Annotated in this window: 56 protein-coding genes, 6 tRNA genes and 1 other RNA gene (1 of these 63 running past the window's edge); 14 read left to right on the top strand and 49 right to left on the bottom strand. The window is 51.5% G+C overall.

Going from position 1 to position 57671, the window contains the following annotated elements; all coding sequences use genetic code 11:
* The 14 genes from BZG84_RS01155 to BZG84_RS01090 all read right to left on the bottom strand — a co-directional run.
* Positions 1 to 630 carry the 5' portion of a sodium ion-translocating decarboxylase subunit beta gene (locus BZG84_RS01155; protein WP_069586871.1) on the bottom strand. The gene continues 501 nt to the left of window position 1, outside the view, so only the first 630 of its 1131 coding nucleotides appear in the window; the start codon lies at positions 628 to 630; its stop codon lies beyond the left edge, outside the window.
* Between the two features lie 9 nt (positions 631 to 639).
* The gene (gene oadA / locus BZG84_RS01150; RefSeq protein ID WP_077479398.1) at positions 640 to 2424 is read right to left on the bottom strand and encodes a sodium-extruding oxaloacetate decarboxylase subunit alpha; all 1785 of its coding nucleotides are present in this window, start codon (positions 2422 to 2424) and stop codon (positions 640 to 642) included.
* Positions 2425 to 2456: 32 nt separating this feature from the next.
* On the bottom strand, positions 2457 to 2702 hold the full coding sequence (locus BZG84_RS01145) for an OadG family protein (protein ID WP_077479399.1): 246 nt from the start codon (positions 2700 to 2702) through the stop codon (positions 2457 to 2459).
* Between the two features lie 532 nt (positions 2703 to 3234).
* A tRNA-Arg gene (locus BZG84_RS01140) sits at positions 3235 to 3311 on the bottom strand.
* A 25-nt stretch (positions 3312 to 3336) separates the two neighbouring features.
* Positions 3337 to 3413: transfer RNA gene (locus BZG84_RS01135), tRNA-Arg, on the bottom strand.
* A gap of 55 nt (positions 3414 to 3468) precedes the next feature.
* A tRNA-Arg gene (locus BZG84_RS01130) sits at positions 3469 to 3545 on the bottom strand.
* 32 nt (positions 3546 to 3577) lie between these two features.
* Positions 3578 to 3670, bottom strand: a tRNA-Ser gene (locus BZG84_RS01125).
* A gap of 9 nt (positions 3671 to 3679) precedes the next feature.
* Positions 3680 to 3756: transfer RNA gene (locus BZG84_RS01120), tRNA-Arg, on the bottom strand.
* Between the two features lie 24 nt (positions 3757 to 3780).
* Positions 3781 to 3873: transfer RNA gene (locus tag BZG84_RS01115), tRNA-Ser, on the bottom strand.
* Positions 3874 to 4073: 200 nt separating this feature from the next.
* The gene (gene csrA / locus BZG84_RS01110) at positions 4074 to 4271 is read right to left on the bottom strand and encodes a carbon storage regulator CsrA (protein WP_069591103.1); all 198 of its coding nucleotides are present in this window, start codon (positions 4269 to 4271) and stop codon (positions 4074 to 4076) included.
* A gap of 442 nt (positions 4272 to 4713) precedes the next feature.
* The gene (gene alaS, locus BZG84_RS01105; RefSeq protein WP_077479400.1) at positions 4714 to 7296 is read right to left on the bottom strand and encodes an alanine--tRNA ligase; all 2583 of its coding nucleotides are present in this window, start codon (positions 7294 to 7296) and stop codon (positions 4714 to 4716) included.
* Between the two features lie 146 nt (positions 7297 to 7442).
* The gene (locus tag BZG84_RS01100; protein ID WP_232112028.1) at positions 7443 to 7892 is read right to left on the bottom strand and encodes a regulatory protein RecX; all 450 of its coding nucleotides are present in this window, start codon (positions 7890 to 7892) and stop codon (positions 7443 to 7445) included.
* Positions 7892 to 8938 carry a recombinase RecA gene (gene recA, locus BZG84_RS01095; protein WP_069591106.1) on the bottom strand — a complete coding sequence of 349 codons (1047 nt, stop codon included), beginning with the start codon at positions 8936 to 8938 and terminating at the stop codon, positions 7892 to 7894. The genes BZG84_RS01100 and recA overlap by 1 nt, the downstream gene beginning before the upstream one ends.
* A gap of 133 nt (positions 8939 to 9071) precedes the next feature.
* On the bottom strand, positions 9072 to 9554 hold the full coding sequence (locus BZG84_RS01090) for a CinA family protein (RefSeq protein WP_077479402.1): 483 nt from the start codon (positions 9552 to 9554) through the stop codon (positions 9072 to 9074).
* Positions 9555 to 9695: 141 nt separating this feature from the next.
* Between BZG84_RS01090 and mutS the strand changes: the two genes are divergently transcribed.
* The gene (mutS, locus tag BZG84_RS01085; RefSeq protein ID WP_198536702.1) at positions 9696 to 12242 is read left to right on the top strand and encodes a DNA mismatch repair protein MutS; all 2547 of its coding nucleotides are present in this window, start codon (positions 9696 to 9698) and stop codon (positions 12240 to 12242) included.
* Between the two features lie 68 nt (positions 12243 to 12310).
* Here mutS and rpoS read toward each other — a convergent pair whose 3' ends face one another.
* From rpoS to rlmD, 13 genes are all read right to left on the bottom strand, one after another.
* On the bottom strand, positions 12311 to 13285 hold the full coding sequence (rpoS, locus tag BZG84_RS01080; RefSeq protein WP_069591112.1) for an RNA polymerase sigma factor RpoS: 975 nt from the start codon (positions 13283 to 13285) through the stop codon (positions 12311 to 12313).
* Between the two features lie 97 nt (positions 13286 to 13382).
* A complete protein-coding gene (nlpD, locus tag BZG84_RS01075) occupies positions 13383 to 14288 on the bottom strand; it encodes a murein hydrolase activator NlpD (protein ID WP_077479937.1) in 906 nt (301 codons plus the stop codon).
* Between the two features lie 33 nt (positions 14289 to 14321).
* Entirely contained in the window at positions 14322 to 14942 is a 621-nt protein-coding gene (locus BZG84_RS01070; RefSeq protein ID WP_077479936.1) for a protein-L-isoaspartate(D-aspartate) O-methyltransferase, read from the bottom strand.
* Between the two features lie 78 nt (positions 14943 to 15020).
* A complete protein-coding gene (gene surE / locus BZG84_RS01065; RefSeq protein ID WP_077479935.1) occupies positions 15021 to 15758 on the bottom strand; it encodes a 5'/3'-nucleotidase SurE in 738 nt (245 codons plus the stop codon).
* The gene (truD, locus tag BZG84_RS01060; RefSeq protein WP_077479934.1) at positions 15739 to 16776 is read right to left on the bottom strand and encodes a tRNA pseudouridine(13) synthase TruD; all 1038 of its coding nucleotides are present in this window, start codon (positions 16774 to 16776) and stop codon (positions 15739 to 15741) included. Before truD ends, surE begins: the two co-directional genes overlap by 20 nt.
* A complete protein-coding gene (gene ispF / locus BZG84_RS01055) occupies positions 16773 to 17252 on the bottom strand; it encodes a 2-C-methyl-D-erythritol 2,4-cyclodiphosphate synthase (protein WP_102136111.1) in 480 nt (159 codons plus the stop codon). The genes truD and ispF overlap by 4 nt, the downstream gene beginning before the upstream one ends.
* On the bottom strand, positions 17252 to 17950 hold the full coding sequence (ispD, locus tag BZG84_RS01050) for a 2-C-methyl-D-erythritol 4-phosphate cytidylyltransferase (RefSeq protein ID WP_077677932.1): 699 nt from the start codon (positions 17948 to 17950) through the stop codon (positions 17252 to 17254). The genes ispF and ispD overlap by 1 nt, the downstream gene beginning before the upstream one ends.
* A 42-nt stretch (positions 17951 to 17992) precedes the next feature.
* Positions 17993 to 18271, bottom strand: coding sequence for a cell division protein FtsB (ftsB, locus tag BZG84_RS01045; protein ID WP_069591125.1), 279 nt, complete (start codon positions 18269 to 18271; stop codon positions 17993 to 17995).
* Positions 18272 to 18513: 242 nt separating this feature from the next.
* The gene (gene eno, locus BZG84_RS01040) at positions 18514 to 19812 is read right to left on the bottom strand and encodes a phosphopyruvate hydratase (protein WP_077455265.1); all 1299 of its coding nucleotides are present in this window, start codon (positions 19810 to 19812) and stop codon (positions 18514 to 18516) included.
* A gap of 77 nt (positions 19813 to 19889) precedes the next feature.
* A complete protein-coding gene (locus tag BZG84_RS01035) occupies positions 19890 to 21524 on the bottom strand; it encodes a CTP synthase (RefSeq protein ID WP_069591319.1) in 1635 nt (544 codons plus the stop codon).
* Positions 21525 to 21664: 140 nt separating this feature from the next.
* Positions 21665 to 22474, bottom strand: a complete 810-nt coding sequence (gene mazG / locus BZG84_RS01030) for a nucleoside triphosphate pyrophosphohydrolase (protein ID WP_077479931.1) — start codon at positions 22472 to 22474, stop codon at positions 21665 to 21667.
* Between the two features lie 48 nt (positions 22475 to 22522).
* The gene (relA, locus tag BZG84_RS01025) at positions 22523 to 24736 is read right to left on the bottom strand and encodes a GTP diphosphokinase (RefSeq protein WP_069591315.1); all 2214 of its coding nucleotides are present in this window, start codon (positions 24734 to 24736) and stop codon (positions 22523 to 22525) included.
* A gap of 91 nt (positions 24737 to 24827) precedes the next feature.
* Positions 24828 to 26144: a 23S rRNA (uracil(1939)-C(5))-methyltransferase RlmD gene (gene rlmD / locus BZG84_RS01020; protein ID WP_077479930.1), complete on the bottom strand. Its 1317-nt coding sequence runs from the start codon at positions 26142 to 26144 to the stop codon at positions 24828 to 24830.
* Positions 26145 to 26294: 150 nt separating this feature from the next.
* On the opposite strand from rlmD, the gene barA reads away from it, so the two are divergent.
* On the top strand, positions 26295 to 29057 hold the full coding sequence (gene barA, locus BZG84_RS01015) for a two-component sensor histidine kinase BarA (RefSeq protein WP_077677931.1): 2763 nt from the start codon (positions 26295 to 26297) through the stop codon (positions 29055 to 29057).
* Positions 29058 to 29072: 15 nt separating this feature from the next.
* Here barA and acpS read toward each other — a convergent pair whose 3' ends face one another.
* The 11 genes from acpS to rpoE all read right to left on the bottom strand — a co-directional run bounded on the left by acpS (position 29073) and on the right by rpoE (position 38023).
* Entirely contained in the window at positions 29073 to 29462 is a 390-nt protein-coding gene (gene acpS, locus BZG84_RS01010; RefSeq protein WP_077479928.1) for a holo-ACP synthase, read from the bottom strand.
* A complete protein-coding gene (gene pdxJ / locus BZG84_RS01005) occupies positions 29462 to 30193 on the bottom strand; it encodes a pyridoxine 5'-phosphate synthase (protein ID WP_077479927.1) in 732 nt (243 codons plus the stop codon). Before pdxJ ends, acpS begins: the two co-directional genes overlap by 1 nt.
* Positions 30194 to 30195: 2 nt before the next feature.
* Complete coding sequence (gene recO, locus BZG84_RS01000) at positions 30196 to 30891, bottom strand: DNA repair protein RecO (RefSeq protein ID WP_069591305.1); 696 nt, start codon at positions 30889 to 30891, stop codon at positions 30196 to 30198.
* 36 nt (positions 30892 to 30927) lie between these two features.
* Entirely contained in the window at positions 30928 to 31833 is a 906-nt protein-coding gene (gene era, locus BZG84_RS00995; protein ID WP_069591303.1) for a GTPase Era, read from the bottom strand.
* Complete coding sequence (rnc, locus tag BZG84_RS00990; protein WP_069591301.1) at positions 31830 to 32504, bottom strand: ribonuclease III; 675 nt, start codon at positions 32502 to 32504, stop codon at positions 31830 to 31832. Before rnc ends, era begins: the two co-directional genes overlap by 4 nt.
* Positions 32505 to 32516: 12 nt before the next feature.
* The gene (gene lepB, locus BZG84_RS00985) at positions 32517 to 33416 is read right to left on the bottom strand and encodes a signal peptidase I (RefSeq protein WP_069591299.1); all 900 of its coding nucleotides are present in this window, start codon (positions 33414 to 33416) and stop codon (positions 32517 to 32519) included.
* A gap of 14 nt (positions 33417 to 33430) precedes the next feature.
* The gene (lepA, locus tag BZG84_RS00980; protein WP_077479925.1) at positions 33431 to 35227 is read right to left on the bottom strand and encodes a translation elongation factor 4; all 1797 of its coding nucleotides are present in this window, start codon (positions 35225 to 35227) and stop codon (positions 33431 to 33433) included.
* A gap of 78 nt (positions 35228 to 35305) precedes the next feature.
* Positions 35306 to 35803: a SoxR reducing system RseC family protein gene (locus BZG84_RS00975; protein ID WP_077479924.1), complete on the bottom strand. Its 498-nt coding sequence runs from the start codon at positions 35801 to 35803 to the stop codon at positions 35306 to 35308.
* Entirely contained in the window at positions 35800 to 36777 is a 978-nt protein-coding gene (gene rseB / locus BZG84_RS00970; protein ID WP_077479923.1) for a sigma-E factor regulatory protein RseB, read from the bottom strand. The genes BZG84_RS00975 and rseB overlap by 4 nt, the downstream gene beginning before the upstream one ends.
* Positions 36774 to 37409 carry an RseA family anti-sigma factor gene (locus BZG84_RS00965; RefSeq protein WP_077479922.1) on the bottom strand — a complete coding sequence of 212 codons (636 nt, stop codon included), beginning with the start codon at positions 37407 to 37409 and terminating at the stop codon, positions 36774 to 36776. Before BZG84_RS00965 ends, rseB begins: the two co-directional genes overlap by 4 nt.
* 32 nt (positions 37410 to 37441) lie before the next feature.
* A complete protein-coding gene (gene rpoE / locus BZG84_RS00960) occupies positions 37442 to 38023 on the bottom strand; it encodes an RNA polymerase sigma factor RpoE (RefSeq protein WP_069591286.1) in 582 nt (193 codons plus the stop codon).
* Between the two features lie 334 nt (positions 38024 to 38357).
* Here rpoE and nadB point away from each other — a divergent pair, with 334 nt between their 5' ends.
* Positions 38358 to 39974 carry an L-aspartate oxidase gene (gene nadB, locus BZG84_RS00955; RefSeq protein ID WP_077479921.1) on the top strand — a complete coding sequence of 539 codons (1617 nt, stop codon included), beginning with the start codon at positions 38358 to 38360 and terminating at the stop codon, positions 39972 to 39974.
* 86 nt (positions 39975 to 40060) lie between these two features.
* Here nadB and BZG84_RS00950 read toward each other — a convergent pair whose 3' ends face one another.
* The 3 genes from BZG84_RS00950 to BZG84_RS00945 all read right to left on the bottom strand — a co-directional run bounded on the left by BZG84_RS00950 (position 40061) and on the right by BZG84_RS00945 (position 42647).
* Positions 40061 to 41890, bottom strand: coding sequence for a methyl-accepting chemotaxis protein (locus BZG84_RS00950; protein WP_077479920.1), 1830 nt, complete (start codon positions 41888 to 41890; stop codon positions 40061 to 40063).
* Between the two features lie 114 nt (positions 41891 to 42004).
* Positions 42005 to 42415: a hypothetical protein gene (locus tag BZG84_RS16280; RefSeq protein ID WP_131825062.1), complete on the bottom strand. Its 411-nt coding sequence runs from the start codon at positions 42413 to 42415 to the stop codon at positions 42005 to 42007.
* Positions 42384 to 42647: an FAD assembly factor SdhE gene (locus BZG84_RS00945; protein WP_069589792.1), complete on the bottom strand. Its 264-nt coding sequence runs from the start codon at positions 42645 to 42647 to the stop codon at positions 42384 to 42386. The genes BZG84_RS16280 and BZG84_RS00945 overlap by 32 nt, the downstream gene beginning before the upstream one ends.
* Positions 42648 to 42874: 227 nt before the next feature.
* Between BZG84_RS00945 and ygfZ the strand changes: the two genes are divergently transcribed.
* The 5 genes from ygfZ (at position 42875) to BZG84_RS00920 (ending at position 46322) form a co-directional block, all read left to right on the top strand.
* Positions 42875 to 43858, top strand: coding sequence for a tRNA-modifying protein YgfZ (gene ygfZ, locus BZG84_RS00940; protein WP_077677930.1), 984 nt, complete (start codon positions 42875 to 42877; stop codon positions 43856 to 43858).
* 24 nt (positions 43859 to 43882) lie between these two features.
* A complete protein-coding gene (locus tag BZG84_RS00935; protein ID WP_077677929.1) occupies positions 43883 to 44362 on the top strand; it encodes an aminoacyl-tRNA deacylase in 480 nt (159 codons plus the stop codon).
* 15 nt (positions 44363 to 44377) lie between these two features.
* Positions 44378 to 45340, top strand: coding sequence for a LysR family transcriptional regulator (locus BZG84_RS00930; protein WP_077479917.1), 963 nt, complete (start codon positions 44378 to 44380; stop codon positions 45338 to 45340).
* Positions 45341 to 45343: 3 nt separating this feature from the next.
* On the top strand, positions 45344 to 45880 hold the full coding sequence (locus tag BZG84_RS00925) for a GNAT family N-acetyltransferase (protein WP_077479916.1): 537 nt from the start codon (positions 45344 to 45346) through the stop codon (positions 45878 to 45880).
* Between the two features lie 193 nt (positions 45881 to 46073).
* Entirely contained in the window at positions 46074 to 46322 is a 249-nt protein-coding gene (locus BZG84_RS00920) for a DUF1107 domain-containing protein (protein WP_077479915.1), read from the top strand.
* Between the two features lie 77 nt (positions 46323 to 46399).
* On the opposite strand, the gene gcvH is transcribed toward BZG84_RS00920, so the two are convergent.
* The 4 genes from gcvH to BZG84_RS00900 form a co-directional block, all read right to left on the bottom strand.
* On the bottom strand, positions 46400 to 46801 hold the full coding sequence (gcvH, locus tag BZG84_RS00915; RefSeq protein WP_069589757.1) for a glycine cleavage system protein GcvH: 402 nt from the start codon (positions 46799 to 46801) through the stop codon (positions 46400 to 46402).
* Positions 46802 to 46921: 120 nt separating this feature from the next.
* Complete coding sequence (locus tag BZG84_RS00910) at positions 46922 to 48154, bottom strand: FAD-dependent 2-octaprenylphenol hydroxylase (RefSeq protein WP_077479914.1); 1233 nt, start codon at positions 48152 to 48154, stop codon at positions 46922 to 46924.
* Entirely contained in the window at positions 48151 to 49341 is a 1191-nt protein-coding gene (gene ubiH, locus BZG84_RS00905) for a 2-octaprenyl-6-methoxyphenyl hydroxylase (protein WP_077479913.1), read from the bottom strand. Before ubiH ends, BZG84_RS00910 begins: the two co-directional genes overlap by 4 nt.
* Before the next feature lie 63 nt (positions 49342 to 49404).
* Positions 49405 to 49980: a UPF0149 family protein gene (locus tag BZG84_RS00900; protein WP_077479912.1), complete on the bottom strand. Its 576-nt coding sequence runs from the start codon at positions 49978 to 49980 to the stop codon at positions 49405 to 49407.
* Positions 49981 to 50399: 419 nt separating this feature from the next.
* On the opposite strand from BZG84_RS00900, the gene zapA reads away from it, so the two are divergent.
* From zapA to serA, 5 genes are all read left to right on the top strand, one after another.
* Positions 50400 to 50705 carry a cell division protein ZapA gene (gene zapA, locus BZG84_RS00895; RefSeq protein WP_069589763.1) on the top strand — a complete coding sequence of 102 codons (306 nt, stop codon included), beginning with the start codon at positions 50400 to 50402 and terminating at the stop codon, positions 50703 to 50705.
* Between the two features lie 4 nt (positions 50706 to 50709).
* Positions 50710 to 50892, top strand: a non-coding RNA gene (gene ssrS / locus BZG84_RS00890) — 6S RNA.
* 29 nt (positions 50893 to 50921) lie between these two features.
* Entirely contained in the window at positions 50922 to 51524 is a 603-nt protein-coding gene (locus tag BZG84_RS00885) for a 5-formyltetrahydrofolate cyclo-ligase (protein ID WP_077479991.1), read from the top strand.
* A gap of 54 nt (positions 51525 to 51578) precedes the next feature.
* Complete coding sequence (rpiA, locus tag BZG84_RS00880; protein ID WP_077479992.1) at positions 51579 to 52238, top strand: ribose-5-phosphate isomerase RpiA; 660 nt, start codon at positions 51579 to 51581, stop codon at positions 52236 to 52238.
* 351 nt (positions 52239 to 52589) lie between these two features.
* Entirely contained in the window at positions 52590 to 53819 is a 1230-nt protein-coding gene (gene serA / locus BZG84_RS00875; protein WP_069589766.1) for a phosphoglycerate dehydrogenase, read from the top strand.
* 92 nt (positions 53820 to 53911) lie between these two features.
* Here serA and yaaA read toward each other — a convergent pair whose 3' ends face one another.
* Together yaaA and BZG84_RS00865 are read right to left on the bottom strand one after the other, a co-directional pair.
* On the bottom strand, positions 53912 to 54685 hold the full coding sequence (gene yaaA / locus BZG84_RS00870) for a peroxide stress protein YaaA (protein WP_077479993.1): 774 nt from the start codon (positions 54683 to 54685) through the stop codon (positions 53912 to 53914).
* A 72-nt stretch (positions 54686 to 54757) separates the two neighbouring features.
* A complete protein-coding gene (locus BZG84_RS00865; RefSeq protein WP_077675012.1) occupies positions 54758 to 56182 on the bottom strand; it encodes an alanine/glycine:cation symporter family protein in 1425 nt (474 codons plus the stop codon).
* Between the two features lie 237 nt (positions 56183 to 56419).
* Between BZG84_RS00865 and BZG84_RS00860 the strand changes: the two genes are divergently transcribed.
* Positions 56420 to 56599 (top strand): DUF3545 family protein, encoded by a 180-nt coding sequence (locus BZG84_RS00860; RefSeq protein WP_069589769.1) that lies wholly within the window; start codon positions 56420 to 56422, stop codon positions 56597 to 56599.
* Between the two features lie 102 nt (positions 56600 to 56701).
* On the opposite strand, the gene ung is transcribed toward BZG84_RS00860, so the two are convergent.
* Positions 56702 to 57385, bottom strand: a complete 684-nt coding sequence (ung, locus tag BZG84_RS00855; RefSeq protein ID WP_069589773.1) for a uracil-DNA glycosylase — start codon at positions 57383 to 57385, stop codon at positions 56702 to 56704.
* A gap of 53 nt (positions 57386 to 57438) precedes the next feature.
* Entirely contained in the window at positions 57439 to 57564 is a 126-nt protein-coding gene (locus tag BZG84_RS16530; RefSeq protein WP_268794307.1) for a hypothetical protein, read from the bottom strand.
* Between the last annotated feature and the right edge of the window lie 107 nt (positions 57565 to 57671).

Here is a 57671-nt window from a genome sequence, read left to right as displayed (position 1 = left end):
TTTCTCAGTTTTCGACACATGGCGTAACTGCTTCATCTCGATTTGACGCTCTTTTTCCGAGGTAAACAGCTTCATGATCGGAGGCTGAATAATCGGCACAAGCGCCATGTAACTGTAGGCGGCGACTGCAATGGCACCGAGCAAATCCGGCGACAGTTTGCTGGCGAGGAAGATTGCTGTCGGCCCATCCGCACCACCAATAATGGCAATCGAGGCGGCATCCTTGAGCGTAAATGCCATCCCGGGAACCAAGTTGAGCAAAATGGCACCAAACAAGGTAGCAAAAATGCCGAACTGTGCCGCCGCACCCAATAGTAGCGTGCGCGGATTGGCAATCAGCGCGCCAAAATCGGTCATCGCGCCAACACCCATAAAAATCAATAGCGGGAAGACGCCCGTATCGATGCCGACATGATAGACGTAATAGAGCAAGCCGCCCGGCTCGTTAAATCCGGCATTAGGAATGTTCGCCAGTATCGCCCCGAACCCGATGGGCAAAAGTAACAAAGGTTCAAACCCACGGCGAATGGCCAAAAAGAGCAACAAGCAACCGACGGCGATCATCACAAGCTGAGGCCATTGGAAATTCGCCAAGCCCGTTTCTGACCACAAGATCATTAATCCTTCCATGTTGCCCTCTTACCCTAAGTGCAATAGCGGCATACCCACGGTCACCGCATCGCCTTCTTTTACTTGGACATCCTGAACTGTGCCTGCTTGCGCCGCTCGGACCTCGGTCTCCATTTTCATCGCTTCGAGCACAATCAATACATCCCCTTCTTGCACGTGCTCACCCGGCGATACCATCACTTTGAAGATGTTACCCGCCAAAGGAGCAGTGACGGGTTCGCCTTGTGGTTGAACGGCGCTAGGTTGAGGGGCTGATACCACTGGCGACGCGCTGGGCTGAATGTCCCCTAACGCGCCATCTGGACCTACATCTACGTTAAAGACTTGCCCATTCACACGCACGCTATAGGTTTCAATCTCGCCGCCTGACGTCGGCTTGGTGGCCACAGAGGCAGGCTCTGCTTCACCGGTTGGTGCAGGTTCAAAGGCATCGGGGTTACCGCGATTTTGTAAGAACTTCCATCCCACTTGCGGAAATAACGCGTAGGTTAAGACATCATCGATTTTGTCGTCTGCCAAAGGTACGTTTTCGGCGTCGGCTTTTTCAATCAGAGCCTGCGTGAGCGCATCCAGCTCAGGCGCTAATTTATCTGCAGGGCGGCAAGTAATCGGCGCTTCACCATCCAGCACTTGGGCTTGCAGCTTCGCATTGACTGGTGCGGGCGCTTTTCCATATTCGCCTTTAAGTAGCGCCGCCGTTTCTTTGGTAATGCTCTTATAACGCTCGCCAGTCAGAACATTAATCACTGCTTGCGAGCCGACAATTTGGGAGGTGGGCGTGACCAATGGAATATAACCAAGATCTTCACGTACACGCGGGATCTCATCGAGTACCTCATCCAAGCGGTCGGCCGCTCCTTGCTCTTTAAGCTGGCCTTCCATATTGGTGAGCATGCCGCCCGGCACTTGCGCGATCAGAATACGTGAGTCGACGCCCTTGAGCTGCCCTTCAAACTGCGCATACTTTTTCCGGACCGTTCTAAAATAGGCAGCCACAGATTCCAGCTTATTGAGGTCAAGCTGCGTATCACGCTCTGTGTTCTCCAGCATCGCCACCACGGTTTCCGTTGGCGTATGGCCATAGGTCTGGCTCATCGACGAAATCGCGGTATCTAACACATCGAGTCCTGCTTCAACGGCTTTAATGGCCGTTGCAGTTGATAAGCCAGTCGTGGCGTGACAGTGCAGCGATAAAGGGATATCACACGCCGATTTGATGCGGCTCACCAGCTCATAGGCTTCATAGGGTTTTAGCAAGCCAGACATGTCTTTAATACACAGTGAATGACACCCTAAATCTTCCAATTGCTTGGCAAGATCTGTCCATGTGTCCAAGGTATGAACAGGGCTTGTGGTATACGAGATCGTTCCTTGTGCATGTGCCCCGACTTCTACCGCGGCACCGACCGCCGCTTTGAAATTGCGCACATCATTCATGGCATCAAAAATACGGAACACATCCATCCCGTTGGCATGCGCACGTTCGACAAATTTATGCACCACGTCATCGGCATAGTGGCGATATCCCAGCAAATTTTGCCCACGTAACAACATCTGCATTGGCGTGTTCGGCATCGCCTTTTTCAGCTCGCGCAAGCGCACCCAAGGATCTTCCCCCAAGTAGCGAATACACGCGTCAAAGGTCGCCCCACCCCATGTTTCGAGTGACCAAAAACCTATTTGATCAAGCTCGGCGGCAATCGGCAACATATCGTCCAAACGCAGGCGCGTGGCAAACAACGACTGATGGGCGTCACGAAGCACCACATCGGTAATAGCTAACGGCGTAGACATAACAAACTCCTTTTTTATATGTGCCTTACCACTCAACGCTGGCGTTGGCGATATTGCTGAACAGCGACAGTAATCGCAGCAATCACATCCGGGGATGTTCCCGGCTGAGCTTTAACGGGGGTAGACGTGACAGACGATGCTGGCGTAGGCGGGGTAGGATCGCCAAAGCGAGCTAGCTGACGTACCAGAAAAATCAGAATTGAAAGAAATACGAACACCACTGACATGCCGGTGAGCATGAGCATCAGTGCCTGTTCTAAAAGCGGGCCCAGTTCCATGGTTATCGTCCTTGTCACCTATTCCCCTTTAACGATGATTTGATTCCTCACAGGGTTTAAAGGGGTATTTAATCGTTTGCGGTCAAAATACTAACTATTTGCACAAATGACAATCGATGTGTTGCGTTTTTGTTACCTTACAACGCACGCCATCACCGCGCCAGACGCGATAACCTTAATTTGACGCTTACGTAAAGGTAAATATATAGATTGCGCATTTAACGGTGAGTACTGAGGGTCTATCAGAATTGCGAGCTTGTCTATGCAAGGGCTTCGATGCGGGAATCAAAATGATTGTGCGAATTTTGGAAAAAACCTTTTTCTTCTCCACAGCCAATCGCTTTTAGCGTCTGATAAAAGGAGAAAGCGTTAATGAACGCATCACAAGGATTGACCAGTAGGAAGGTCACATGAGCGAGAAAAACAGACTGAACGGTCGGTATTTACAACAACGATCGATGAGAGAATAACGCGAACTGCGAAGTGGTGACGAGCAATAAGGAGAGATGGATTTGGGACTAAAGCAAAGAAATGGCGCGTCCGGGAGGATTCGAACCTCCGACCGCCTGGTTCGTAGCCAGGTACTCTATCCAGCTGAGCTACGGACGCGCTGACGGATTTGCATGATTGAAGATGGCGCGCTCGGGAGGATTCGAACCTCCGACCGCCTGGTTCGTAGCCAGGTACTCTATCCAGCTGAGCTACGAGCGCGTGTCGACAATCGGTTCATCCTGAACATCGTTTGCAAGTCTTCCGTGAAGGATGATGGCGCGTCCGGGAGGATTCGAACCTCCGACCGCCTGGTTCGTAGCCAGGTACTCTATCCAGCTGAGCTACGGACGCACATCAGTTTTACAAGGCAGGCTTGTAAGTCATGGCGGTGAGGGAGGGATTCGAACCCTCGATACGGCTACAAACCGTATACTCCCTTAGCAGGGGAGCGCCTTCAGCCACTCGGCCACCTCACCACAAGTAAATGGCGCGTCCGGGAGGATTCGAACCTCCGACCGCCTGGTTCGTAGCCAGGTACTCTATCCAGCTGAGCTACGGACGCACATCTATCTTGCTTGCAGCAACATGGCGGTGAGGGAGGGATTCGAACCCTCGATACGGCTACAAACCGTATACTCCCTTAGCAGGGGAGCGCCTTCAGCCACTCGGCCACCTCACCGTCGCTGCGGGGGCACATATTACTTTGAGCCACAAATATGTCAAACACTTTTCGGGCAAAAATCGCTTAGCCCCAAACAAATGGACAATTATCACCCAAAGGTCGGCTTTTTTGTTGGTTTATTGGTCGTTTAGACGTAGTTATGCTGCAACTTTCTGACATAAAAAAGGCCGACCTAGGTCGACCTTTTCTGCACTCAATTAGTAGTCGTTCTGACCACCGGCTGGGGTGCCTTTCTCTGCTTGTATACGCATGTAAATTTCTTCACGGTGTACAGAGACTTCTTTTGGTGCGTTCACACCGATGCGAACTTGGTTACCTTTCACACCCAAGACGGTGACGGTGACTTCATCACCAATCATCAAAGTTTCGCCAACACGGCGAGTCAAAATCAGCATTCTTCTACTCCTTGAGTATCAATCTTTTACTTATTCAATCAGTGTCTGAGCCAGATAACCCGCCTGCGTTCCGGCCCGCTATCTGTGATCGTATGACCATTTCCCTGCTCGTGATGCTAATGCGACGGTTAAATAAACGCCGCAACACACACTATGGCTGAATTATCAGGCCATATCCAGAAAAGGGCAGAGAAATTTACTGTTTTATCATCATGCCGTTAGCGATGTTAGCGCTTGACCTGAGATAACAGTGTAAGAGAAATCTGTGTTGCACTGGTTGGCAAGGACGTAAAACCTAAGCCATATCACGTCTTCTCGCCAGCGCATGCCTAAGGCGTTGCACTATACAGAATCAAAAAAAAAGTGCAATTATTAATCTAGATCACAAAAAAGGGCCGACTATGGCGACCCTCTTGACTTTAACACTTAGCTGTGATCTCGATTAGAGGCGCTCTGCCAGCCATGCATCGACAGATTGAATCGCTTGCGGTAATGCAGCCACATCACTGCCGCCCGCTTGCGCCATATCTGGGCGACCACCACCTTTGCCGCCGACTTGTTGCGCGACAAGGTTGACTAACTCACCGGCTTTAACTTTGCCAGTCAGATCTTTGGTCACACCGGCAATCAGACCGACTTTACCATCGGCAACGTTACCGAGCAGAACAATCCCGCTACCCATCTGGTTTTTCAAGTCGTCAACCATGCTACGCAGCGCTTTGTTATCTGCGCCATCGAGCTGGCTCACAAGCACTTTAACACCGTTAAGTTCTCGGACTTGATTGATAAGCCCGGCACTCTCTTGCGCCGCCAGTTTTTGCTTAAGCTGCTGAATTTGCTTCTCAAGCGCCTTGGCTTTGCCGTGTGCATCGTCAAGCTTGGCTTCATAGTCAGCTTGTTGCTGATACACATGCTCAATCGCATCTTGTCCGGTGATCGCTTCAATGCGGCGTATACCCGCAGCAATGCCACCCTCAGAGGTGATCTTAAACAGGCCAATATCACCGGTACGGTTTGCGTGCGTCCCGCCACATAGCTCGATGGAGAAGTCACCCATGGTCAGCACGCGTACTTTGTCATCGTACTTTTCGCCAAACAGAGCCATCGCCCCTTTTTGTTTGGCCGCATCGATATCCATCACATCAGTTTGCACGCTGTGGTTGGCGCGGATTTGCTCATTGACGATTCGCTCAACCGCTTTTAATTCGTCGTGACTGACCGCTTCTAGGTGCGAGAAGTCAAAACGCAATCCGTCTGGGCGAACCAACGAGCCTTTCTGTGCCACATGCTCACCTAAGACTTGACGCAGGGCTGCGTGAAGTAAGTGAGTGGCAGAGTGGTTAAGTGCAATAGCTTGACGACGCGCGGCATCAACCTGCGCCTTCGCTGTGCTACCGACAAGCAGTTGCCCTTCTACTATACTGCCGTAGTGCGCAATGGCCTGACCAACTTTTTGCGTATCTGTCACTGCAAAGCGGCCTTGCTCGGTAATCAGCACACCAGCGTCACCACATTGACCACCCGCTTCGGCATAGAAAGGGGTATGGTCGAGAATCACAACCGCATGATCACCCGATGCGAGCGTCTCAACAGAGGCACCATCGACAAAAATCTCGGTAATGCTTCCTTCGCCCTCTGTGCCAGTGTAACCGCAGAAGTCTGAACCATGCTCCACTTTGATGGCTTGGTTGTAATCAGTACCGAACTGACCCGCTTCGCGCGCACGCTGGCGCTGTGCTTCCATCGCCGCTTCAAACCCGTCTTCATCGATGCGATAGCCACGCTCACGGGCAACATCGTTGGTTAAATCAGCCGGGAAGCCATAGGTATCGTAAAGCTTAAAGACGGTTTCGCCGTCTAGCACATCCCCTTGCACTTTATCCAAGGCTTCTTCCAGCATGACCATGCCACGCTCAAGGGTGCGACCGAAGTTTTCTTCTTCGATTTTAAGTACTTTTTCGACCATGGTTTGCTGCTCACGCAGCGCTTCACCAGCCGTGCCCATAATCGCCGCCAAGGGGCCAACGAGCTTGTAGAAGAAGGCACCTTTTGCGCCCAGTTTGTTACCGTGGCGCACCGCACGACGAATGATGCGACGCAACACGTAACCGCGGCCTTCATTAGATGGCATCACGCCATCAACAATCAGATACGCGCACGAACGGATGTGGTCTGCCACCACTCGCAGCGATTGGTTACCCAAATCATCGACACCAATGTTGTCAGCCACTTGTTTGATCAGTTGCTGGAACACATCAATTTCGTAGTTGGAATGAACGTTTTGCTTGATGGCCGCAATACGCTCGATACCCATACCAGTATCAACCGATGGCTTCGGCAAGTTTTCCATGGTGCCGTCAGCTTGACGGTTAAACTGCATGAAAACGATATTCCAGATCTCGATAAAACGGTCACCGTCTTCTTCTGGAGAGCCCGGAGGTCCACCCCAAATATGGTCGCCATGATCGTAGAAAATTTCAGAGCATGGGCCGCAAGGTCCAGTGTCACCCATTTGCCAGAAGTTGTCTGACTCGTAAGGTTTACCGCCCTCTTTATCACCAATGCGCACGATACGATCAGCCGGTACACCGATAGTGTTGTGCCAGATATCGAAAGCTTCATCGTCGGTTTTATAAACGGTAACTAATAGCTTTTCAGTCGGCAGGCCAATCGTTTCGGTCAGAAATTCCCACGCGTACTGAATCGCGTCTTGCTTGAAGTAATCGCCGAAGCTGAAATTACCTAGCATTTCAAAGAAGGTGTGATGACGTGCTGTGAAGCCGACATTTTCTAAGTCGTTGTGCTTACCGCCCGCTCGTACACAACGCTGCGCAGAGGTGGCGCGTGAGTAGTCACGTTTTTCGATCCCTAAAAAGGTATCTTTAAACTGGTTCATACCTGCGTTGGTGAACAAAAGCGTTGGATCATTGGCAGGCACGAGCGATGAGCTGGGCACAATCTGATGCCCTTTGCTTTCAAAGAACTTGAGAAACGCGGTGCGGATCTCATCAGTGCTCATATACATTGGCTAATCCTGATAATCGAGTGTTGCGTTAGCAACCGGTCGTGGTAATGACGCGATGGTAACATAATTTTATTTGCGCCATTGTAAACAACCGATCGCGTACGGAAAAGAGACAGTGCAGGATTCAGCGATAATTGATGAGGAATTTAGTCGTTGGAGAGCGCGTATTGGATTTGATCGAAGTTAAAGCCCCGTGATTGCAAAAAGCGCATCCGCTTGGCTTTGAGTTTTTGATCCGCCGGTGGGATCACACCATCAATATCGGCATATTTGCGCTGTGCAGTTTCTTTCGCCAAGGCAAACCAATCAATTTCAGCCGCTTGTTCTGCTTGAGAAAGTAACTCGCTATCGACCCCTTTACGCTTGGCATCTTGGCAGATGCGCAACCAGCCATGTTGTTTGCTGACCCCTTGGCGTAATAGGCTCGCCGCAAAACGGGCATCATCTAACCAACCACGCTCTAAGCAGGTTGCCAGGGTGCTTTCAATCGTTTCGCTATCAAAGTCACGCTGCTCAAGCTTTTGACGCAACTCTTGTACAGAATGATCGCGGCGGGCTAATAAGCCCACCGCAATCTCTTGGCACGATGACGACATTACAAATCGTCTTCTGTTTCTGCCTGCGCGTCAGCCTCTACCACTTCGTTATTCAATGCGGTTTGCAACAGCATTTCACGCAATGTGGTATCGAGCTCTTTCGCAATATGTGGATTTTCTTTGAGGTACTTACAGGCGTTAGCTTTACCTTGGCCAATTTTATCGCCTTTGTAGCTGTACCACGCACCCGCTTTCTCGACCAGCTTGTGCTTGACCCCAAGATCAATCAACTCGCCATGCAGGTTAATGCCTTGGCCATAAAGAATTTGGAATTCAGCTTGCTTAAAGGGCGCCGCGACTTTGTTTTTCACCACTTTCACACGGGTGTCGTTACCGACCACTTCGTCGCCTTCTTTGATCGCACCAATACGACGAATATCCAAGCGCACCGATGCATAGAATTTCAGTGCGTTACCACCCGTGGTGGTTTCGGGGTTACCGAACATCACACCAATCTTCATCCGGATTTGGTTGATGAATACCATCAAGGTGTTGCTGTTTTTGATGTTAGCGGTCAACTTACGCATCGCTTGTGACAGCATGCGTGCCTGAAGGCCCATGTGAGAATCACCCATCTCACCTTCAATTTCCGCTTTTGGTGTCAACGCCGCTACCGAGTCAATCACGATCATATCGACAGCACCGGAGCGGGTCAGTGCATCAGCAATTTCTAGCGCTTGCTCACCTGTGTCTGGCTGTGACACCAAAAGGTTATCAATATCGACACCTAACTTACGGGCGTAAACAGGGTCTAGTGCGTGCTCAGCATCGATAAACGCACAGGTTTTGCCCATTTTTTGTGCTTCGGCAATCGCTTGTAGAGTCAGGGTTGTTTTACCCGATGATTCCGGACCATAAATTTCAACAATACGGCCAAATGGCAATCCCCCCGCCCCTAGCGCAATATCCAGAGACAATGAGCCGGTCGATACGGTTTCGATGTCCATGGTACGGTCATCGCCAAGGCGCATAATAGAGCCTTTACCAAATTGCTTTTCGATTTGTCCAAGCGCAGCGGCAAGCGCCTTTTCTTTGTTATCGTCCATTTCAGTCTCCAAGAAATAAAACTCAATCTATGCGACGAGAAAGCTGTCGTTAATGCGGTCAAGTATACTGTCCATTTATACAGTGTCTAGAGCTGATCAGAAAAAATCTGATGTGTCCCACAACCCAAACTCGTTACTGTAGCCGATTTAAAACATGACCAAGTGCGTGCGCAATGGTTTGCTCGCGCACTTGACGGCGGTGGCCATCAAAGTGACAGACTTCGGTCTCGGTTTCATCCTCTCGCCATGCCCACGCAAACCAGACGGTGCCGACTGGTTTTTCTTCACTCCCTCCTGATGGCCCGGCCACGCCGCTAACGGCAATCGCAACATCTGCGTTTGCACGCTCACGCGCGCCCTCAGCCATTGCCGTCACCACAGGTTCACTCACTGCGCCATACTGCTCGAGCGCCATATCAGGTACCTTCACCAAACGCTGCTTCGCGTCATTGCTGTAAGTCACGAAGGCTTGATGGAACCATTGTGAACTACCCGCAACATCCGTCAGGCAATAGGCGATTCCCCCACCCGTGCATGACTCAGCGGTGGTGATGGTCAATTGTGCATCAGCCAGTACATCACCTAGCTGCTTTGCCAGTGAATATAAGTGGTCCACGCGTTTCTCCTTTTTCATGGCACCGAAATCCACATGACGTGGCTTTACCCTGTGCCCCGACATCACGTATTCTAAGCGGCCTTAACGTTCCATTTTGCAGGTCTAGTCGTGACAGTACAAGCGCTCGAAAAACACACGCCCATGATGCAACAGTATCTCAAGTTAAAAGCTCAGCACCCTGAGGAGCTGCTCTTTTACCGTATGGGAGATTTTTACGAACTCTTTTACGACGACGCTAAACGCGCCTCACAATTGCTTGATATCTCACTGACCAAGCGCGGTAGCTCAAATGGCGAGCCCATCCCAATGGCAGGCGTGCCTTACCATGCGGTAGAAGGATACCTTGCCAAGCTTGTCCAATTGGGCGAACCCGTTGCCATTTGCGAGCAAATTGGCGATCCGGCCACCAGCAAAGGCCCTGTCGAGCGCCAAGTTGTGCGTATTGTCACACCCGGAACCGTCTCTGATGAGGCATTACTGAGCGAGCGAGTGGATAATTTGGTGGCCGCCATCATCGGCGATGATACTGGCTTTGGCTTTGCCACCTTAGATATTACGTCTGGCCGTTTTGTGTTGAGTGAACCACAAACGCTAGAACAAATGCAGGCAGAGCTGCAGCGTACCCAACCGGCCGAACTGCTCTATCCTGAGGATTTTGCCCACCCCGACCTGCTTTCGGTAAGCAAAGGCGCCCGCCGTCGCCCGATTTGGGAGTTTGACCTCGATACGGCACGTAGTCAGTTGACCGCCCAATTTGGCACCCGAGATCTGATTGGTTTTGGGGTGGAAGACTGTGCGCGCGGGCTCAGTGCTGCAGGCTGTTTGTTGCAATACGCCAAAGATACCCAGCGCACTGCCCTGCCTCATATTCGGGCGATCATCAAAGAACAACAAGACAACGCAGTGGTGCTAGATGCTGCGACACGCCGCAATCTCGAGATCACCCAAAACCTTGCTGGCGGCCATGATAATACCTTGGCCGACGTGCTGGATCGTACCACCACCCCGATGGGAAGCCGCTTGCTTAAGCGTTGGCTACACCAACCGCTCCGGGACCGAAGGGTACTCAATCAACGATTGGATGCGATAGAGACATTGCTTGATAAGGGTCTTTATGGCGACCTCGCCGCCGAGCTCAAACCCGTTGGCGATATCGAACGCGTATTGGCACGCTTGGCGATGCGCTCTGCTCGTCCGCGCGATATGGCCCGTCTACGCACTGCGCTTGCACAACTGCCGGCGATTCAGTCGCAGCTCAGTGAATTGAATCACCCTGCGTTTGCACACTATGCCAAAGCAACTCAGCCTATGCCTGAGCTTACAGATTTACTGACGCGTGCCATTGTCGATAACCCGCCGGTGGTAATTCGTGATGGTGGGGTCATCGCCCCCGGCTATCACGCTGAACTCGATGAATGGCGTGAGCTATCTGACGGCGCATCGCGCTACCTTGAAGAGCTAGAACAGCGCGAGCGTGAAAAGTACGGCATTGATACATTAAAGGTCGGCTACAACCAAGTGCATGGCTTTTATATCCAGATTAGCCGCGCACAAAGCGATCGCGTCCCTGCGCATTACATTCGCCGTCAGACGCTTAAAAACGCCGAGCGCTATATCATTGCCGAGCTCAAAGAGCATGAAGACAAGGTGCTAAGCTCCAAGTCTACGGCTTTGGCGCTGGAAAAACGGTTGTGGGAAGAGCTGTTTGATTTATTGCTTCCTCACCTTGCTCAATTGCAGGGTGCGGCTGAAGCGTTATCCGCCCTCGATGTGCTGTGTAATCTCGCCGAGCGCGCTGATACGCTTAATTACCACCGCCCTCAACTCAGTGACCAAGCTGGTGTGGAGATTGAAGCAGGTCGCCATCCAGTCGTCGAACAAGTGATGACAGACCCCTTCATTCCTAACCCGATCTCACTGAGCCCTGAACGGCGTATGCTGATCATTACCGGCCCTAACATGGGGGGTAAGTCGACCTACATGCGCCAAACCGCGCTGATTGCTTTGTTGGCCCATATTGGTGCGTATGTGCCTGCCGACAGTGCCGTCATTGGACCGGTCGATCGCATTTTCACCCGCATTGGTGCGTCTGATGATCTCGCCTCAGGACGCTCCACCTTTATGGTAGAAATGACGGAAACGGCCAATATTTTGCACAATGCAACCGCACACAGTTTAGTCTTGATGGATGAAATCGGCCGTGGCACCAGTACCTATGATGGCTTATCACTGGCATGGGCCAGTGCTGAATGGCTGGCCGAGAAGATTCAAGCTATGACGCTGTTTGCCACTCATTATTTTGAGCTCACCGAACTACCGGGGCAAATGGACGGCTTGGTGAATGTCCACCTGGACGCGGTGGAGCATGGTGATGAGATTGCCTTTATGCACGCTGTACAAGAAGGCGCGGCGAGTAAATCTTACGGGCTAGCGGTGGCAGGATTAGCTGGCGTACCTAAACCGGTGATCCGCCGAGCCAAGCATAAGTTGGCTCAGTTAGAACAAAGTGGTCAACAAAAAGTTACTGGCGACGCTCCTAATAATCAGGTCATGCCGACGCAGCTTCCTTTGCTCCCTGAGCCCAGTGAGCTCGATCAGGCTGTTGACGCGCTCAATCCCGATGAGATGACGCCTCGTCAAGCGCTTGATGCACTCTATGCACTCAAAGCCCTCCAACAGTCTCGCTAATCATCCAATAACGTATTAAAAAAGGACGGCACCTTGGCCGTCCTTTTTGTTTATAGCGATTAGTGCCGTTATTGCTCGACATTAAACAAAGACTCAATACTCAGTCCTTGCTGGGTCAACATATCGCGTAGGCGACGCAATCCTTCAACTTGAATTTGACGCACGCGCTCACGGGTTAGACCGATTTCACGCCCCACATCTTCAAGCGTGGAGGCTTCGTGGCCAAGAAGGCCAAAGCGACGCGCCAACACTTCACGTTGTTTGGGATTCAGCTCTTGTAACCATTGCACGATCGACTTTTTCATATCGTCGTCTTGCGTGGTGTGCTCTGGGCCATCTTGTTTTTCATCGGCGATGATATCCAGCAGCGCTTTTTCTGAGTCACCACCAATTGGGTTATCCACCGAGCCAATGCGTTCGTTCAAACGCAGCATGCGATTGACGTCTTCAACCGGTTTATCGAGTTGGGCGGCAATGTCTTCGGCAGTCGGTTCATGGTCCAGTTTTTGTGCCAGTTCACGCGCCGTACGCAGGTAGACATTCAGCTCTTTCACCACATGAATCGGCAAGCGAATAGTGCGCGTTTGGTTCATGATGGCACGCTCAATGGTCTGGCGAATCCACCATGTGGCGTAGGTAGAGAATCGGAAGCCTCGTTCTGGATCGAACTTTTCAACGGCGCGAATCAGGCCTAAATTGCCTTCTTCGACCAGATCCAATAGCGCGAGACCTCGGTTAGAGTAGCGTCGAGAAATTTTCACCACCAAGCGGAGGTTACTCTCGATCATGCGTTTACGCGCCACTTCGTCACCACGTAGGGCACGACGCGCATACAACACTTCTTCCTCGGCGGTCAGCAGGGGTGAAAAACCAATTTCACTCAAGTAGAGTTGTGTGGCATCTAGGGCTTTGGATGTCGCAGCGTGCTGTTGTACAGCCTCTTCAACCTCTTCGGCAACCTCTTCAACTTGCGCATCCAAGGTCTCGAAATCCACGTCTTGATCCAAGCCGTCCAGTTTTTTCGCGGTGTTAGTTTGGCTCATAGCGCCTCCCTTATGGCGTAGCAGCTAAGCAGAGCGCATCTCTGCTTTCACCGGCCCCGTCACACTGGTGGCTTGACGATATCACGCTTTTGTAGCGCTATCGTTTAGGCAAATAATGCAACGGATTGACCGATTTTCCTTTGTAGCGAATCTCAAAATGCAACCGAACACTGTTTGTACCTGTACTGCCCATTGAAGCTATTTTCTGCCCCTTTTTGACAGACTGGCCTTCTGAAACCAAAAACCTGTCATTATGTGCATACGCACTCAGGTAATCATCATTGTGTTTCACTATTATTAATTTGCCGTAACCTCGAAGCGCGCTTCCGGCGTACACGACCTTTCCATCTGCCGCTGCCTGAATGCTTTGTCCTCGTTGTCCAGCAATATCTATGCCTTTATTGCCTCGCTCAGTGCTAGAAAATCGCGATACCATTCGGCCGTTGGTTGGCCACTGCCAGCTTATCTGTTGGTTGGATACGCTCGCCGCCCGCGTGTTGTTAACAGCTTGTTTACTTTTTTGTTTAGTTTGACTGTACCCTGTGGCAGATTGGGCTTCAACTGCTTTTTGTTGCGAAACCGCCGTTTTTGCCTTCTTTTCTTGACCGAATTTACCATTTTCGGTGTTTTTACTAGAAGATACTGCTACCGCCGCAGCTTTTGCAGCTGAACTTGTGGCAGAGGCCACATTCGTTGCCCCGGAGGTGGACTTTGCCACGTCCGGGCGCTGATAAGCAGGCTTCCACAACGCTAAGGTTTGACCCGGATAAATAGTGTATGGCGGTTGGAGGTTGTTATGCTTGATGATGTCGTCAATATCACGATCGGTGATGTAGGCGATATAGTAGAGCGTATCGCCTTTCTTCACTTCGTAGTAGCTACCGCGGTAGCTGCCTCTATCGACACTGGAGTAGTCAGGCGTCACACTAGATACGGGCGCCGGGCCATGCCAAGCACACCCAGAAAGTATGACTACTGATAAAAGAAAAAACGCGATTTTCATCTGTTTTTAGTTTCTACTCCATAGATAGCGTAGTTAGGCCAGTTCACCGGCAACGAGAGGCACAAAACGCACCGATTCAATCGTTTCGGTCAGAAACTCTTCACCCTGCCTTGTCACCTTGATAAGCGTTTGCTGGTGCTCTCCAACGGGGATTAACATCACGCCGCCTTCTGTCAGCTGTTGGCATAATGCATCTGGAATACGCTCTGCCGCCGCGGTGACAATAATCCCATCATAAGGGCCTTTCGCCGGCCAGCCTTGCCAACCATCGCCGTGCTTGGTGGCCACATTATAAATATCGAGCTGCTTGAGGCGTCGCTTGGCGAGCATTTGCAGCTGCTTAATCCGTTCAACGGAATAAACCTGATCCACCAGCTGAGCAAGAATCGCCGTTTGATAGCCAGAGCCAGTTCCTATTTCCAAAATGCGACTGTCGCGTCGCAAATTGAGCAATGATGTCATCTTAGCCACAATATAAGGTTGTGAAATAGTTTGTCCCCACCCAATCGGTAACGCATTGTTTCCGTATGCTTGGTGAGTCATGGCTTCAGAAACAAACAGGTGCCGAGGCACGGCTTGCATTGCATCTAGAACGCTTTGGTTATCAATACCTTGTTGCTGCAAAAATTGAATAAGTGATTGCGCTTGACTCAACGTCTGCTTCCTTTATCACTGAGTATTAATCGAACGAAATAGGCTGGCGCGTTAAGTTGGCCAGCCTGTTTTCAGCAGTTATTCCGCTAACCACTGAGAAAACGCTCCGAGCGTGTCGTGAGCGGTAAGATCCACTTGAAGCGGCGTAATAGAAACGTATTGCTCCGCTATGGCGTGAAAATCCGTGCCCGGCCCAGCATCTTGCGTTTTTCCGGGCGCACCGATCCAGTATATGGGTTTCCCACGCGGATCGCCCTGTTTTATCACGTCTTCGGCATGATGACGGGCACCAAGACGAGTCACTTTCCATCCTTTTAACGCATCAATCGCCACATCCGGCACATTGATATTAATCAGACGGTGACTGGGCGCGGCATGGCGTTGGTTTTTAGCCAAAAACTGCTTAATCACATGGGCGGCGGTATCAAAATGCTGATGACCACATAATGAAACCGCGATCGCAGGGGCGCCGAGAAAGAACCCTTCCGTGGCCGCGGCAACGGTGCCAGAGTAAAGCACATCATCGCCCAAGTTTGCACCGTGGTTAATTCCGGTGATCACGAAGTCAGGTTGCCACGGAACCAATTGATTCAGAGCTAAATGTACCGAGTCAGTGGGCGTACCTTGCACCGCAAAACGCCCGGGACCTAGTTCACGAACCCGCAGCGGATTTTCAAGCGTTAATGAATTCGACGCGCCCGAACAATTTCGATCCGGTGCAGCGACCACCACCTCGGCTATCTCACTCAATGCATGAGTGAGCGTTTGGATCCCTTGCGCGTGGTAGCCATCATCATTACTGATCAGTATGCGCATCCTGCTCTCCTTGTTCTTGTTGGCTAATCAGCTCACGCATCACTGTGGTGGCGAAAGCACCGGCAGGCAGAGAAAAACGCACACACACGCTGTCTGTATCTAGCTCCCACGTCATGTTTTGCGGTAGCAAGCAGATCTCTCGACGGTCATGGCGCATGCGGTTATTGCGGATCACGGCCAGCAGGTCCGGCTCTTTATCGAGAATCGCCTGCTCAAACTGCTGCGCACTGTCTGTGGTAGGCAGTGCGTTGTCACCGGTCAGAGGGGCGGTAATACGCATCCCTTCAACGCCGGCTTGGTTGCAGGCGACCAGTTGGTCGGCATCGTCAACGCACAGATCACCCGCCAGTGTTTGGCTAAAACAGCCTGCCTCGAGACGTGCTGAAACCACGTGATTAAACAGCAATGAACGCGCCGCAGAGAGGTAAAAACTGCGCTTACTTTTATCTTTTACCTTGCGCTCACCGCGTCCCCATGCTCGAGCTACGTCAAGGTTGTTCCCTTCACGGCCGAAACGCTGCTCACCAAAGTAATTTGGGACGCCTTGGGTTGCAATCGCCTCTAAGCGCGGCACCAACGCACTCGGATTGGCTAGAGCGCGGATCTGCAGCACAAAATCATTCCCGATAAGATCACCCGGCCGCAGTTTTTGATGGTGGCGAGCGGTCGCTTCAATGCTCAGTACGCCGGGATGCGTGGCGACAAACTCGTTCAAATCAGGATCGGCTTTGCCCGGTAATTGTACGCTGAACCACTGCTCGGTCACCGCATGCCTATCTTTCAGGCCCGCCCAACTTACTTGTCGTGATGGCACACCGCATGCTTTAGCCAGCTCATTGGCCACATAGCGCGTATTCTCTCCACGCTTTTTGATTCGCACTAGGAAATGTTCACCGACTCCCGACGGGGTAAAACCGAGGGTTTCCGAGACGTAAAAGTCGTCTGGCGAGTGTTTGATTTGGCCGGATTGAGTCGGCTGGCCATGCATATAAGCCAAGGGAGCAAGTACGTCTGTCATAGCGTCTCTTTTGTTAATAGCACAACGGCTTCACAAGCAATGCCCTCTTTACGACCGGTAAAACCGAGTCGCTCTGAGGTGGTTGCTTTTACATTAATGGCATCGATGGGGGCTTTTAGATCATCAGCAATCGCCGCACACATGGCGGGAATATGCGGGCCCATCTTAGGCGCTTGGGCGATGATAGTGATATCTGCATTGCCCAATCGATAGCCTTTGTCTTGTACTTTGCGGTAAACGTCGCGCAGCAACATACGGCTGTCCGCGCCTTTCCACTCATCACTGGTATCTGGGAAGTGCTGGCCAATGTCACCGGCCGCAATCGCGCCCAACAATGCATCACACAGGGCGTGCAGTGCCACATCACCGTCCGAGTGCGCAAGCAACCCTTGCTCATAAGGCACAGCGACACCACCAATGATCACCGGGCCATCACCACCAAATTTGTGTACATCAAACCCATGTCCAATTCGCATCATGATTTGCCTTCTTGTTGCGATAAGTAAAACTCCGCCAGCACCCTATCTTCAGGATGCGTCACTTTAATATTGCTGGCACTGGCAGGAACTAATAGCGGATGGCCGCCCGCCGCCTCAATCGCCGACGCGTCATCGGTTACCTGATCACCTGCGCTTGCCAATGCCGCTTTTAAGTGCAGGGTGGGAAACATTTGAGGCGTCAAGGCATGCCACAGTGCCTGTCTGTCGACAGTCTGTGCAATACAGCCATCCGGCTGTGCCCGCTTCATGGTATCGCGAACCGGAGCAGCTAAGATTGCGCCGTCAGAATGGCTTTGGGCAGCGTGAATCAACGCATCGATATCATTGTGAGTGACGCAGGGGCGTGCTGCATCATGCACCATCACCCAACGGGTCTGTACCGCCTCAAGCCCTGCTTGTACCGATTGCGCGCGCGTCGCTCCGCCTGTGACGACGGTAATATCCGGATGGTCGCCCAGTCCGGTCTCAGCGAAATAGCCATCGTTCTCACCGATCGCGATAATCACGCGGTCAATTGCAGCATGGCTTAGCAAGCGTTCAACGGTGTGGGTGATTAAAGGCTTACCTGCAAGGTGTATATACTGCTTTGGACAGTCAGCCTGCATGCGACTGCCTACCCCAGCGGCGGGCACCACCGCTGTAATTCCTGGTTGCAAAGAGGCTTTTTCTACCACGCGTTTTCTCTTTGATTAGTCCGCGAGCGTGCGGATGATGGGTTATCGCGTTGCGTCGACTAAACGAAAAAAGGTTTCGTCAGGTTTAATCATGCCCAACTCATTACGGGCGCGCTCTTCAATCGCTTCTTGTCCACGTTTGAGATCCGCGATTTCGGCATACATTTGTTGGTTACGCTTCACCAGCTTTTGGTTCGCTTGTTGTTGCACCACGACGTTTGCCTGAGTGTGCCAATAATCCATAACGCCATTCTTGCCCAGCCACAATTCATATTGCAGCCACGCCAGAGTGATAAATAGCGCAACAGATAGCAGTCTCATGGTTTCACTCCTTAGGTGTTCAGTGGATCAGCAACGCCAATTATGCTAACCGCATAGGCTAGCGGATCAGGCCGCCGGTGTCATGGTTTTCTGTTTATCCGGCGCGTTAAGATGCGCTCAAACGCACCTCTTATCGATTTACACGCCCTTGAATACAAAAAAGCCGCCATAAAGGCGGCTTTTGGGGTCAACAGTGAAAGGCAAGGTGCCTTTCCATCACAGCCAATCGGCTGCGACTTTTATTATTGACCTTTAACTTCTTTCAGACCGTTAAACGGTGCTTTTTCACCCAGCGCTTCTTCGATACGGATCAGCTGGTTGTACTTGGCAACACGGTCAGAACGGCTCATAGAACCAGTTTTGATTTGGCCTGCTGCAGTACCAACCGCCAAGTCAGCGATGGTTGCGTCTTCAGTTTCACCTGAACGGTGAGAGATTACGGCAGTGTAGCCGGCGTCTTTCGCCATCTTGATCGCAGCCAAGGTTTCGGTCAGAGAACCGATTTGGTTGAATTTGATCAGGATAGAGTTCGCCACACCTTTCTCGATGCCTTCTTTCAGGATCTTGGTGTTGGTTACGAACAGGTCATCACCGACTAGCTGAAGTTTGTCACCCAGCAGTTCAGTTTGGTGCTTAAAGCCATCCCAATCTGACTCGTCTAGGCCGTCTTCGATAGACACGATTGGGTACTCTTCAGCCAGTTTCGCCAGGTAGTGGTTAAACTCTTCTGAAGTAAAGGTTTTACCTTCACCCTTCATGTTGTAGATGCCTTGCTCTTTGTCATAGAACTCAGACGCAGCACAGTCCATCGCTAGGGTGATGTCTTTACCTAGCTCGTAGCCTGCTTTCTCAACCGCTTCTTTGATCGCAGCAAGCGCAGCAGCGTTTGACTCTAGGTTAGGCGCGAAACCACCTTCGTCACCAACCGCAGTGCTTAGGCCTTTGGCCTTCAGAACTTTGGCTAGGTTGTGGAATACTTCCGCACCAATGCGCAGTGCTTCTTTCAGGGTTTTCGCACCAACAGGTTGGATCATGAACTCTTGGATATCAACGTTGTTGTCCGCGTGCTCACCACCGTTGAGGATGTTCATCATTGGTAGAGGCATTGAGAACTGACCCGCAGTGCCGTTTAGTTCAGCGATGTGCTCAAACAAAGGCATGCCTTTCGCTGCCGCAGCTGCTTTTGCGTTAGCCAGAGAAACCGCTAGGATCGCGTTAGCACCGAACTTAGATTTGTTCTCAGTGCCGTCAAGGTCGATCATCACCTGATCGATGTCAGCTTGGGCTTTCGCGTCTTTACCTAGCAGTGCTTCTGCGATTGGGCCGTTAACCGCTTCAATCGCTTTCAGTACGCCTTTACCCATGAAACGTGACTTGTCACCGTCACGCAGCTCTAGTGCTTCACGAGAACCGGTAGACGCACCTGATGGCGCTGCCGCCATACCAACAAAGCCACCTTCCAAGTGTACTTCTGCTTCTACAGTTGGGTTACCGCGTGAATCGATAATTTCACGACCTAGAACTTTAACGATCTTAGACATTGTGATTCCTCTCGTCTGTCATTGTATTCAAAAAATAAAAAGCGGCCGCCCGTCAGGACTACCGCTTCACATTTGTGTTATAGCTCACCGCGCTGCTTTTTACCTGCAGCCGCAACGAACCCAGCGAATAGCGGGTGGCCGTCGCGAGGAGTCGAGGTGAACTCTGGGTGGAACTGACAGGCCACAAACCATGGATGTGCTGGGTTTTCGATGATTTCTACCAGCTTCTTGTCTGCCGACAAGCCCGATACAAGTAGACCGGTTTTTTCCAATTGTGGACGCAGCAAGTTATTCACTTCATAGCGATGACGATGGCGCTCGTGGATTTGAGTGTTGCCATATAGCTGATGCGCTTTAGACCCTTCAGACAGGTGGCAAAGCTGTGCGCCTAGACGCATGGTGCCGCCCAAATCAGAGGATTCGCTACGCTCTTCCACGTTACCTTCTTCATCGACCCACTCGGTGATCAGTCCCACCACTGGGTATTTGCTGTCTTTGCTGAATTCGGTGGAGTTAGCTCCTTCCATCCCAGCAACATTACGGGCGTACTCAATTAACGCCACTTGCATGCCTAAACAAATGCCAAGATAAGGCACTTTGTTTTCACGCGCATATTGTGCGGCAAGGATTTTGCCTTCGACGCCGCGATCGCCAAAACCACCCGGAACCAAAATCGCATCTAAACCATCGAGCAGCTCAGTGCCGCGGGTTTCGAGATCTTGTGAGTCAACATACTTGATGTTGACAGTCAGACGATTTTTCAATCCGCCATGCTTCAGCGCTTCGTTGACAGATTTATACGCGTCAGGCAGTTCGATGTACTTACCCACCATACCAATGGTGACTTCGCCCATTGGATTGGCTTCTTCGTAAATGACTTGTTCCCATTCAGACAGGTCGGCTTCTGGCGCTTGGATACCAAAGCGCTGACAAACCAAGTCGTCCAGCCCTTGAGAGCGAATCAATGAAGGAATTTTGTAGATTGAATCCACATCCTTCATGGTGATAACCGCTTTCTCTGGTACGTTACAGAACAGTGCAATTTTTGCACGCTCATTGGCTGGAATTGGACGCTCACTACGGCAAACAAGGACATCCGGCTGGATACCAATTGATAGAAGCTCTTTTACCGAGTGCTGGGTAGGCTTGGTTTTCACTTCACCCGCCGCTGCCAAGTATGGCACCAAGGTAAGATGCATAAACATCGCACGCTCACGACCGACTTCCACGGTCAGTTGGCGAATCGCTTCAAGGAATGGCAGTGATTCAATATCACCGACAGTGCCGCCAATTTCCACGATCACCACGTCGTGACCTTCACCACCGGCGATGATACGGTCTTTGATCGAGTTAGTGATGTGTGGAATCACCTGAATGGTGGCTCCCAGGTAATCTCCGCGGCGCTCTTTGCGCAGAACATCCGCGTATACGCGACCAGAGGTAAAGTTATTACGCTTGGTCATTTTGGTGCGGATAAAGCGCTCGTAGTGACCGAGGTCAAGGTCGGTCTCGGCGCCGTCTTCCGTGACGAATACTTCCCCGTGCTGGGTAGGGCTCATTGTCCCTGGATCCACGTTGATATAAGGGTCGAGTTTCATGATGGTGACGTTGAGGCCACGCGCTTCAAGAATGGCTGCCAATGAGGCTGCAGCAATACCCTTACCGAGGGAGGATACAACACCGCCCGTAACAAAAATGTAATTCGTCGTCATGCTAAACCTGAGAGTTGGATTTAGAGGAAATTAATGGAAATCTGGACGGGAAGTCATGATACCAGACCCCACTCACTCCCACAACGTGAAAACTATCACACACCATACTGTTTTTATTTGTCGCAAATCAATGATGAAACTTACAGCGTGTTGCTTTTTTCCTGCTTTTTGACCTGTTGCCACGCCGATTCCAGTTCATCTAACTGACATTCTTGAATATTTTTTTCATCATTGCGTAATTGAGTTTCAACTTGACGGAAACGTCGTTCGAATTTTTGATTCGCGTTACGCAACGCGGATTCCGCATCCGTGCCTACGTGGCGTGCCAGATTCACCACCGAAAATAATAAATCGCCGATTTCTTCTTCCACCCGCGCGGGGTCTACCGGCGTGATTGCCAGTTCTTGCTCAACCTCGGCAATTTCTTCGCGCACTTTATCGAGCACCGGCGCTACCGCATCCCAATCAAACCCCACTCGCGCACAACGCTTTTGCAGTTTGTGCGCACGCACCAGTGCGGGAAGGCCTAACGTAACGCCGTCTAATACGCTAGTGGGTTGTTCTGACGCCGCCTTGTCGGCACGCTCCTGCGCTTTAATCCCTTCCCAGTCAGGGCCGTGCAGCGGTTCACCTTGGCTGTCTTTAGACCCAAAGACATGCGGGTGACGACGGGTGAGCTTGTCACAAATCGCCCCCACGACGGCATCAAAATCAAAGCGATTTTGCTCGCGTCCCAATTGACTGTAGAACACTATTTGAAAGAGTAAATCGCCTAATTCATCTTTTAGGTCCGACCAGTGTTCACGCTCAATGGCATCGGCCACTTCGTAGGCTTCTTCGAGCGTGTGAGGCACGATAGAGGCAAAGGTTTGGGCTTTGTCCCAATCGCACCCTTTTTGTGGGTCGCGCAAGGTCGCCATGATAGTCAGTAAATCGTCAATCGACGCCATACTTCGTTATCCTTAAAAAAACGCCCTGTCGATAACAGGGCGTGATGTTTATCTGAGTCGTTTGGCCTCTACCACATCCTTGACTTGCTCCAACCGATTCACAATTCGGCTAAGCGTGTCGAGATCGGAAATCTCTAAATCAAAGTCCATGATAGACATCTGCTTTTTGTAATCGACGCGGCTTTGCATGCCCGCAACGCGGACTTTTTCATTACTGAGCACGGTATTAATGTCTTTGACTAACCCGGTACGTTCATTGGCGGATAAGCGAATGCGCACATGGTATTGCCCGACATGCCCTTTTCCCCAAACGGTGGCGATGATTCGCTCCGGCGCATGGTGACGAAGTTCGTTGAGTTGCTCACAATCCGCACGGTGTACTGAAATACCACGTCCTTGGGTCACAAAGCCCATAATGTCATCACCCGGTAGCGGCTGACAGCAACGCGCGAGGTGGGTCATCAGGTTATCAACCCCTTCAACCACCACCGCATCACGATGGGTTTTTCCACCTACGGTTTTTTGTTCACTTTGCTGAAGTTTTTCCAGCAACTGTTGCTCTTCTTCTTCCAAGCTTGGCTTGTTGATCAGGCTGTTAATGTGATTAACCACCTGATTGATGCGCAGATCGCCACTTCCGACCCCCGCATACAGCTCTTCCAGTGAATTCACATTGAAGCGCTTGAGCGCCAAACTCGCATCTTTACTGGCACCGCCAATTTTTTGTAGTTCGGTATCGAGAATTTCTTTACCCGCGGCAATGTTTTTATCTCTGTCTTGTTTGCGGAACCAAGCATTGATTTTTGCCCGCGCTCGGCTCGAATTCACAAAGCCTAAGCTTGGGTTCAGCCAGTCACGTGAGGGGTTAGGCTCTTTTTGGGTGATAATTTCAACCTGATCCCCCATTTGCAAGTGATAGGTGAAAGGCACAATGCGTCCTTCTACCTTGGCACCAATGCAACGATGGCCAACTTCGGAGTGAATGTGGTAGGCAAAGTCGAGCGGCGTCGCACCGCTTGGCAGGTCGACCACATCGCCACGCGGCGTAAAGGCATACACGCGATCATCAAAGACTTGGCTGCGCAACTCATCCAGCATTTCGCCTGAGTCGGACATCTCTTCTTGCCACGCCAAGAGTTTTCGCAGCCAGGTAATTTTCTCATCATAGCCACTGCGTCCACTGGCCGAGCCTTCTTTGTACTTCCAGTGCGCCGCCACCCCGAGCTCCGCATCATCATGCATTTGACGGGTGCGAATTTGAATTTCGACCGGTTTGCCTTCCGGCCCCAATACGACGGTATGAATCGACTGATAACCGTTGGGTTTGGGGTTGGCGACGTAATCATCGAACTCTTTCGGCAAGTGACGATATTTGGTGTGCACCGCGCCCAATGCGGCGTAACAGTCTTGTAGTTCTTCGGCGATAATGCGCACCGCACGTACATCAAACAGCTCATCAAACTGCAGATTTTTTTTCTGCATTTTGCGCCAAATACTGTAGATATGCTTGGGACGGCCATAGACTTGCGCGTTGATGTGTGAGGCTTCCATCGCCTGCTGCAGATCAGTGACAAACGCGGTAATGTAGTTTTCGCGATCGATACGCCGTTCAGCCAGTTGCTTCGCGATTTGTTTATAGGTCTGCGCATGCTGGTAGCGGAAGGCGTAGTCTTCGATTTCCCATTTTAACTGACCGATACCGAGACGGTTGGCCAAGGGTGCATAGATGTTGGCACTCTCTTTCGCCGCCTGCAAACGCACCTCTTCCGGTGCATCTTTAACTTCACGCAGATAGCAAATACGCTCAGCCAGCTTGATCACCACGCAACGGAAATCTTCGACCATAGACAGTAACATGCGGCGAACATTATCCACCTGTGCTGAGGTTGCTTCGGCATCGGTTTGGGTATTCAAATGACGGATGGCGGCAGTTTGCTGCACGCCCTCAATCAGTTTGACAATCGCGGGCGAATAGCGCTCTTCCAAGGTATCGAGCGCCAGCAATTTGGCTTCCACCACCGGGAAGAAGAGCGCGGCGAGGAGCGTGTCGGCGTCCATACTCAGGGTCACCAAGATTTCAATCATCTCTCGGCCACGCCACAGCGGTTGGCTCAGCGCCGTTTCATCCCCTAACGTACGACAATAATTGTACCCATCCAGCAGTGCTTGAGCGGTTGAGGCGTCTTGTCCTAACCGCGCAATCCAAGTTTGAAGATCAAAGGCTTCATCTTCATGCAGATGGGCTTCTCGTACCGCAACCATAACTGTTCCTATCCTTATCTTTCGCCTCAGCGAAAGAGGCATATCCATGTTTAACCGCGTGGCTTTAGATCGAACACATCATTGACGACGCCTAGCGTCGAAACAGTGCCATGGATTCCAAATGCCCTGTTTGCGGAAACATATCAAGCATACTCAAGCGAGTTAGTTGGTAACCCTGTGCCAACAACACGCGACTATCCCGCGCCAGCGTTGCTGGGTTGCAGGACACGTAAACAATGTGTGTAGCGCTAGATTGTGCCACAAAGTCCATCACTCCGGCAGCCCCTGCTCGAGCGGGATCGAGCAGGATTTTATCAAATGCGTGCTGTGTCCAGTCCCCATTCAGCGTCTCACCATTGAGATCTGCTTGGTAAAACTGCGCATTGCTTACTTGGTTGGCCTTCGCATTATCCTGAGCTTGCGAAACCATCGCCTCAACCCCTTCTACCCCAATCACGGTTTTCGCCTGTTTTGCCATGGGGATGCTGAAGTTGCCAAGACCACAAAACAGATCCAACACCACATCGGTTGACGCAAGCTCTAGCCAGTTTAGTGCTTGGGCGACCATCTGTTGGTTCACCGCCGCGTTGACTTGGATAAAGTCGCCAGGCTGAAAATAGAGGCGGGTTTGTTGGCTCTCGTAATACGGAGGCTCGCCCACCACTCGTTCAAGCGGCCCGTCAGCTTGCTGCCAATACAACATGCAGCCTGTCAGCTCTGCCCATGCTTGAAGCGCTTGCCTATCTTCTGCATGTAACGCCTTGGTGGTGCGCAACGACGCAATACAGCCATTGTCTGCCTCAATCAAATCAACATGGCCGAGGATTCGGCGTCCTCGCAGCCCATCTAAACAAGGCCGTAAACTGGCAAGCAGCTGATTTAAGGGTTCACTAAGGACAGGACAGTGGTCCACATCGACAATGGCATTGCTTTGACGAGCTCGAAACCCCATGGTCAGCGCCCCTTTATTGTCGACTTTTAAGCTGATGCGCGCACGACGACGATACTGCCAAGGGCTATCGATGGCGCCATCCGACAGCTCGACCGTCTCGTCTCCGGCAAATTTTTCAATCAATTCTGTCAGCACTGCGCGCTTGTGTGCCACTTGGCCTGAGTGGCTTAAATGCTGCAAACTACAGCCGCCACATTGTTGATACAAAGGGCAAGCCGGCTCAATGCGAGTTTCCGCGCGCTGGTCGAGTTTAATCAGTTTGGCCCGCGCATACTGACGCTTTTGCTCGGTGAGCTGCACCAGTACCTGTTCACCGGGCAAGGTGCCCGGAACAAAGATAGGTTTTTTCTGCCAATAGCCGACCCCATCACCGTGGTGGTCGAGGCGTTGAATCGCGAGCAGCTGATGCTTTTGTTCAACGTTTTTTTTCTTCTGAGGCTTAAAAAAGCGCGCCATGGTGGATTCCAGTGTCAAAGTGCTTGTCGTCGCAAGCGAGTCAAAGAGGTCCTGCCAGTGGGAGTTGTGATAGTTCGCTGACTATTTAGTTATTGAATCATGTACACTGGCAGCTAATTACAGCCATTATTTTCCCATAGTTTATCCAGCATGACCAAATATGGACTCCGCACCCGTGTCTCCGTGTTGACCATTGCGCCTACCTTGATTGTTGGCCTCCTGCTGAGTGCGTTCTTTACCAGCACGCGTTATCAGGACTTGGAACAACAACTTACCATCACAGGGTCTGCCATTATCGAGCCTTTGGCGATTGCCAGTGAGGTTGGATTAAAAAACGATAGCCGCGAAAATGTGCGACGCTTAATTGGCTTTGCGCACCGCCAGCACTCCCAGTTTGTACGCAGTATTGCGGTGTTCGATCGCCACAACGAATTGTTTGTTACCTCCAACTATCACCGTGATTTGGCGATGCTATCGGTCAATAATGGCCAACCTATCCCGACACAGTTACAGGTAAGCCAACAGCAAGAGACCCTAATTTTACGGGCGCCTATTCTGGAAATTGGCCGTTTTACGCCTGGGTTAAACGTCGAGCGTCCCTTAGGCTATATCGCGATGGAGCTGGATCTAAGCTCGGTGCGGCTCAAGCAATATCAAGAGATGATCACCGCATTGGTGATGGTCGCACTCGGCGTGATCCTCTCATGCTTCTTTGCATACCGATTGATCTCAGATGTCACCCATCCCATTGCGAATATGGTGAGCTTAGTCGATAGGATCCGTCGCGGGCACTTGGATGTTCGTATTGAAGGTGAGCTGCTGGGTGAGCTCGATACCCTCAAAAATGGCATCAACGCCATGGCTATTTCGCTTTCCGAGTACCATTTGGAAATGCAGCAAAGCATTGATCAGGCTACCTGTGACTTGCGCGAAACCCTCGAGCAGCTCGAGATCCAAAACGTTGAATTAGACATCGCTAAAAAGAATGCTCAAGAAGCCGCTCGGGTGAAATCTGAGTTCTTAGCGAATATGTCTCACGAGTTGAGAACGCCTTTGAACGGGGTGATTGGCTTTACCCGGCAGATGTTGAAAACAGAGTTGAGCAGTAGCCAACGCGATTACTTACTGACCATAGAAAAGTCCGCCAATAACCTGTTGACCATCATCAACGACATTCTCGACTTCTCCAAACTCGAAGCTGGGAAACTGCTGCTGGAAAACATTCCTTTTGACTTCCAAGATATGCTGGATGAAGTCATGCGTCTGCTCGCACCCATGGCGCATGAAAAAGGGTTGGAGCTAACCTTACGTGCCGATGCCCGTATCCCTGCTGGCGCGGTTGGTGACCCGTTACGTATTCAGCAAGTGCTGATCAACTTGATTGGTAATGCCGCCAAATTCACAGAGCGTGGCAACATTGATGTCAGTGTCGATTTAAAACAGCTACATGATGAAACCATGGAGCTACAGTTTATGGTCAAAGATACCGGCATTGGCATCTCAGAGCGCCAGCAAGCCCAGCTTTTCCAAGCCTTCCGTCAGGCCGATGCCAGTATCTCACGCCGTTATGGCGGGACAGGCCTTGGGTTGGTGATCACCCAAAAATTGGTGCAACAGATGGGCGGGGACATCGGCTTTACCAGTCGCCTACACCAAGGCTCTTCATTCTGGTTTACGTTGAAACTCACTCAGACTGATTTACCCGTCTCGCAGCCAATTGATATCGAGCCGTTGGTTGGCCGTGATCTGGTAATTGTTGAACCCAACCCTCGTACACGGGAGATCCTCCGTCATCGATTAGGGCAAGTGGGGTTAAACATCGATACCGTCGCCGATGTCGAGATGCTCAGCGATCACGCATACACCTTTGCGCTGTTATGTTTTGACGCCGGAAAAATGCCAGAAATCGAAAGCATGAAACAAGCCGTGCTCGCCTGTGAGCAACGAGCAAACAGCGTGATTGTGTGTCTACCGACCACAGAGCTGGAAGCCTCCGAACACTTATTAAAAGCCGGCGTCAGCGCCTGCATTGCGAAACCGATCCCACAACGCAAGCTCCTTGAGACATTACTGGGTTCGCCCGAGCCTACGCCGCTGCCACTGCCCAAACCCAGCAGCCATCAAAAAGCGCCGTACACAGTGATGACCGTGGATGATAACCCCGCCAACTTAAAGCTGATCACCGCTTTGCTGGCCGAACGGGTCGAGAAAGTGGTGACCGCCGAAAATGGGGTTAAAGCCTTAGCACTTGCCCACCAGCAAGCCTTCGACATCATCTTGATGGATATCCAAATGCCAGAAATGGATGGGGTCACGGCCTGTCAGGAAATTCGTAAAGCGGGTATGAACCAGCAAACGCCCATTGTGGCTGTCACCGCTCATGCGATGCCGGGCGAGCGAGAGCGCTTATTGGAAGCGGGCATGGATGACTATCTCACCAAACCGATTGAAGAGGCCATGTTAGAAAGCACTCTCTCGCGCTGGCTACGCTTTGACGAGCTTTCCGCCGTGACAGTGAATGATGTGGAACCCGCCTCGAAAGCGGTTTGCACCGATCAAAGTGCGCGCCATCTCGATTGGCAACGAGCGTTAAGCCAAGCCGCGGGTAAAGAAGATCTCGCCAAAGAAATGCTAGAGATGCTGATTGCCTCATTTGCTGGCGTCAAAGCCATCGTGGAGCAAGCATTGGCCGGCACCTGCTCTACCGAGGATTTATGGCAAGCGATTCATAAGTTGCATGGCAGCTGTGCATATAGCGGCGTTCCGCAACTCAAAGCGCTGTGTCATGAGCTGGAAACGCAGCTCAAAGCGGGCGCAGATATCGACACCGTCGAGCCGGAATTACTGGAGCTACAAGACGAGATTGCCCATATCGAGCAGCTAGCGCCCCAGTATTTGAACGACGAGGCGTAAAATACGTCGGCGGCCTTAAGCCGCCGGTGTGCCCTCAAGGATCACGTGCGCCACCGCATAGGCTTTTTCATCAGAGAGCGTTAGCCAGCAATGGCTAACACCTCGGGCCATCGCTAGCTGTTGTGCCTTGCCAGAAAGGGTCAGCACGGGCTGCCCCGACGGTTGATTGCTCACCGTAAAGTCTTGAAAGCTGACCCCTTGAGCAATCCCGGTTCCTAGTGCCTTCGCGGCAGCTTCTTTCGCGGCAAACCGTTTCGCCAAATAGCGTCCCGGTTGCTGGGTTGCCGCCATTTGAGCCCGCTCTGGCTCAGTCAGAATACGATCCGCAAAACGGGCACTGCGAGACAGCGCCGCCTCAATGCGCGCAATCTCAACAATATCAGTGCCGATGCCTAAAATTGCCATTAGCGACGCGCGGATTCCATGATCGCTTTCATGTCTGCCACCGCTTTTTGCAGGCCATCAAACATGGCGCGGCCAATAATCGCATGACCAATATTCAGCTCATGCATTTCTGGCATCGCCGCAATGGGCGTGACGTTATGGTAAGTCAGGCCGTGTCCGGCGTTCACTTTAATGCCCAGATCCGCCGCGTAGCTGGCCGCAGCGGAAATCTTCTTCAATTCAGCTTGGCGGTCGTTGTCGTTACTGGCATCAGCATAGTGACCCGTATGCAGCTCGATATAGGGCGCACCACACTGGTGAGCGGCATCAATCTGCTCACGGTCAGCATCGATAAAGAGCGATACTTTTATGCCCGCCTGAGTCAGAGCTTGTGTTGCCGCTTTTACTTTGTCTAATTGACCGGCGACATCTAACCCTCCCTCGGTGGTCAATTCTTCACGCTTTTCGGGAACTAAACAGACGAATTCAGGTTGGGTGTCGAGGGCAATTTTCACCATTTCATCGGTCACTGCCATTTCTAAATTCATGCGCGTTTGTAGCGTTTCTTTGAGAATGCGCACATCGCGGTCCGTGATATGACGACGATCTTCACGCAAATGGACAGTGATGCCATCCGCCCCGGCACGTTCTGCCATTTCAGCCGCGTGGACAGGATCTGGGTACGCGGTACCACGCGCATTACGCACGGTGGCAATGTGATCAATATTCACACCCAAGTAAATCTTATTCATGATTATTTCCTTCTAAACAATTCTCTGCTTTTGAGCGGCTTAGGGCCTAAGTATGGCTTAAGCGCAATGCGTGTAAACCGCTTAGCAGCCCGCAATTGGTCGCTGGTGTCAAATTGACGCGTCGCCAGCGCACGCAGATCGTGACCGGTAAACTGCCGCTGTTGGCTTTTCATCAGGGACGCGACAAACCCTTGTTGTTCGCGAAACAGATACGTCATGTTATCGTCAATCGGGTCACCACTGCCAGCGCAATGAAGAAAATCAACCCCATAGCCCAGCGCCTCGAGTAACGCGAGTTCAAAACGGCGCAGTGCCGGCTCAGGGTTGTTATAGCGTGCTAGTTGCGTCAGTGCAGTGACATAATCGAGGAAGACCGTCGGGTACGGCGTTTGCGGCTCAAGGACGCGCATTAAAACTTCGTTGAGATAAAAACCAGAATAGAGCGCATTGCCAGAGAGTGGTAACGCCAAACCGGTCGCTTCAGCGCTCCGAAGGGTACGCAATTCGCCGCGACCGCCCCATTTTAGCAACAGTGGGGTGAAAGGTTGTAAGGCACCTTTGAGTGCAGAGCGCTTACCGCGCGCGCCTTTAGCCAGCAAGCTAACTCGCCCTTCCCCTTCTGAGAACACATCAAGGATCAGGCTGGTTTCGCTATAGGGGCGTGAGTGAAGCACAAAACCGCGTTGAAAGCCGTCCACGCCGCCCCTCCTGTGTATATCTACCGAGTGGGTAACTTAGAGATCGTCAATGTAGCCCAAGCTGCGCAGTGCACGTTCGTCATCTGCCCAGCCGGATTTTACTTTAACCCAAAGCTCGAGGTAGACCTTGCGCTCAAATAGATCTTCCATATCGAGTCGGGCCTCACGGCCGATGCGTTTGATTTTCTCGCCGCCTTTACCAATCACCATTTTCTTTTGTCCATGGCGCTCGACCAAAATCAGGCCATTGATATGAAAACCATCCGTCTCTGGATTGTAATCAAAGCGCTCGATTTCGACGGTCACCGAGTAAGGCAACTCTTCACCCGTGAAACGCATTAGCTTTTCACGAATGATTTCTGACGCCATAAAGCGTTGCGAGCGATCTGTCACATACTCTTCCGGGAAGTAGTACTCACACTCAGGCAACGCATCGCGAACACGCTGCTCGACCACATCGATATTGGTACCGTGTTTCGCGGACACAGGGATCACATCAACAAACTCCATCTTTTCCGACAAGGTTTGTAGGTGCGGGAAGAGTTCGGTCTTTTCACGCACATTATCCACTTTGTTAACCAAGAGTACGGTTGGCAACCCGGAACGCGCCAGCTTGTTCAGAACCATTTCGTCATCTTTGGTCCAGTGGGTGCCATCCACCAAGAAAAGAACGAGCTCAACATCGGTCAACGAGCTGTTTGCCGCTCGGTTCATCAGGCGGTTGATCGCACGCTTTTCTTCAATATGCAGTCCCGGTGTATCTACATAGACGGCTTGATAGTTATCACGGGTATCTACGCCCATGATGCGGTGGCGCGTGGTTTGCGGTTTGCGTGACGTAATCGAGAGCTTTTGCCCAACGAGACGGTTGAGCAAGGTCGATTTGCCGACGTTTGGACGCCCGACAATGGCGATAAATCCGCAGTGCTGTGCTTGTGTCATTGTGCCAACTTCTGTAATGCTAACTCTGCAGCCGCTTGCTCTGCCTTGCGACGACTGCTGCCTTTACCTATCACAGAACGCTCCAGTCCTGCCACTTGACACTCCACCGTAAACTCTTGGTTGTGTGCCTCGCCACGTACTTTCATTACCGTGTAAGACGGTAACGGTTTACGCTTGCCTTGTAGGTGCTCTTGCAAGCGGGTTTTGGGGTCTTTTTGGCTGACGCCTGGCTCAATGGTATTTAAGCGTTGTTGATACCAGTTGAGGATAATGCGCTGCACCGTATCAATATCACTATCCAAAAAGATAGCACCAATCAGCGCTTCTACCGCATCCGCCAAAATTGAGTCTCGGCGGTAGCCGCCACTTTTAAGTTCTCCTGGGCCAAGGCGCAGTACTTCGCCCAGTGAAAACTCACGGCCAATCTCAGCCAAAGTATTGCCGCGCACCAAGGTTGCGCGCATACGACTCATATCCCCCTCATCCACTTTGGGAAAACGGTGGTAGAGATCGTCAGCAATCACAAAGCTGAGAATTGAATCACCCAGAAACTCCAAACGCTCATTGTGGGTGCCATTGGCGCTTCTGTGTGTCAGTGCAAGCTCAAGTAATGCCGCGTTATTGAATTGGTAGCCAATCTCACGCTGCAGTTTATCTGTTAGTGTTGTCATCATGTTCCAGAATTAATTAATACCACCAATACGGTTAAAGCGAACGCCTGTCGGCACCCAAGATGGTAGCCAGCTATCACTGTCACGCTCGAACTCAAAGCTTATCCAGATCGCCACCGCTTTGCCGACTAAGTTGCGTTCAGGGACAAATCCCCAGAAACGGCTGTCAGCACTGTTATCTCGGTTATCCCCCATCATGAAGTAATGGCCTTCCGGCACCACCCAGCGGTTGACGCCCGGACGAGGCTGATAGGCAGCCACGCGGTCATTGCGGGATGGATTCACGAGGATCTGGTGTGCTTGCGCGCCCAAGGTTTCTTGCGCCTGAATCAAGTTCACACCGCCTTGGGAAAACTCGCTCGGCTCAATATTATCAATGGGCACAGGCTCGCATTGTGATTGCCCTTTGGGCTGGATACACAGTCGTTTTTCTTTGGTATAGACAATGGTATCGCCCGGCAATCCGATCGTTCGCTTGATGTAATCGATATTCGGTTGTGGTGGATACTTAAAGACCACGATATCACCACGTTCCGGTTTGCCGGTCTCAACCAGCTCGGTATGAAACGCGGGATCGCGCAGCCCATAGGCAAACTTTTCCACCAAAATAAAATCGCCAACCAGCAAGGTTGGCATCATGGATCCTGATGGAATTTGAAAAGGCTCATAAATAAAGGATCGCAAGACCAATACCACGGCAATGACCGGGAAAATCGATACCGCGTTCTCAATCCAACTGGGCTGAGGCGCCACCTTGGCAACTTGTTCGCTATCGACATCACTGTCAGACACGTTTAGGGTTTTCGCGGCCGCTTGGCGGCGTTGCGGCGCCCAACGGTACTTGTCTAACACCCAAATTATGCCGGTGACCACAGTCACCAGCACCAGTATCAAAGAAAATGTATTGGCCATACTTTAATCCGTTATTATTTGTCTTTGCCCACATGCAAAATGGCCAAAAAGGCTTCTTGCGGCAGTTCGACGTTACCGATCTGCTTCATGCGCTTCTTACCTTCTTTTTGTTTTTGCAGTAGTTTTTTCTTACGACTCACGTCACCGCCATAACATTTAGCTGTAACGTTTTTACGTAATTGCTTCACGGTTGAGCGTGCAATGATGTGGTTACCAATCGCCGCCTGAATCGCAATATCAAATTGCTGACGTGGGATGAACTCTTTCATCTTCTCAACCAAATCACGGCCTCGAGGCTGGGCATTATCACGGTGAGTAATAATCGCCAAGGCATCAACACGGTCGCCGTTAAGAAGAATATCTACCCGCACCATGTCTGATACTTCATAGCGCTGGAAGTTGTAATCCAAAGAGGCGTAACCGCGGGACGTCGATTTAATCCGGTCGAAGAAGTCCAAGACCACTTCAGCCATTGGGATATCGTAGGTAAGCGCCACTTGGTTGCCGTGATACACCATATCTACTTGCATGCCGCGCTTCTCCACACATAAGGAGATGACGTTACCGACAAACTCACTTGGCACCAAGATGTTACAACGGGCAATCGGCTCACCGATGGTGTCGATATCGTTGATAGGCGGCAACTTCGCGGGGCTATCCACGTACACCACTTCTCCGTCGTTTTGTGTCACTTCGTACACAACCGTCGGGGCGGTGGTAATCAGGTCGAGGTTGTATTCACGCTCAAGACGCTCTTGGATGATTTCCATATGGAGCATACCAAGGAAACCACAGCGGAAACCAAAGCCCAGTGCGGCTGAACTTTCTGGCTCATAAAACAGTGAGGCGTCGTTTAAGCTCAGTTTACCTAGCGCATCGCGGAAGTTTTCATAATCATCCGAGGAGATAGGGAACAAACCGGCATACACCTGTGGCTTGACCTTTTGGAAACCTTCAATGCGCTTTTCACAGCCATTTTTTGCATGGGTAATGGTGTCACCCACTGGCGCGCCAAGAATGTCTTTAATGCCACAGATCACCCAGCCCACTTCACCCGTTTTCAGCCCTTGGAGCTCTTTGCGTTTCGGCGTGAAAATGCCGATGCTGTCAATGTTCCACTCTTGGCCGGTGCTCATGATTTTGACTTTATCGCCTTTTTTGAGCTCACCTTCACGGATACGCACCAATGACACCACCCCTAGGTAGTTATCAAACCAAGAGTCAATGATCAGGGCTTGCGTGGGAGCATTCGGATCGCCTTCTGGTGACGGAATAAGACGTACAATATCTTCCAGTACATCATCCACGCCCACGCCGGTTTTCGCCGAACAGCGTGTAGCATCAATGGCTTCAATACCCACGATGTCTTCAATTTCTTGCGCGACGCGATCAGGGTCGGCAGCCGGGAGGTCGATTTTGTTAAGAACAGGCACGACTTCCAAGTCCATTTCAATCGCGGTGTAGCAGTTTGCTAGGGTCTGAGCTTCCACGCCCTGTCCAGCATCTACCACCAGCAAAGCACCTTCACACGCTTTCAGTGAGCGTGACACCTCATAAGAGAAGTCGACGTGTCCTGGCGTATCGATGAAGTTAAGCTGATACTCATTGCCGTCTTTGGCTTTATAGTTCAGTGTCACACTCTGTGCTTTGATGGTGATACCGCGCTCGCGCTCTAAGTCCATAGAGTCGAGGACCTGAGAAGCCATTTCCCGGTCAGTAAGGCCCCCACATACTTGAATGAGTCGATCGGAAAGGGTCGACTTACCGTGGTCAATGTGGGCGATGATCGAAAAGTTACGAATATGCTTCATGTGTTAGTGTGACTTACTCGTTATCTATAAGAATGGGATCCTAGGATCAGGTGGGGCGGATTCTACCGAAAATAGTGGCTAGTCGCTATCCTGACGTGCTGCATTTATCACCGCGAGCTCGGAAACTGGCTCTCCCATCACGCGTAATAACTGGGGCTGCTGTTGCTCAGGTGTTCCTACCCGTGCCGCCAAATAGCGTGCAATCAGCACACCGAGTGTGCCAAAACCGACACTGGTGGCAATCACGCCAGCCTCGCCGCCACTGGCAAGCTCGGCAAACACAAACTGACCAAGCAGTGCGCCTACCATCAACATCACCAGCGGCACCAGATAGACAATTAACGCGGAACGCACCAAGGTGGCTTCCGCGAGACCAATTTCAACCAAGGTCCCGACCGGTAATGCTTTGGGGGCACGCACTTTGACATGATTGACCTTACCGGGCAACGCTTTAGACACGATACCGGTGCCACACTGACTTTGTGATTGGCAACTGCCACAGCTGGTTTGTTGCTGACACGCCAGTGCCAGCCAGCCATCTTGATATCCAGTCACTTCCGCGAGCGCTTTAATCATTGTTCAACCTGTTGCGATGCTTTTTCTCCATTATCGGTTATACGCACCGAATTAGCGACACGTTTAGCGGTTTCGGGCGGAATATCACCCACCACGGTAATCTCTGCGTTTCCGCTAATCACACTGTGCAACGTCCGGCGCCCCTGACGGACAATTTGCTCGCGCACCGAGACATCGTCCGCTTTGGCCAAATAAACCGAAAAACTGAACAGGCCGTCGCTAAACATTTGGCTTTCAACCGCACGCTTGGTCATCATCAAACGATGGCGATTGCTGTACACAGGCTCAAAACCATCCGGTAATTGGGTGACTTGCCAATCTAATGATGAGCGGCTGGTAGTGGGCAGTTTGAGTACGGGGGGCAGCGTGAGTTCTGCCAGTTGCTGCATCGCTTCGCTAATGCGCGGCGTGACCACGAGCGACAATGCGCGATATTGCTCCAGCGGATCACCATCTCGGTCCAATAAATCCGCGCGGACCGGAAGCTTGCTCTCTTCATCAATCCACAACAGATACGAGTAACGCTCACCATCTTTTGGGGTAATTCGCACCACTTGGCAAGCCATACCCGCTTCACGAGATTCTCCCATTGAGACAAAGTCATACTGACGTGCAAGGACATCAATATCGGTTTGAATCAAGGTGGGAAGTGGCGCAACGATATGATCGCTGGCAATGGTAAAGGGGTCATACCCCGGCTCAAAGTAGCTCACTTCATCGCCGCGACGGATCACTTCGCGCGGCGGTCCACTGAGGTACATTAAGTGCCCGAATGCATGCTCACCCACGCGCGCATGACGAAAGCGCATCGGCTCTAAACTATTTTTGCCGACCATGATGTAGGACACTTCATAGTCTAATGTGTCGCTTGCGACGTCCATTTGATGTAACAAAGCCTCGGCAGAAGGTTCGGCCGAGGCTTGCGCAGACATCAAACCGACCAGCGCAAGCGCACCGATCAGAGTTTTTTTCATTGATTTGTACTGCTCATCGACGGTGCCAGTGTCTGATTCTCAGACAGCCTATCTTTATTCAAACGAAGCTGCAATTCGTAGTCTTTCAACATCGCATTAATCCGGCGACGTTGCTCCATCAACTGCGCTTCAGTGGGCGTTGAGCGAAAATCGTCTCGGCTCAGGCTCACCGGTTCTGCAGCACCCGAAAACGGAATGGTCTCTAGTACCGGTGGTTGCGTGGCGGTACTCGCTACCGGCGATGTGCTCTCCGGCTGGTTATACTGCTGCACACCGACAATCACGGCCAATGACACACAGGCGGCCATCCCCACTTGCGTGACTTGTTGAAGCCAGTTGGGCAAGTGACGACGGGCTTTTTCCGGCGTCGGCTGCGCTTCATGCATAGGTACAACATCACTGTCGTAATGATGAACAGGGGTATGCGCTGGCTCTTTGTCTAACGCAGACGCCACCGCCCCAGCAATGTCCCACTGTGCGGCACTTGGGGTTTCGCCTCGCATTACGTCACGGAGGGTCCCGAAACTTTCCCATGTTTGCAGCGCGTCATTATCGTGCTCGAGTTGGTGGATCACTGCGTTATCCACGACCTCACCATCTAACAACGCTGAAATTTGTTCTCTATCCGTCATTCATGTCACCGTCATGCAGCCAGCAAAACACGTTACCGTTTCATCAGTGGTCGGATGCGCTTTTCCACCGCTTCTCGAGCGCGGAAAATACGAGACCGTACCGTACCGACTGGACAATCCATTACCTGTGCAATTTCTTCGTAGCTGAGTCCATCGAGCTCACGCAACGTAATTGCGGTTTTTAAGTCATCAGGCAGTGATTCGATCGTCGAAAAAACTACCTGCTTCAGTTCCTCTGACAACATCAAGTTCTCAGGGTTCGAAATTTCTTTTAGTGAGCCGCCGCTTTCAAAATTCTCTGCATCTTCTGCGTCTATATCACTGCCGGGTGGACGGCGCCCTTGCGCCACCAAATGGTTCTTTGCTGTGTTCACCGCAATGCGATACAGCCAAGTATAAAACGCACTCTCACCACGAAACCCCGGCAAGGCACGATAGGCTTTAATGAACGCCTCTTGTGCGATGTCCGGAATATCGCCACTGTGTGTTCCCACGTAGCGGGCAATAAGGTTGCACACCTTATTTTGATATTTGACGACTAACAGGTTGAATGCTTGCTTGTCACCATTCTGTACACGTTCTATTAGAACCTGATCGGTTAGCTGCTCGCTCATTCGAGCGTTTACTCCTTGGTTGTTCTTTCCGCCCGATTATCGAAATTCTGTGCCCGACGTTGTCAGAACGCGGTTAAACCCTCTTGCGAGCATTCGCACATACTACGACGAAGTGGCTGGGGAAAAGTTCCTCACCATGTTGGTTTTATTTTGGGTGTCATCACATTACTGTGACGGGCTGGCTAAATTATGACAACCTAGCCCGCCTATATTGTCGCCCGAAGGATAGCATGGTTGCAAACTTTCCCCCTCCGTTCACTGTGATTTGATCCAAGTGCGCGCAGGCGTGACAAATTGGTGTAACATGGGCCGCGTAGAAAGAGGACCAGGGATCATGACGACCACAACTCAGGAACATCAATGTGATGTGCTGGTTATCGGCAGCGGTGCCGCCGGCCTATCATTGGCGCTACGTTTGGCGCCCACACATAAAGTGATTGTACTTAGCAAAGGCCCATTAAGCGAAGGAGCCACCTTGTACGCGCAAGGTGGTATTGCCGCGGTTTTTGATGAGCAGGACTCTGTCGAGTCACACGTTGAAGACACACAAATTGCAGGCGCTGGCATTTGTGATACGCAAGTTGTCGACTTTATCGCTCGAAATGCGAAAGATTGCGTACAATGGCTGATCGATGGCGGCGTGCCTTTCGACCAAGAAGATACTGAGAGTGACACGCCGAAATATCACCTCACCCGCGAAGGTGGGCATAGTCACCGCCGTATTCTTCATGCTGCGGATGCCACCGGCATGGCCGTGCAAACCTCACTGCAAGACAATGTACGCAACCACCCCAATATTACCTTGCTCGAACGCCATAATGCGCTCGACATTATTACGCGTAAAAAAATCGGCCTTGGTGGTCCCAATCATGTGTTAGGTGCCTATGTCTGGAACCGCGATCGAGAAGTGGTCGACACGGTACGGACCAATTTTGTAGTGCTGGCGACTGGTGGTGCATCCAAGGTGTATCAGTATACCTCGAACCCAGATGTGTCATCTGGTGATGGCATCGCTATGGCTTGGCGTGCGGGGTGTCGGGTCGCTAATTTGGAATTTAATCAATTCCACCCAACCTGTTTGTATCATCCTGATGCCCGTAACTTTTTGCTTACCGAAGCATTACGTGGTGAAGGCGCCCATCTAAAACGCCCAGATGGGACACGATTCATGTCAGAGTTTGATGAGCGTGGCGAGCTAGCCCCACGTGATGTGGTGGCCCGTGCCATTGACTATGAGATGAAGCGCCTCGGGGCTGATTGCATGTACTTAGATATCAGTCATAAAGATCCTGACTTTATCACCAAGCATTTCCCGACCATTTACGAGAAGCTGCAGACCTATGGGTTTGATCTCACCAAGGACGCGATTCCGATTGTACCAGCCGCTCACTATACCTGTGGCGGTGTGATTGTTGACCAAAACGGCAATACCGACTTGCCGGGCCTCTATGCAATCGGCGAAGTGAGCTATACCGGCTTGCACGGCGCCAACCGGATGGCGTCTAATTCGCTTCTGGAGTGTGTGGTCTACGCGTGGTCTGCCGCTGAACATATCAAAGCGCACCAAGACCATGTTGAGCCGCTTGCTCCGCTCCCTGCTTGGGATGAGAGCCAAGTAATATGCTCCGATGAAGAAGTGGTTATCCAGCACAACTGGCACGAGCTGCGTTTGTTCATGTGGGATTATATGGGGATTGTTCGCTCCACCAAGCGTCTGGAGCGCGCACTGCGTCGTATTGAACTGCTCAAGCAAGAAACTCACGAGTATTACGCCAATTTCCGCGTGTCGAATAACTTGCTAGAGCTGCGTAACTTGTTGCAAGTGGCGGAACTGATGGTGCGATGTGCAATGCAGCGTAAAGAAAGCCGAGGGCTGCACTACACCATTGATTACCCAGAGCAGTTACCGGACTCTGGACCAACCATTTTGGTGCCGGATCAACCTTGCTAACCATGTGACGGTAATAATAAAGGCCAGCAAACGCTGGCCTTTTCTCATTTAACGAAACAGCACTCAATCTACACCGCATTGCTTACTCAGCTTTTAAACTGGCTCACCGCGCGCTCTAGGTTCGCCGCCTCTTCCGCCACCTGATGGGCTGCATCACGGTTTTGCTGGGCGCGATCGGTACTGGTTTGGGCAATATCCTGGATGGTATGCACGTTTTGGTTCACTTCTTTGGCAACCGAACTTTGCTCTTCAATGGCGGTCGCGATCTGGGTGCTCATGTCCATGATATGTTGCATATCAGCCATGATTTGCGCCAATTCTTGGGAAGCCGCCTCCACTTTAGATACAGACGTTTGCCCATCTTCGCGGCTTTGCTCCATGCGCTCCGCAACCGACTGAGTTTGGTCCTGCAACGAGCCAATAATACCGGCGATTTCATCGGTCGATTCTCGCGTACGGGTCGCCAGCTGACGTACCTCATCGGCAACCACCGCAAAACCACGTCCTTGTTCACCGGCTCGAGCCGCTTCAATTGCCGCGTTCAGGGCCAGCAAGTTCGTTTGCTCGGAAATATCTTTGATGACATCAAGCACCGACCCAATGGTCTCGGACAGTTTACTCAGCTCCAACACTTCGTTGCTGGTATTGCTGAGCGTTTCTGACAAAGTCATGATCATGGTGCGGGTATCATCCACCACTTGCTGACCATTTTGCGCGCGACCCAAACTGGTACGTGCATTGTCAGCCGCTTGGTCGGTATTGCTGGCAATATCACGAATGGTGCTTTCCATCTCGTTCATCGCAGTTGCAGCGTGGGTGGTTTCATCTAACTGGGTGGTTAGCGCAGAGCTAGTTTGATGACTACGCGACTCGACTTGCTCGGCACTTTGATGCAGCGCTTGCACCGCAGAACGCACATCCGTCACCATGGTTTGGATGCCAGCCAGCATCTGATTGACATCTTTGGCCATCGCCGCAATTTCATCGCGACCTGCCTCATCGGCCCGCAACGTCAAATCTTTTTGCTGCGTGATCTGGCTCATTTTCTCACTAAAGCTATAAATGCGGCGCTGAATCCCTCGATTCATCCACAAAGAAACCACCGTCATCACCAGCGCCAAGAGAATAACAATCGACGCAGTCAGAACCATGGTTTCTCTCTGTGCCTTGGTAATGGCGCTTTGGTAAGACTCACTCAAGGTTTCAAACATCTCTTCAACTTGGTGGGTCTTGCCACGGATATTGCCCAACAGGCCTTGGTCATGCGCCAATCCCAGTTGCTCTTTTTGCCTTACTACCGCCTTTACCGTCGTGTGGTGCGCTTGGAATACCGCTAATAGATCGCCTTTTAGGTAACCTGACAGTTCTTTCAATTGCCGTTGATATTGCTCGATGTGGCTCATATTGCTGCTATTAACGAACAGCTTCGCTTCCGCCACCAATAGGCGCGCGCTGCTTTCCAGCACAATATCGTTTTGGGTCGCCGCAACCAGCTTCTCGCTAGCTTGTTGCATATCACCACGCAAACCTTGTCCGGCCTCTAGGCCAAGACGCTGGTAACCTGCGCCAAGGTCACGAAATCCCTGCGCGTAGCCTTGCATCGCTGTCGATACTTGACCAATGATTTGCGTATCGAGGCCAAGCGCTTGACTGTCCGTGCGCAGTTCACCGAGCAGGCTATTGAAGGCGTCAACATTGTTATCAAACCGGGAGAGATATTTAGGGTCCATGCGGGCAAGAAAGTCTTTTTCATTACGTCGCAAATTAAGCAGAATCACTTCAAGATCGGACACTGTGGTTAACTGACGGTGCATGTTGCCAAGCTTGCTTTCCGCTTTCCATGCCACACCCGCCACGGCCAACAGGGCTACCACCGACATCGCGGTTAGCAGCAATAGTTTTTGCTTTATATTCATAGTCACCCTACAACCAAACTCAGAGTTTCAATAGCCCTACACATTGTGTGCACCTTTTACTATCGGCCAAGCTGGGTAAAAGTAAAGCGGCGCAAACACCTCGTCACAAAAATGTCACAAACTATCCCTAACGGCCGTACAGCAGTGACGATAAATCAGACGAAAGTGATAGTCCGGCATCCCGCCTCGCCACAAAAAGATCCGCGACTCCCCTTGTGCATTCTCGAGGACAACCAACCAAGGCGTCGCCCAGACACAGGACATTTTCCCTTTCGGTTGGGTATTCAGCTGAACATAAAAATGGCGATCAATGGATAAGGTGCCTTGGCTAGCCAGTAACTGGTGGTAGAACCTTCGACCATCGCGGATCACGTAAATAATCGCAAGGGCTCGGGCACTCAAAGGAAGGGTAAGGTGAAAAGTGATCAGCCATGCCGCTATCACGCCGAACAGGATCAGGCTAATAGCGACATAGCGAGGACAGCGGAGCTGACTATGTACGAAGCTTGCTTCGGTTATGGGCAACAATCTTGTCAACGATAGATTTCATCTTAGGATCGTCAGGTTTACCATGCCCCATCAGCCACGCAAACAAGTCAGGGTCGTCACTTTCTAAAAATGCGATGAAGTCTTGCTTGTCACTGTCACTCAAGGTGTCATAGCAAGCTTCAAAGAAAGGCATAATGATTACATCAAGCTCCAACATGCCACGGCGGCATGCCCAACGGATCCGTGGTTTATCGTCGGTATTTACCATGTTTACCTCAATCACTGATGTCAGTGGATGCATAGTATCAGCGCCAACGGAGGGCGACTACTTTTCCTCTCAACTCGGCGATGAAGATGAGAGCTATCCCCTGATGTTTATCAATTCAACGTCGCTTGCCATCAATACCCTTACAATACAAAGGCTGACAAGCTGACAACGCACGATTAGTATACGTGTCATACTCTGTGTTTTTCTCAACTGCGAGCGTGATTTCTATGAGCGAATGGTATCAAACAGTCGCCTTTACCCCAGCCGAGCGCAATGCAAATAGCCCACTGCCTGATTTGGCCTTGGTCGCATTGGATAACTGGTCATTGACGCAAGTAAGCGGCGACGACACTCAAAGCTATCTGCAAGGACAATTGACCTGCGATCTGAGCCAACTCGAAAAAAATCAATCGACCCTCGCGGCTCATTGCGATCCCAAAGGCAAAGTCTGGTCGGTATTACGGCTTTTCCACCACGGCGACGGTCTGGCCATGGTGCAGCCAATGTCGATTGCACAAACGCAACTCACTGAGATAAAAAAATACGCCATCTTCTCGAAAATCGACTTTCAGCCTAGTGAAGATGTATTGCTCGGTGTCGTTGGCCAACAGGCGGAACAAGTGATCGCAGAACATTTCGGCGCTCAAGGTGCCGTGCGCCATAGTGAACACGGCACGGCGGTGATGCTCGAGCCAACCCGCTGGTTGCTTGCCATCAGTCCTGCTGCGGCGGACCAACTGGTTGCAGCCTATCAGGAAAGTGCCCTATTGGCTGACCACACGCTATGGGAGCAATGCGACGTCGATGCTGCCTTGCCGCGCATTGAAGATGCCACCAAAAGCGAGTTTATTCCGCAATCCCTCAATCTGCAGGTACTGAATGCGATCAGCTTTACCAAAGGCTGTTATACCGGTCAGGAAACGGTCGCACGCGCGAAATACCGTGGCATCAATAAACGCGCCATGTATAAATTGATAGGACAAGCCGATCAGGCCCCTAAGCCGGGTGATAAAGTAGAACGAGCGGTAGGAGACAATTGGCGAGCAGGCGGCACCGTCATTGCTGGCGCTGCCTACTCAGACGGTCGTGCAACCGCCTTAGTGGTTTTACCCAATAACTTGGACGACGACACTGCCTTTCGATTCGCGGATGCGCCCGACGCCATTTGGCAGCGCGTCGCACTCCCGTATTCACTCGAGGAGGAAAAATAACCCTTGGTCGCTTCTTCTGCCTCTATGCCACTGCACACAGCCGTCACTGCCACGCTTGATATGGCAGGGGTGACCTATGAGGTTTTATGGCAATCGCAAGCTACCCAATCCATCACTGACACAGCGGCAGCGCGCGGGATCTTACCGGCGCGTATGCTAAAAACGCTGCTTTTACGTGATATGGGTAACCAGTACGCATTAGCCTGTGTGCCCGGTGATCGTCAGGTCGACCCACGGCGCGTGCGCGAGCAGTTAGCATGTCGGCGAATGACACTGGCCGACGCAGACAAGGTGCGAGCAATGACAGGTTATACGCTTGGCACGGTCGCGCCCTTAGGTTTACCTCGGCCACTGCCAATTGTGTTTGAAGAGCGTATTTTCGACCACGATAGTGTCACGATCAGCAGTGGCGATCCGCATGCTGGGCTGTGGGTGAAAGTGACCGACCTAGTGGCACTTTGCCAACCTCTGCGCGCCGCCATTTGTCGCGACGATACCCCCTAGGAGTCAAGGCTAAGGATGGCGCAAAAACAGTGGCGTAAATACGACCTCAACCTACTCGTAACCTTTATCACCTTAATGGAAACGCGCAGCGTCACCCGGGCGGCTGAGCGTTTGGCCTTAGGGCAATCGGCCATGAGCCATAGCCTGTCGCGTTTGCGTGTGATGCTCGATGACCCCTTATTTGAGCGCCGCGGCCATCAAATGGTCCCCACTGCCCGCGCGATAGATATCGCACCTAAGATTCAGGCATTACTCGATACGCTCTCCAGCGAGGTGTTGGTGCCACCTCACTTTGAGCCGCAACACTACGATGGACAGGTGCGCATCGGGCTCACGGATTATGCTGAGCTGATTTTTGCCCCCGCCTTATTTGATAGCTTTACGACTCATCTGCCTCACGCACAATTAAGCCTTCGCCCTGTCGACAAAAAAAGCTGTCAACAGGCGCTTGAGGATGATGAGGTCGATGTCGTGATTGGCGTGCTTCCTGAGGGGATGGAAAACATAGCCAGTCAGCACTTGTATCACGAACAGCACGTCTGTCTGTTTGACCCCAAAAGCACAGGGCTGCACGCCCCCATTAGTTTGGCCGATTTTGTCGCAACCCCACACGCGCTGGTTTCCACCCAAGGTCAGTTAACCAGCCCTATCGACCAAACCCTGACCAAGTTAGGCTATCAACGCCATGTGGTGATGGGATCGCAGCGATTTCTCACCGTGAGACAATTGCTAAAACAGCGCCAATTACTTTGCACTGTTCCGGAACTGATGGCACGTATCGATAATTTCGACGATACCGACACCCTTGCTCTGAGCGCACCTCCCATTGATGTGCCAGGGTTTGACATCCATCTGGCATGGCGACAGCAAATCAGTGCCCACCCACGAACCCAGTGGCTCATTGCCCATATCACCGAGACCGTTTTAACCCGAGTCGATGCCCTAAAAGCCGACCCAACCTGCGATGGAAAGGAGTAAGCGATGCAGTTTTTACCTTTAACCGATGTGAACATCAATGACGTTGCTGAACTGGTCCGCGAGACATTTACTCACAGCGAAGGGTCGGATGAGGGGGACCTGATTGGCCAACTGATTCATCAGCTGCACGACACCACACCAGAGGGTGAATGGATTGGGTTTGTCGCGGTCGATAACTCAGTGCTGGCTGGGGCAGTCTTTTTTTCTCGGTTAAGCTATCCAACCATGCCCGAGGCGGCACTGCTTTCACCGATGGCGGTCCACCCAAGCTATCAAAAACAGGGGCTTGGGCAGTCTTTGATCCAGTATGGCCTTAACGCACTAAAAGAGCAGGGCTATCAGTTGGTGATGACCTATGGCGACCCAGCGTTTTATGGCCGCGTGGGATTCACGCCAATTTCTCCAGAGACCATTCAACCACCGCATCATTTGAGCTATCCACATGGGTGGCTGGGGCAATCATTAACCGATGCATCATTAACGGCACTGAGAGGAAAACCCAGTTGCGTCCCCGCATTTAACTGCGCTGATTTGTGGTAAAGATCCCAAACTGAGGATGTACGATAACGCTGTCATCTCCTCGCCACAAACCCTTTGCACAATCTGCGCCGTTGTATGTCGATATTTCCCGACATCACAACTATGGTTACCACGTTAAATATGGTTACCACCTCAGAGCCACCATGCAAAGTGGACAGGGCTCAAGGTTTATTCAACTATCCAAGAAGGGTTTATGCGCGTTTTTAATCGCTATGTACCAAGGTTGGTCGCAAAACATGTGGCGCGACTTTTTTCAGGTCGACTTTATATTGCCGGACGAGGACGCTTTGATTTTGAAAACGGTTGGCTAAAAGCCCCTCAAGACGCCACCATCACGCACTACCAAACCGTCAAAGAAGTTAATGCAGTGATACGTGAGGCCTATCAGCAAGCCATACATGATGAGCCTCAGCCTCACGCGGTCAATACACACCGCCACTGATTCACATCCAGGGCGAGCTTAAACCAACAGGCCCCGCCAAAAGGCAGGGCCTGACGATGACGCAAAGACAGCCAACCTTATTCGTCGTCGTCTTCTTCCCCTAGGGTTTCTTCGTAGCTTTGCGCATCCAAGAGATCATCAATTTCAGACTCATCGGTAGCGCGAATTTGGAATAACCAGCCATCACCATAAGGGTCGCTATTCACCAATTCCGGTGAACCATCCAGCTCTTCATTTACCGCAACCACTTCCCCAGAAATAGGCGCATAAATATCAGAGGCGGCTTTGACAGACTCTGCCACGGCACAATCGTCTCCGGCATCAAAACTGTCGCCCTCGTCGGGCAAATCAATAAATACCATATCCCCTAACAGGGCTTGCGCATGATCCGAGATACCAATGGTAAACAAGCCATCGCCTTCTGGGCGCACCCACTCATGCGTTGAAGTAAATTTTAATTCTGATGGGATATCACTCATAGTTTTGTTCCTTGTTGCACCCAGTGACACATCGTCGTTTCAACAGACTTCGTGGTTCACTAATACTTGGTTGATTAACTACACAACAACTAGCACACAGATATCGATTCGCCAATAATCTCAGCTAGACGATTCAGAAAATGTTGCACAGGCGAGCTTGGGTAGCTCGCCACTTAGCCCTAGCGCCCGTTTAATAAATGGCAGTTTAGCGCCCGGCAAATGATTCACAGCCTGCATGCCGACACCACGGATCAATTTTTTGATCGGATGAGCGCCGTCAAACAAACTTCTAAAGCCTTGCATGGCGGCGATCATTTGCGCCGCTTCTGCTTTTCGCCAGCGTTCATAATTGCGCAGTGACGCATGCAGGCCAATGTCTTTTTCTTGTTCAGCAAGGTGTATCAGTGTTTCAGCAAGCGCTGCAGCATCCAGCAAACCTAAATTCACCCCTTGGCCGGCCAGTGGGTGAATAGTGTGCGCCGCATCCCCCACCAAGGCCACACGGTCAGCGGCAAATTGCTGTGCATAACGCATGGTTAATGGATAACTGGCACGTGGTCCCACAGCTTCGCAAAGCCCCAGAGTCACATCAAATTGTGCCGTTAAAGCCTGATTAAATGCCGCGTCGTCCATATCCATATAGTGCTGCGCCAAGCACGGTGACACCGACCATACAATCGAGCAAAGGTGCGGATCACTAAGCGGTAAAAAAGCCAGTGGACCATCCGGCGTGAAGATTTGCCGTGCAACGCCCTGATGGGCAACCTCAGTGCGAACCGTCGCAACAACCGCGTGATGCCCGTAATCGCGTTGCACCAAAGGTAAACTGGCTTGGCCTCGCACCCAAGAGCGCGCGCCATCCGCCCCCACCACCAATTTAGCGGTCACACCACCACCAGAGGCAAGCTGTAGCCAGGTTTCTCTCTCACCCATCATCATCGATTGACACTGCTCAGGCATCAGCAACGTCACATTACTTTGCTGTTTGATTTTATCGAGGAGCGCCAACTGAATGACACGGTTTTCAACAATATGGCCCAGATCACGCTGGCCCAGACTTTGTGCATCAAACGCGATCTCGGCAAAACTGTCTTGCTCCCAAACGTGCATGGCTTGATAACTTGCCATGCGGCGAGATTCAATGCCCGACCAAGCCCCCACGCCGCGCAATATGCGTTCACTGGCGCGGCTTAGGGCTGACACACGGTTATCCGGGATGGTATCCAAGCTGGGCTCAGGGGTTTTCCCTTCAATAACCACCACACGTAAAGCGCTGTGTTCCAACGCTGCCGCCAAGGTGAGCCCCACCATGCCGCCGCCAATGATGGCAATATCTGCATTGATCATCTTCATGTGCGCGCTACCCATCCTATGGTGCGTTGAATAAGAGGTTGTTTAAGACTCGGTAGAGCTGACATCAACCCCAGTCCGAGATTACGAGTGGCTGATAACACCGCATTTTGGTTAGAGAACAGGTGCACTAACCCGGATGTGGTGGCGATGGTGGCCTCTCGGTCCGCTTCTCTATGTTGCGCGTAGCGGGTTAAGACTGGCATTGCGCCCAGATCCTCGCCGCGTGCTGACGCTGCCGTCAGAACCTCGGCTAGCGTGATCACATCCCGTAGACCAAGATTAAACCCTTGCCCCGCGATAGGATGGAGGCTTTGTGCCGCATTGCCGACCACCGCCACACGGTGGCTGACCGGACTCACCACTTGATTAAGCACCAACGGATAGGCATGCCGAGTGCCAACATGAAGAAGTTTACCCAAGCGCCATCCAAAGGCCGTCTGCAAACCGTCCAAGAAGGTCGCCTCGTCACACGTGAGCCAATGGTCGACTTCATCCGGTGACACACACCAGACCACCGAGCACCGTCCCTGCGACATCGGCAGTAACGCCACCGGCCCTGTGCGAGTAAAGCGTTCAAATGCCACCCCTTGATGCGGCAACGCGGTGCTCACGTTGGCAATGATCGCCACCTGATGGAAGTCGTGCTGCTGACGCGCGATCTTCAGCTGTTGACAGCATGGCGAGCGTCCGCCATCGGCAGCCACCAGCAATTTTGCCTGCAAGGTCTCTCCTTGCTTGAGCTTAACAGTTACCGACGCTTGCTCACGATCGATATGTTCGACGTAATCGGGACAATAAAGATCAATGGCGCTGCGATGACTGAGCTGCTGATGAAAGACACGGCCAGCATCCGCAAGCTCAATCACTTGCCCCAAATAAGGAACACCTTGAGCGTTCGCATCAATCTGTGTCTGCCCCGCATGGCCGCGGTCCGAGACATGGATATGCTGAATCGGGGTGCCAAATGGGGCTAACGCCGACCATAAACCCAGCGATTCCAGTGCAGCACAGCTTCCCTGTGCCAAGGCAATACTGCGTGCATCATACCCGGGGTGATTGGCATGATCGGGCAACATCGCCTCAACCACGGCAATACGCAGCTGACCACCACTTAATGTATCCAGCGCGAGTGCGGCCGTGGCACCGGCCATCGCCCCACCGGCAATGATAATATCGTAGGCTTTCATCCCACCTGTCCCTAATCCCATACTGTATGGGGTCATCGCATGTCAGCGATGTTGATTCATTGATTAATGGAGTGTCTTTGGGGTCTCATCCGCATCCGGACGCGCACCCAATTCAGCATGCACCACCATGCAGCACACGCGAACATGCCCGCAAACTTGCTCAAGCAGCTCCGCTTGTTCTTGCATATCACCGTCTTCGTCAATGCCAAGCTGGGCAATAGCTTTAAGGTCGCTCAGCGCCTCGGTGACGTCATTGGAGAGTTGACGGCCTTGTTTACCGATCAGCCCCACCCCTGCTAAAAACGCATTGATCCATTCGACAAGGGCTTCTGCTCGAGCGACTACGCCAACCTGCTCGTCGTCAGGGACATAGATATCGAGATCTAAGTCGTCCCCGGTCAATTGTGTTTTTAGCTGGTGATAGCTTTGCATGGCGAGGGTTTTGGCCTCAGTCGGCCATCCCATACCTTGGTTGGTATAGTCGTAAAGCATGGTGAGCCAGCCCCCATCTTCCAGCGCCATACCTCCACTTAACATACCGGCGATTAAGCCATGCATTTCGGCGGGTGTGACGGCAAGGCTATCTGCCGATAAAGTCGTCGCGGCTTGCGCATAAAGAGGTAAACGGGTATCAGTCACAATCTTGCCCTTGGTCGTGCATGTTATAAAACCCACAGTCTACCATTTCACACCGCGTGGCTGAATCGCTCCCGTATCAAAAGCACGCAAACACGCTTTGATACCTTTCCCGATACGAAGGCACGGATAAAATCGTTTCATCGTGGCTGGCAGTGTAAATCGACGCGCTGCACGACGGGCATGACAAAGATCAATTCATACTCGGCTTAGCAACTGGCCATCATAAACTGCGGCTTAGCTCTCATCTGCCAACCTGTCAGAGCATTCATCGCCTGCTTCCATGTCTAAATTGACAGCAGATACACAGCTTAGGTATTTCAAAGTGGTGTATCGCTAAAAATAATTGCTAGAATAGCGGACATTGTTACTGTGTCGTTGGCCCAAGAAGAAGAGGCCGCACGAGGAGCCAGCCAACCATTATGAGCACACAACCGGTTGAAATTAAGATCCTTGATCGCTTTGTTCGGGTCAATTGTCCACCAGGACAAGAACAAGCGCTCAAAGAAGCAGCAAGTGAGTTCGATCAACGGTTGCAACAACTGGCTGAGCGCACTAAAGTAACCAACACAGAGCAGTTAATTGCCATTGCTGCTTTAAATGTTTGCCACGAGCTGAATGAAGCCAAGCAATCATTGGTCGACGTCCAAGATCAGGTTAAGCAACGGAGCGCCCTGATGGCGTCAAAGTTGGACACAGCAATGGCCACGCAAGGACCGCGTAAGTAACCCGAATTCCCTGGGGTGTTTGTCAGCGGATCTACGTCCCTGAGCCGATAAGCAAACCTAAGGGTGTGTTGTTACAAGCTACTGAGCAAGCTCGGCACGTACCGAGAAGCCTACGGTTTGTACTGCCCGCCCGCCTTGAACCAGCGGGTTCAAGGGCCTTCGATCCCGACGGCATCCCGGGGCCCTCTTCCAGACAGGCTAGCATCAAGGACAGTTATGCAGCCCAGACAGCAAATACGTCAACAAGTCCGACACGCCCGCCGGCAACTGAGCGCTGAACAGCAAGAGCGCGCCGCCCACGCGGTCATGACACGCTTTATGGCCTTGCCGTCTGTGATCGCCTCTCAGCATATTGCCTTATATTTATCGTTTGATGGTGAGCTTGATACCGCGCCGTTGATTAATGCCTGCTGGCAGGCCGGAAAGTCTGTCTATCTCCCTGTTGTCCATCCATTCAGTCAGGGCCACTTACTGTTTTTACATTACACCCCGACCACCCCGATGCAGTCGAACCGCTACGGGATCGCCGAGCCCAAGCTGGATATTCGCTATCTCTTACCCACCCATCAATTGGAGGTGATTGCCACACCCTTGGTTGCCTTTGACGACTGCGGTCAACGGCTGGGCATGGGCGGTGGCTACTATGATCGTACCTTGGCGCTCTGTGCACACCCAAGTGCTACGGCGGTCGGCCTTGCTCATGACTGTCAGCACTGGGGCCAATTGCCCACCGAGCAGTGGGACATGCCCCTTCCCCACGTATTAACGCCCAGTCACCATTGGCACTGGTCAGCGACGAATTCGCGACCTCTATCCTGACGGCGTCGATACGCTTCGCTATAATCGCCGCCAAAACCCCCATTAGGAGTGATCATGAACCAAGACGATAAAAAAAGAGCAGCGGGCGAAGCGGCGGTGGAATATGTCAAACCCGGCAGCATTGTTGGCGTAGGGACAGGCTCGACCGTCAACTACTTCATCGATGCCCTTGAACCGATTAAATCGCAAATTAAAGGCGCTGTTTCTAGTTCAGAAGCATCCACCGAGCGTTTGAAAGCACTAGGCATTGAGGTGTTTGATGCGAACGACGTCGCAAGTCTTGATGTATACGTGGATGGCGCGGATGAAATCAACGCGCGCAAGCACATGATTAAAGGCGGAGGCGCGGCCCTCACCCGTGAAAAGATTGTCGCGGCGATCGCAGACAAATTCATCTGCATTATCGATGACACCAAACACGTTGATGTTCTCGGCGAGTTTCCGCTTCCTGTGGAAGTGATCCCGATGGCACGCTCTTATGTGGCTCGCGAGTTGGTCAAACTCGGGGGCGATCCTTGCTATCGTCAAGGAGTGGTGACCGATAACGGCAACGTGATCTTGGATGTGCACAATATGAAAATCCAAGATCCAAAAGCGCTCGAAGATACCATTAACAGCATCGCGGGTGTGGTAACCGTAGGCCTATTCGCCAACCGTGGTGCCGACGTCGTCTTAACTGGCACTGAAAACGGCGTGCAAAAAATTGCAGACTAAACGCATAACCCATCATGCATAGTCGGTGAGAGGCTCATTCTCGCCCGCAAAAGCCAAACGTTTGCGTTTGGTGTAATCAATAAGTTAAAAGCGCCTTTTTTAAGGTGCTTTTTTTATGGTCTAGAACGGATAATTCTTACCCCTTCGCAAAATTTTTGTTATCTTGGTCACTGTTCTGATACCGGCACATCGCGCGCCCTCCTGCGGCTTCGCGAATGAGATCAGCCTAATGACAGCGCCTCTAGCCGCTTTTTCTTAGCAGACGCGTTAAGGGCACAGGGTCACGATGCGCCCCGGCACTCAGGCGCAACATTGCTACCACTATTGTTTCTAAGGAAGAGAACAGCCCGCATGTCACACTATTCACTGGACAAGAATAAGATCAAAATTCTGCTCCTCGAAGGCGTCCACCCCACAGCGTTAGAGGCCTTCAAGCAAGCTGGTTATACCAATATTGAGTATCACAAAGGCTCCCTCACCGGTGAGGCGCTGGAAGAAGCGATTCAAGATGCTCACTTTGTCGGCTTGCGTTCACGCACCCAGCTGACTGAATCGGTTTTCGCAAAGGCGAAAAAATTGGTCGCGGTCGGCTGTTTTTGTATCGGCACTAACCAAGTTGATCTCGACGCTGCCGCTCAACGTGGTATCCCAGTTTTTAATGCCCCCTTCTCAAATACCCGCAGCGTCGCCGAATTAGTGCTCGGGGAGATCCTGCTGCTGCTACGCGGCATTCCGGAAAAGAATGCAAAGGCGCATCGTGGCGAATGGCAGAAATCCGCCGAACGCTCGTTTGAAGCACGCGGAAAAGTATTGGGGATTATCGGCTATGGCCACATTGGGACGCAGCTGAGTATTTTGGCAGAGAACCTTGGCATGAACGTTTGTTATTACGATATTGATAACAAGCTGTCACTCGGAAATGCCGTACAAGTCAACTCGCTGACCGAATTATTAAACCGCAGTGATGTAATTTCATTGCACGTCCCGGAAACCGAAAGCACCCAAAACATGATTGGCAGTGAAGAATTCGCCCGTATGAAGCCCGGCGCTATCTTTATTAATGCCTCACGCGGTACAGTAGTGGACATTGATGCCCTATGTGGCGCGCTTGAGAGCAATCATTTGTCCGGAGCGGCGATTGATGTATTCCCTGTTGAGCCTAAAACCAATAATGATCCCTTCAGCTCACCGCTGCAGGCCTTTGATAATGCGCTGCTCACCCCACACATTGGTGGCTCGACACAAGAAGCGCAGGAAAACATTGGCCTTGAGGTAGCAGGCAAGTTGATCAAGTACTCTGATAACGGCTCGACACTCTCTTGTGTCAACTTCCCAGAGGTGTCACTGCCTGAGCATCAAGGGCGTTCTCGTTTACTCCACATTCACGCGAACCGTCCCGGTGTGTTGACCAAAATCAACACCACCTTTGCCGATGAAGGCATCAACATCGCCGCACAATATCTGCAAACGTCCGCAAAAATTGGTTATGTGGTGATTGATGTCGAAACCGAACAGGCTGATAAAGCACTGAAAAAGCTGAAAGCGATTGAAGGCACGATTCGCGCCCGCATTCTTCACTAACTGAAAGCGGTAAAAAAAGCCCCATTGGGGCTTTTTTTTATTTAGACACAGCTCTGTGTTGGCGGGGCTGTCGTTACTTTATTGCCAGTGCGTTACTGTTCTTCACGCAAAAAGACCAACTCATTCCCTTTGGAATGTGCCTCGCTAAAATAGTAGCCGCCAACATCAAATGTCTTGATAGCTTCAATGGATGTCGCACGCTGATCAATCAAATAGCGCGCCATCATGCCACGGGCTTTTTTGGCGTAAAAACTGATCACCTTGTATTGACCATTCTTACAGTCTTTAAAGACAGGGGTCACAATGTCGCCGTCGAGTTTTTTCTTATTTACCGCTTTGAAATACTCATTGGAGGCCAAGTTCACCAGTAATCGATCACCTTGCTCTGCCAAGGTGCGATTCAATGTCTCAGTGATGATATCGCCCCAAAACTGATACAAGTTATCACCGCGCGATGTCGCCAGCTTAGTGCCCATTTCAAGGCGATAAGGTTGCATCAAATCCAATGGCCGCAATAGGCCATACAAACCCGACAGCATTCGGAAATGCGCCTGCGCCCAATCAAAGTCCTGTTCAGACATTGAAGTGGCATCCAGACCCGTATAAACATCCCCTTTAAACGCCAGTACCGCAGGGCGTGCATTATCAGTGGTAAAGGTTGGAGACCATTCGGCAAAACGGACCGCATTCAGACTGGCAATTTTATCACTCACCTTCATTAACGCACCGATATCGGCGGGCGTTAATTGACGACATACCTCGATCAATGCTTGAGAGTGCTCAGTCAGCATGGGTTGGGTATGACGTTGCGTCGGCAATGGTGACTCATAATCCAATGTTTTCGCGGGGGAGACCACAATCAGCATCTTGCTAACCCTTATGTTATCTGTCTGTTGCCAAGACTATCATTCCAGCATAAAAAAGCCACCGCATCACGGTCACTGCTTGGGCAAAGGCCAAGCCTTTTCGTCCAATTGGCTGTGAAGCTCAGGGAAACGGCGACTATCAAACACAGGCACTCGCCCTAACGAACGTTGGGTGTGGTAATCAGCTGCCAAGCGCTTAACAATGCCAGACAGCAATAAGATCGCAATCATGTTCACCAAGGCCATCATGCCCATTGATGCATCCGCTAGCGTCCACACTAAGGGGAGCTCGGCCAGCGCGCCAAACATCACCATGCCCAATACCAATGCTCGAAAATAAGGCAGTGCCGGACGCAAGCGACCATTGATAAACAACAAATTGGTTTCTGCATACGAGTAATTGGCAATGATGGAGGTAAACGCAAAGAAGAAAATGGCCACCGCCACAAATTGCTCGCCCCAATCGCCGACCTGTGCACTCAAGGCACGCTGTGTCAGTTCGACCCCCGTGACTTCGCCGCCGGGAATATACTCCCCGGATAGCAGAATAATTGCGACGGTTGCGGTACATATCACCAGAGTATCGACAAAGACTCCCAGCATTTGTACATACCCTTGAGAAACTGGATGAGGCGGATAGGGTGTGGCGGAGGCTGCGGCATTCGGCGCCGAGCCCATGCCTGCCTCATTCGAGAAAAGGCCACGCTTAATGCCCTGAATCATTCCTTGCGCCAAGGTGTAGCCCAACGCGCCAGAGGCGGCTTCATGAAGACCAAAAGCACTTTTAACCACCAGCGATATCACGGCGGGTACTTGCTCTATATTGGTCAACATCACATAACACGCCAGCGATAAATAGAGCAGTGCCATCACAGGAACTAAGACCTCAGCCGTGCGCGCAATTTGACGTAAGCCACCGTAAATGATCAACCCACTAACCAGTGCCAGTCCTGCACCGACATAGGCAGGCGGCCAGCCAAAAGCGACTTGGGCAGCCTGTGAAATCGAATTCGCTTGAACCGAGTTAAACACCAAACCAAAGGCAAGGATCAACAGCAACGAGAATAATATCCCCATCCAGCGCATCCCTAGGCCATGCTCCATGTAGTAAGCCGGACCGCCTCGGAAGTAGCCATCCGGATCGCGGACTTTATAGACCTGTGCCAAGGTACTTTCCGCAAAGGCAGTCGCCATTCCCAGAAACGCCATCAGCCACATCCAAAAAATCGCTCCTGGTCCGCCAAGAGAGAGTGCAACCGCCACACCAGCCATATTGCCCGTCCCGACGCGTGCGGCCAGTCCAGTACACAAAGCTTGAAACGACGAAATTCCCGAACTGTCGCGGCGGCGACTATGACGCATCACAGAAAACATATGAGAGAAGTGACGGAACTGAATGCCACCGAGTTTTAGCGAAAAGAAGACGCCACCGCCGATCAGCACATAAATGAGCACCGAGCCCCATATCAGGTCGTTAATAAAGGTTAAAAGGCTCAAATGACTGTCCCTCGTCGTGTCGTGATTGCTGTCTGCGGCGCAATCTTCGCTTGTCTGACCGGTAAGATCAATTGATGGCCGCCCTTGGCTGTGCTGGTCATCACTGTTTTTAAAAATTCAGTGATGACGTTCTCATAAAAAGTTCATCAATCTGCCACAAATGAGAAATACTTCAATTTTACGGTAGGGCGAGCTGTGGTATTTAAAACCTAACCGCAAGGTGAACAAGGGGTGACTATGGATAACTTTGCCTTTAACGACATGTTCGAGCAAGACAAGCCACAACGCAGCGGACGCGCAAAACCAGTCAAACGTAAATGGAGAGAAATTGAAGCGCTGAAGGACAAACAGCGACTGAGAAAAGAATTGGAAGAAATCGATATGTATGGCGATTTCTCTCAACTGGACCTTGATTAACTCACCGATAAAAGGATGCGAAAAAGGTGCTCACTGAGCACCTTTTTTATTGGTCAGGTTTTATCTGACCAAGACGGCTTTGCCCCTCAATCACTTGGCTTTCTACGCATCATCCAGTGTGGGTTGCCAATCAATGGGCGCTTTACCTTGCTCGCGCAATAATGCGTTAGTTTGTGAGAAATGGCGGCAGCCCAAGAAGCCTCGATGCGCTGACAGTGGAGAGGGATGCGGCGCGGTTAAAACATGATGGCGCGTACGATCAATCGCTTTGCCTTTTTTCTGAGCATGCGCGCCCCAAAGCAAGAACACCACACCGTCACCATGCTGATTGACAGCCTCAATCACGCGGTCAGTAAAGGTCTCCCATCCTAGCTTGGCATGAGAGTGCGCCTTTCCTTGTTCCACAGTCAGTACCGTGTTTAACAATAACACGCCCTGCTCTGCCCAGCTTTTCAAGTAACCATGTGAAGGGATCTGAAATCCCTCGATATCCGTCGCTAGCTCTTTATAGATATTGACCAACGATGGTGGCGTTTTCACCCCGGGTAATACAGAGAAGCAGAGCCCATGGGCCTGATTGGGCCCATGGTAAGGGTCTTGGCCTAAAATCACGACTTTCACATCACCAAGTTCAGTAAAACGAAAGGCGTTGAATACATCCTCTTTGGGAGGAAAAACCGTGACACCACTGGCCCGGACCTTTTCCACATAGGCTAGCGTATCGCGAAAATACGCTTGCTCTTTCTCGTTGGCTAGCACCTGCTGCCACGTTTGCGCCTGAGTCATGGTTGCTCCTTATCATCACACTGGCGCCATTTTAACGAGACAAACAGATGAAATCAGTGTGTGGCGCGATCTTTTGTTCTTTCCGTATGGGCATGGTAATGACGCTGGCAACGCCCTTGTACCGCTCGGTTCGGGGTCGGTAAGCTCGCGTGTGAACGTGGCGATAATGTTCTAGTCATGGGTCGCTCCTTATCTGTGCGTGTGCCTAGAACATCATGAAAAATCAATGCCAAGTTTAAATAACCATATATTTCAAGCAATTAATAAAATCAAGCAATTAATAAAA

It is taken from the genome of Salinivibrio sp. PR932 (genome assembly GCF_001996125.1).
Classification (GTDB): domain Bacteria; phylum Pseudomonadota; class Gammaproteobacteria; order Enterobacterales; family Vibrionaceae; genus Salinivibrio; species Salinivibrio proteolyticus.
Note: the sequence above shows the minus strand (reverse complement) of the source record. Positions and strands in the feature narration are given on the sequence as shown.

Bases quoted from the DNA above. Each gene is read 5' to 3' on its own strand.
- mutS (WP_198536702.1), top strand. From the start codon at position 9,696: ATGATGCAACAGTATCTCAAGTTAAAAGCTCAGCACCCTGAGGAGCTG.
- BZG84_RS00910 (WP_077479914.1), bottom strand. From the start codon at position 48,154: ATGAAGATGATCAATGCAGATATTGCCATCATTGGCGGCGGCATGGTG.
- rseB (WP_077479923.1), bottom strand. From the start codon at position 36,777: ATGAAAAAAACTCTGATCGGTGCGCTTGCGCTGGTCGGTTTGATGTCT.
- BZG84_RS00945 (WP_069589792.1), bottom strand. From the start codon at position 42,647: ATGGTAAATACCGACGATAAACCACGGATCCGTTGGGCATGCCGCCGT.
- rpiA (WP_077479992.1), top strand. From the start codon at position 51,579: ATGAACCAAGACGATAAAAAAAGAGCAGCGGGCGAAGCGGCGGTGGAA.
- mazG (WP_077479931.1), bottom strand. From the start codon at position 22,474: ATGGCGTCGATTGACGATTTACTGACTATCATGGCGACCTTGCGCGAC.
- rpoS (WP_069591112.1), bottom strand. From the start codon at position 13,285: ATGAGCCAAACTAACACCGCGAAAAAACTGGACGGCTTGGATCAAGAC.
- pdxJ (WP_077479927.1), bottom strand. From the start codon at position 30,193: ATGAATAAGATTTACTTGGGTGTGAATATTGATCACATTGCCACCGTG.
- ispF (WP_102136111.1), bottom strand. From the start codon at position 17,252: ATGCGAATTGGACATGGGTTTGATGTACACAAATTTGGTGGTGATGGC.
- BZG84_RS16530 (WP_268794307.1), bottom strand. From the start codon at position 57,564: ATGACTAGAACATTATCGCCACGTTCACACGCGAGCTTACCGACCCCG.
- BZG84_RS00885 (WP_077479991.1), top strand. From the start codon at position 50,922: ATGCAGCCCAGACAGCAAATACGTCAACAAGTCCGACACGCCCGCCGG.
- serA (WP_069589766.1), top strand. From the start codon at position 52,590: ATGTCACACTATTCACTGGACAAGAATAAGATCAAAATTCTGCTCCTC.
- rlmD (WP_077479930.1), bottom strand. From the start codon at position 26,144: ATGGCGCGCTTTTTTAAGCCTCAGAAGAAAAAAAACGTTGAACAAAAG.
- eno (WP_077455265.1), bottom strand. From the start codon at position 19,812: ATGTCTAAGATCGTTAAAGTTCTAGGTCGTGAAATTATCGATTCACGC.
- BZG84_RS00920 (WP_077479915.1), top strand. From the start codon at position 46,074: ATGCGCGTTTTTAATCGCTATGTACCAAGGTTGGTCGCAAAACATGTG.
- truD (WP_077479934.1), bottom strand. From the start codon at position 16,776: ATGACAGACGTACTTGCTCCCTTGGCTTATATGCATGGCCAGCCGACT.
- BZG84_RS00860 (WP_069589769.1), top strand. From the start codon at position 56,420: ATGGATAACTTTGCCTTTAACGACATGTTCGAGCAAGACAAGCCACAA.
- barA (WP_077677931.1), top strand. From the start codon at position 26,295: ATGACCAAATATGGACTCCGCACCCGTGTCTCCGTGTTGACCATTGCG.
- recA (WP_069591106.1), bottom strand. From the start codon at position 8,938: ATGGACGATAACAAAGAAAAGGCGCTTGCCGCTGCGCTTGGACAAATC.
- BZG84_RS01145 (WP_077479399.1), bottom strand. From the start codon at position 2,702: ATGGAACTGGGCCCGCTTTTAGAACAGGCACTGATGCTCATGCTCACC.
- era (WP_069591303.1), bottom strand. From the start codon at position 31,833: ATGACACAAGCACAGCACTGCGGATTTATCGCCATTGTCGGGCGTCCA.
- rpoE (WP_069591286.1), bottom strand. From the start codon at position 38,023: ATGAGCGAGCAGCTAACCGATCAGGTTCTAATAGAACGTGTACAGAAT.
- ubiH (WP_077479913.1), bottom strand. From the start codon at position 49,341: ATGAAAGCCTACGATATTATCATTGCCGGTGGGGCGATGGCCGGTGCC.
- nlpD (WP_077479937.1), bottom strand. From the start codon at position 14,288: ATGAAAATCGCGTTTTTTCTTTTATCAGTAGTCATACTTTCTGGGTGT.
- BZG84_RS01100 (WP_232112028.1), bottom strand. From the start codon at position 7,892: ATGTCGTCATCGTGCCAAGAGATTGCGGTGGGCTTATTAGCCCGCCGC.
- BZG84_RS00925 (WP_077479916.1), top strand. From the start codon at position 45,344: ATGCAGTTTTTACCTTTAACCGATGTGAACATCAATGACGTTGCTGAA.
- alaS (WP_077479400.1), bottom strand. From the start codon at position 7,296: ATGTATATGAGCACTGATGAGATCCGCACCGCGTTTCTCAAGTTCTTT.
- BZG84_RS00930 (WP_077479917.1), top strand. From the start codon at position 44,378: ATGGCGCAAAAACAGTGGCGTAAATACGACCTCAACCTACTCGTAACC.
- ftsB (WP_069591125.1), bottom strand. From the start codon at position 18,271: ATGAGACTGCTATCTGTTGCGCTATTTATCACTCTGGCGTGGCTGCAA.
- gcvH (WP_069589757.1), bottom strand. From the start codon at position 46,801: ATGAGTGATATCCCATCAGAATTAAAATTTACTTCAACGCATGAGTGG.
- BZG84_RS01035 (WP_069591319.1), bottom strand. From the start codon at position 21,524: ATGACGACGAATTACATTTTTGTTACGGGCGGTGTTGTATCCTCCCTC.
- BZG84_RS00950 (WP_077479920.1), bottom strand. From the start codon at position 41,890: ATGAATATAAAGCAAAAACTATTGCTGCTAACCGCGATGTCGGTGGTA.
- nadB (WP_077479921.1), top strand. From the start codon at position 38,358: ATGACGACCACAACTCAGGAACATCAATGTGATGTGCTGGTTATCGGC.
- yaaA (WP_077479993.1), bottom strand. From the start codon at position 54,685: ATGCTGATTGTGGTCTCCCCCGCGAAAACATTGGATTATGAGTCACCA.
- acpS (WP_077479928.1), bottom strand. From the start codon at position 29,462: ATGGCAATTTTAGGCATCGGCACTGATATTGTTGAGATTGCGCGCATT.
- lepA (WP_077479925.1), bottom strand. From the start codon at position 35,227: ATGAAGCATATTCGTAACTTTTCGATCATCGCCCACATTGACCACGGT.
- BZG84_RS00935 (WP_077677929.1), top strand. From the start codon at position 43,883: ATGCCACTGCACACAGCCGTCACTGCCACGCTTGATATGGCAGGGGTG.
- BZG84_RS00965 (WP_077479922.1), bottom strand. From the start codon at position 37,409: ATGACGGATAGAGAACAAATTTCAGCGTTGTTAGATGGTGAGGTCGTG.
- oadA (WP_077479398.1), bottom strand. From the start codon at position 2,424: ATGTCTACGCCGTTAGCTATTACCGATGTGGTGCTTCGTGACGCCCAT.
- csrA (WP_069591103.1), bottom strand. From the start codon at position 4,271: ATGCTGATTTTGACTCGCCGTGTTGGCGAAACTTTGATGATTGGTGAT.
- zapA (WP_069589763.1), top strand. From the start codon at position 50,400: ATGAGCACACAACCGGTTGAAATTAAGATCCTTGATCGCTTTGTTCGG.
- lepB (WP_069591299.1), bottom strand. From the start codon at position 33,416: ATGGCCAATACATTTTCTTTGATACTGGTGCTGGTGACTGTGGTCACC.
- relA (WP_069591315.1), bottom strand. From the start codon at position 24,736: ATGGTTGCGGTACGAGAAGCCCATCTGCATGAAGATGAAGCCTTTGAT.
- rnc (WP_069591301.1), bottom strand. From the start codon at position 32,504: ATGACAACACTAACAGATAAACTGCAGCGTGAGATTGGCTACCAATTC.
- BZG84_RS00975 (WP_077479924.1), bottom strand. From the start codon at position 35,803: ATGATTAAAGCGCTCGCGGAAGTGACTGGATATCAAGATGGCTGGCTG.
- surE (WP_077479935.1), bottom strand. From the start codon at position 15,758: ATGCGCATACTGATCAGTAATGATGATGGCTACCACGCGCAAGGGATC.
- ung (WP_069589773.1), bottom strand. From the start codon at position 57,385: ATGACTCAGGCGCAAACGTGGCAGCAGGTGCTAGCCAACGAGAAAGAG.
- ygfZ (WP_077677930.1), top strand. From the start codon at position 42,875: ATGAGCGAATGGTATCAAACAGTCGCCTTTACCCCAGCCGAGCGCAAT.